Source organism: Pontibacterium granulatum, assembly GCF_029961155.1.
Taxonomy (GTDB): domain Bacteria; phylum Pseudomonadota; class Gammaproteobacteria; order Pseudomonadales; family Balneatricaceae; genus Pontibacterium; species Pontibacterium granulatum.
Genome location: NZ_JASBRH010000005.1, coordinates 1 through 57,671 on the forward strand (window position 1 = coordinate 1; position 57,671 = coordinate 57,671).

The 57,671-nt window shown below is 54.1% G+C and carries 55 protein-coding genes and 1 riboswitch; of the genes, 38 read left to right on the forward strand and 17 right to left on the reverse strand.

Features of this window, described 5'->3' with window-relative positions; all coding sequences use genetic code 11:
- Positions 1–14 precede the first annotated feature (14 nt).
- The 4 genes from QKW35_RS06095 (at position 15) to QKW35_RS06110 (ending at position 2,341) form a co-directional block, all read left to right on the forward strand.
- Entirely contained in the window at positions 15–353 is a 339-nt protein-coding gene (locus QKW35_RS06095) for a RidA family protein (protein ID WP_282351873.1), read from the forward strand.
- Between the two features lie 133 nt (positions 354–486).
- On the forward strand, positions 487–723 hold the full coding sequence (locus tag QKW35_RS06100; protein ID WP_282351479.1) for a hypothetical protein: 237 nt from the start codon (positions 487–489) through the stop codon (positions 721–723).
- Between the two features lie 663 nt (positions 724–1,386).
- Positions 1,387–1,536: a hypothetical protein gene (locus QKW35_RS06105; RefSeq protein ID WP_282351481.1), complete on the forward strand. Its 150-nt coding sequence runs from the start codon at positions 1,387–1,389 to the stop codon at positions 1,534–1,536.
- A gap of 94 nt (positions 1,537–1,630) precedes the next feature.
- Positions 1,631–2,341, forward strand: coding sequence for a hypothetical protein (locus QKW35_RS06110; protein WP_282351484.1), 711 nt, complete (start codon positions 1,631–1,633; stop codon positions 2,339–2,341).
- Between the two features lie 133 nt (positions 2,342–2,474).
- On the opposite strand, the gene murI is transcribed toward QKW35_RS06110, so the two are convergent.
- Positions 2,475–3,272, reverse strand: coding sequence for a glutamate racemase (murI, locus tag QKW35_RS06115; protein ID WP_282351487.1), 798 nt, complete (start codon positions 3,270–3,272; stop codon positions 2,475–2,477).
- Between the two features lie 98 nt (positions 3,273–3,370).
- Positions 3,371–4,255: a LysR family transcriptional regulator gene (locus tag QKW35_RS06120; protein ID WP_282351488.1), complete on the reverse strand. Its 885-nt coding sequence runs from the start codon at positions 4,253–4,255 to the stop codon at positions 3,371–3,373.
- Between the two features lie 100 nt (positions 4,256–4,355).
- Between QKW35_RS06120 and QKW35_RS06125 the strand changes: the two genes are divergently transcribed.
- The gene (locus QKW35_RS06125) at positions 4,356–4,979 is read left to right on the forward strand and encodes a class I SAM-dependent methyltransferase (protein ID WP_282351489.1); all 624 of its coding nucleotides are present in this window, start codon (positions 4,356–4,358) and stop codon (positions 4,977–4,979) included.
- Positions 4,980–5,460: 481 nt separating this feature from the next.
- Positions 5,461–6,015: a cysteine dioxygenase family protein gene (locus QKW35_RS06130; protein WP_282351490.1), complete on the forward strand. Its 555-nt coding sequence runs from the start codon at positions 5,461–5,463 to the stop codon at positions 6,013–6,015.
- A gap of 22 nt (positions 6,016–6,037) precedes the next feature.
- Here the strand turns inward: QKW35_RS06130 and yegD are convergent, their stop codons facing one another.
- The 8 genes from yegD to QKW35_RS06170 form a co-directional block, all read right to left on the reverse strand.
- Entirely contained in the window at positions 6,038–7,417 is a 1,380-nt protein-coding gene (gene yegD, locus QKW35_RS06135; protein WP_282351492.1) for a molecular chaperone, read from the reverse strand.
- Positions 7,418–7,514: 97 nt separating this feature from the next.
- Positions 7,515–8,147 carry a LysE family translocator gene (locus tag QKW35_RS06140; RefSeq protein WP_282351494.1) on the reverse strand — a complete coding sequence of 211 codons (633 nt, stop codon included), beginning with the start codon at positions 8,145–8,147 and terminating at the stop codon, positions 7,515–7,517.
- Positions 8,148–8,271: 124 nt separating this feature from the next.
- A complete protein-coding gene (locus QKW35_RS06145; RefSeq protein WP_282351496.1) occupies positions 8,272–8,982 on the reverse strand; it encodes a helix-turn-helix domain-containing protein in 711 nt (236 codons plus the stop codon).
- A 178-nt stretch (positions 8,983–9,160) separates the two neighbouring features.
- On the reverse strand, positions 9,161–9,973 hold the full coding sequence (locus tag QKW35_RS06150) for an enoyl-CoA hydratase-related protein (protein ID WP_282351498.1): 813 nt from the start codon (positions 9,971–9,973) through the stop codon (positions 9,161–9,163).
- A gap of 9 nt (positions 9,974–9,982) precedes the next feature.
- Positions 9,983–10,831, reverse strand: coding sequence for a 3-hydroxybutyryl-CoA dehydrogenase (locus QKW35_RS06155; RefSeq protein ID WP_282351501.1), 849 nt, complete (start codon positions 10,829–10,831; stop codon positions 9,983–9,985).
- A 193-nt stretch (positions 10,832–11,024) separates the two neighbouring features.
- A complete protein-coding gene (locus QKW35_RS06160) occupies positions 11,025–12,686 on the reverse strand; it encodes a BCCT family transporter (protein ID WP_282351503.1) in 1,662 nt (553 codons plus the stop codon).
- 139 nt (positions 12,687–12,825) lie between these two features.
- Complete coding sequence (locus QKW35_RS06165; RefSeq protein ID WP_282351505.1) at positions 12,826–14,919, reverse strand: acetate--CoA ligase family protein; 2,094 nt, start codon at positions 14,917–14,919, stop codon at positions 12,826–12,828.
- 72 nt (positions 14,920–14,991) lie between these two features.
- Positions 14,992–16,158 (reverse strand): acyl-CoA dehydrogenase family protein, encoded by a 1,167-nt coding sequence (locus QKW35_RS06170; protein ID WP_282351507.1) that lies wholly within the window; start codon positions 16,156–16,158, stop codon positions 14,992–14,994.
- A 289-nt stretch (positions 16,159–16,447) separates the two neighbouring features.
- Here QKW35_RS06170 and QKW35_RS06175 point away from each other — a divergent pair, with 289 nt between their 5' ends.
- The 3 genes from QKW35_RS06175 to caiE are packed head-to-tail and all read left to right on the forward strand — an operon-like array spanning position 16,448 to position 18,633.
- Positions 16,448–17,233, forward strand: coding sequence for an enoyl-CoA hydratase-related protein (locus QKW35_RS06175; protein WP_282351510.1), 786 nt, complete (start codon positions 16,448–16,450; stop codon positions 17,231–17,233).
- A 9-nt stretch (positions 17,234–17,242) separates the two neighbouring features.
- Complete coding sequence (locus QKW35_RS06180) at positions 17,243–18,028, forward strand: SDR family oxidoreductase (protein WP_282351512.1); 786 nt, start codon at positions 17,243–17,245, stop codon at positions 18,026–18,028.
- A 14-nt stretch (positions 18,029–18,042) separates the two neighbouring features.
- Entirely contained in the window at positions 18,043–18,633 is a 591-nt protein-coding gene (caiE, locus tag QKW35_RS06185; protein WP_282351514.1) for a carnitine operon protein CaiE, read from the forward strand.
- Positions 18,634–19,374: 741 nt separating this feature from the next.
- On the opposite strand, the gene QKW35_RS06190 is transcribed toward caiE, so the two are convergent.
- Positions 19,375–20,349: a GlxA family transcriptional regulator gene (locus QKW35_RS06190; protein ID WP_282351516.1), complete on the reverse strand. Its 975-nt coding sequence runs from the start codon at positions 20,347–20,349 to the stop codon at positions 19,375–19,377.
- 379 nt (positions 20,350–20,728) lie between these two features.
- Between QKW35_RS06190 and QKW35_RS06195 the strand changes: the two genes are divergently transcribed.
- Entirely contained in the window at positions 20,729–21,058 is a 330-nt protein-coding gene (locus QKW35_RS06195) for a hypothetical protein (protein ID WP_282351517.1), read from the forward strand.
- 59 nt (positions 21,059–21,117) lie between these two features.
- On the opposite strand, the gene QKW35_RS06200 is transcribed toward QKW35_RS06195, so the two are convergent.
- Positions 21,118–22,317 (reverse strand): MFS transporter, encoded by a 1,200-nt coding sequence (locus QKW35_RS06200; protein WP_282351519.1) that lies wholly within the window; start codon positions 22,315–22,317, stop codon positions 21,118–21,120.
- A gap of 381 nt (positions 22,318–22,698) precedes the next feature.
- On the opposite strand from QKW35_RS06200, the gene QKW35_RS06205 reads away from it, so the two are divergent.
- Positions 22,699–23,775 (forward strand): hypothetical protein, encoded by a 1,077-nt coding sequence (locus QKW35_RS06205; protein ID WP_282351521.1) that lies wholly within the window; start codon positions 22,699–22,701, stop codon positions 23,773–23,775.
- A 28-nt stretch (positions 23,776–23,803) separates the two neighbouring features.
- Here the strand turns inward: QKW35_RS06205 and QKW35_RS06210 are convergent, their stop codons facing one another.
- On the reverse strand, positions 23,804–24,376 hold the full coding sequence (locus QKW35_RS06210) for an NnrU family protein (RefSeq protein WP_282351523.1): 573 nt from the start codon (positions 24,374–24,376) through the stop codon (positions 23,804–23,806).
- A gap of 153 nt (positions 24,377–24,529) precedes the next feature.
- Between QKW35_RS06210 and QKW35_RS06215 the strand changes: the two genes are divergently transcribed.
- On the forward strand, positions 24,530–24,838 hold the full coding sequence (locus tag QKW35_RS06215; protein WP_282351526.1) for an ArsR/SmtB family transcription factor: 309 nt from the start codon (positions 24,530–24,532) through the stop codon (positions 24,836–24,838).
- Positions 24,839–24,991: 153 nt separating this feature from the next.
- On the opposite strand, the gene QKW35_RS06220 is transcribed toward QKW35_RS06215, so the two are convergent.
- On the reverse strand, positions 24,992–25,597 hold the full coding sequence (locus QKW35_RS06220) for a Yip1 family protein (protein WP_282351528.1): 606 nt from the start codon (positions 25,595–25,597) through the stop codon (positions 24,992–24,994).
- Positions 25,598–25,785: 188 nt separating this feature from the next.
- Positions 25,786–26,004, forward strand: a riboswitch (cobalamin riboswitch).
- 103 nt (positions 26,005–26,107) lie between these two features.
- On the opposite strand from QKW35_RS06220, the gene QKW35_RS06225 reads away from it, so the two are divergent.
- The 23 genes from QKW35_RS06225 (at position 26,108) to QKW35_RS06335 (ending at position 50,660) form a co-directional block, all read left to right on the forward strand.
- The gene (locus tag QKW35_RS06225; protein ID WP_282351530.1) at positions 26,108–26,908 is read left to right on the forward strand and encodes a DUF4198 domain-containing protein; all 801 of its coding nucleotides are present in this window, start codon (positions 26,108–26,110) and stop codon (positions 26,906–26,908) included.
- Positions 26,909–26,921: 13 nt separating this feature from the next.
- Complete coding sequence (gene cbiM / locus QKW35_RS06230; protein ID WP_282351532.1) at positions 26,922–27,542, forward strand: cobalt transporter CbiM; 621 nt, start codon at positions 26,922–26,924, stop codon at positions 27,540–27,542.
- A complete protein-coding gene (locus QKW35_RS06235) occupies positions 27,535–28,128 on the forward strand; it encodes a hypothetical protein (protein WP_282351534.1) in 594 nt (197 codons plus the stop codon). The genes cbiM and QKW35_RS06235 overlap by 8 nt, the downstream gene beginning before the upstream one ends.
- Complete coding sequence (gene cbiQ, locus QKW35_RS06240; RefSeq protein WP_282351538.1) at positions 28,112–28,894, forward strand: cobalt ECF transporter T component CbiQ; 783 nt, start codon at positions 28,112–28,114, stop codon at positions 28,892–28,894. The genes QKW35_RS06235 and cbiQ overlap by 17 nt, the downstream gene beginning before the upstream one ends.
- Positions 28,891–29,589, forward strand: a complete 699-nt coding sequence (locus tag QKW35_RS06245; RefSeq protein WP_282351541.1) for an energy-coupling factor ABC transporter ATP-binding protein — start codon at positions 28,891–28,893, stop codon at positions 29,587–29,589. Before cbiQ ends, QKW35_RS06245 begins: the two co-directional genes overlap by 4 nt.
- Positions 29,589–31,313: an ATP-binding protein gene (locus QKW35_RS06250; RefSeq protein ID WP_282351544.1), complete on the forward strand. Its 1,725-nt coding sequence runs from the start codon at positions 29,589–29,591 to the stop codon at positions 31,311–31,313. Before QKW35_RS06245 ends, QKW35_RS06250 begins: the two co-directional genes overlap by 1 nt.
- 16 nt (positions 31,314–31,329) lie before the next feature.
- The gene (cobO, locus tag QKW35_RS06255; protein ID WP_425607991.1) at positions 31,330–31,920 is read left to right on the forward strand and encodes a cob(I)yrinic acid a,c-diamide adenosyltransferase; all 591 of its coding nucleotides are present in this window, start codon (positions 31,330–31,332) and stop codon (positions 31,918–31,920) included.
- On the forward strand, positions 31,920–33,257 hold the full coding sequence (locus QKW35_RS06260) for a cobyrinic acid a,c-diamide synthase CobB (RefSeq protein WP_282351546.1): 1,338 nt from the start codon (positions 31,920–31,922) through the stop codon (positions 33,255–33,257). Before cobO ends, QKW35_RS06260 begins: the two co-directional genes overlap by 1 nt.
- 3 nt (positions 33,258–33,260) lie before the next feature.
- Positions 33,261–34,376 (forward strand): cobalt-precorrin-5B (C(1))-methyltransferase, encoded by a 1,116-nt coding sequence (locus QKW35_RS06265; protein ID WP_282351548.1) that lies wholly within the window; start codon positions 33,261–33,263, stop codon positions 34,374–34,376.
- A complete protein-coding gene (locus tag QKW35_RS06270) occupies positions 34,373–35,146 on the forward strand; it encodes a precorrin-6A/cobalt-precorrin-6A reductase (protein WP_282351549.1) in 774 nt (257 codons plus the stop codon). Before QKW35_RS06265 ends, QKW35_RS06270 begins: the two co-directional genes overlap by 4 nt.
- Positions 35,147–35,250: 104 nt before the next feature.
- Entirely contained in the window at positions 35,251–35,892 is a 642-nt protein-coding gene (locus QKW35_RS06275; RefSeq protein WP_282351550.1) for a precorrin-8X methylmutase, read from the forward strand.
- Positions 35,892–37,169 carry a precorrin-6y C5,15-methyltransferase (decarboxylating) subunit CbiE gene (cbiE, locus tag QKW35_RS06280; protein WP_282351551.1) on the forward strand — a complete coding sequence of 426 codons (1,278 nt, stop codon included), beginning with the start codon at positions 35,892–35,894 and terminating at the stop codon, positions 37,167–37,169. The genes QKW35_RS06275 and cbiE overlap by 1 nt, the downstream gene beginning before the upstream one ends.
- On the forward strand, positions 37,162–37,881 hold the full coding sequence (cobI, locus tag QKW35_RS06285; RefSeq protein ID WP_282351552.1) for a precorrin-2 C(20)-methyltransferase: 720 nt from the start codon (positions 37,162–37,164) through the stop codon (positions 37,879–37,881). Before cbiE ends, cobI begins: the two co-directional genes overlap by 8 nt.
- Positions 37,878–38,645, forward strand: coding sequence for a cobalt-precorrin 5A hydrolase (locus tag QKW35_RS06290; protein ID WP_282351554.1), 768 nt, complete (start codon positions 37,878–37,880; stop codon positions 38,643–38,645). Before cobI ends, QKW35_RS06290 begins: the two co-directional genes overlap by 4 nt.
- An 87-nt stretch (positions 38,646–38,732) precedes the next feature.
- Positions 38,733–39,533, forward strand: coding sequence for a precorrin-3B C(17)-methyltransferase (cobJ, locus tag QKW35_RS06295; RefSeq protein WP_282351556.1), 801 nt, complete (start codon positions 38,733–38,735; stop codon positions 39,531–39,533).
- The gene (gene cobM / locus QKW35_RS06300) at positions 39,530–40,381 is read left to right on the forward strand and encodes a precorrin-4 C(11)-methyltransferase (protein ID WP_282351558.1); all 852 of its coding nucleotides are present in this window, start codon (positions 39,530–39,532) and stop codon (positions 40,379–40,381) included. Before cobJ ends, cobM begins: the two co-directional genes overlap by 4 nt.
- Positions 40,368–41,438: a cobalamin biosynthesis protein CobW gene (gene cobW, locus QKW35_RS06305; RefSeq protein ID WP_282351560.1), complete on the forward strand. Its 1,071-nt coding sequence runs from the start codon at positions 40,368–40,370 to the stop codon at positions 41,436–41,438. Before cobM ends, cobW begins: the two co-directional genes overlap by 14 nt.
- Positions 41,439–45,302, forward strand: a complete 3,864-nt coding sequence (gene cobN / locus QKW35_RS06310) for a cobaltochelatase subunit CobN (RefSeq protein WP_282351562.1) — start codon at positions 41,439–41,441, stop codon at positions 45,300–45,302.
- The gene (locus QKW35_RS06315) at positions 45,302–46,804 is read left to right on the forward strand and encodes a cobyric acid synthase (protein WP_282351564.1); all 1,503 of its coding nucleotides are present in this window, start codon (positions 45,302–45,304) and stop codon (positions 46,802–46,804) included. Before cobN ends, QKW35_RS06315 begins: the two co-directional genes overlap by 1 nt.
- The gene (gene cbiB / locus QKW35_RS06320) at positions 46,801–47,736 is read left to right on the forward strand and encodes an adenosylcobinamide-phosphate synthase CbiB (protein WP_282351569.1); all 936 of its coding nucleotides are present in this window, start codon (positions 46,801–46,803) and stop codon (positions 47,734–47,736) included. Before QKW35_RS06315 ends, cbiB begins: the two co-directional genes overlap by 4 nt.
- Positions 47,733–48,812: an aminotransferase class I/II-fold pyridoxal phosphate-dependent enzyme gene (locus QKW35_RS06325; protein WP_282351570.1), complete on the forward strand. Its 1,080-nt coding sequence runs from the start codon at positions 47,733–47,735 to the stop codon at positions 48,810–48,812. Before cbiB ends, QKW35_RS06325 begins: the two co-directional genes overlap by 4 nt.
- Complete coding sequence (gene bluB, locus QKW35_RS06330; RefSeq protein WP_282351571.1) at positions 48,805–49,482, forward strand: 5,6-dimethylbenzimidazole synthase; 678 nt, start codon at positions 48,805–48,807, stop codon at positions 49,480–49,482. Before QKW35_RS06325 ends, bluB begins: the two co-directional genes overlap by 8 nt.
- Before the next feature lie 56 nt (positions 49,483–49,538).
- Positions 49,539–50,660, forward strand: coding sequence for a sirohydrochlorin chelatase (locus QKW35_RS06335; RefSeq protein ID WP_282351877.1), 1,122 nt, complete (start codon positions 49,539–49,541; stop codon positions 50,658–50,660).
- A gap of 165 nt (positions 50,661–50,825) precedes the next feature.
- Here QKW35_RS06335 and QKW35_RS06340 read toward each other — a convergent pair whose 3' ends face one another.
- From QKW35_RS06340 to QKW35_RS06350, 3 genes are all read right to left on the reverse strand, one after another.
- Positions 50,826–51,626, reverse strand: coding sequence for a thiazole synthase (locus QKW35_RS06340; RefSeq protein ID WP_282351573.1), 801 nt, complete (start codon positions 51,624–51,626; stop codon positions 50,826–50,828).
- A 61-nt stretch (positions 51,627–51,687) separates the two neighbouring features.
- Positions 51,688–51,891: a sulfur carrier protein ThiS gene (thiS, locus tag QKW35_RS06345; protein ID WP_345774483.1), complete on the reverse strand. Its 204-nt coding sequence runs from the start codon at positions 51,889–51,891 to the stop codon at positions 51,688–51,690.
- A gap of 122 nt (positions 51,892–52,013) precedes the next feature.
- Positions 52,014–52,163, reverse strand: coding sequence for a hypothetical protein (locus QKW35_RS06350; protein ID WP_282351574.1), 150 nt, complete (start codon positions 52,161–52,163; stop codon positions 52,014–52,016).
- A gap of 792 nt (positions 52,164–52,955) precedes the next feature.
- Here QKW35_RS06350 and QKW35_RS06355 point away from each other — a divergent pair.
- From QKW35_RS06355 to ald, 3 genes are all read left to right on the forward strand, one after another.
- Positions 52,956–54,347 carry an aminotransferase family protein gene (locus QKW35_RS06355; RefSeq protein WP_282351576.1) on the forward strand — a complete coding sequence of 464 codons (1,392 nt, stop codon included), beginning with the start codon at positions 52,956–52,958 and terminating at the stop codon, positions 54,345–54,347.
- A gap of 433 nt (positions 54,348–54,780) precedes the next feature.
- Positions 54,781–56,256, forward strand: coding sequence for a MocR-like pyridoxine biosynthesis transcription factor PdxR (pdxR, locus tag QKW35_RS06360; protein WP_282351577.1), 1,476 nt, complete (start codon positions 54,781–54,783; stop codon positions 56,254–56,256).
- Between the two features lie 283 nt (positions 56,257–56,539).
- Positions 56,540–57,646, forward strand: a complete 1,107-nt coding sequence (gene ald / locus QKW35_RS06365; protein WP_282351578.1) for an alanine dehydrogenase — start codon at positions 56,540–56,542, stop codon at positions 57,644–57,646.
- The last annotated feature ends 25 nt before the right edge of the window (positions 57,647–57,671 follow it).

Sequence of the window (57,671 nt, forward strand, 5' to 3'; positions counted from 1 at the left end):
AGCGTGATTTCTTCATTGTTAGCTCTCCGTATTGGCGTAGTGTACGCCGGAGAACTCTAAATGTGGATGCCGCTATTTTAGGGGAGGTTTACAATATCAAAGGTCAGGTCCAGCAGATCTTTGAGCAGGCGGAAGCGTCTCTGGCAACGGTTGACAGCGATAACTCCCGTATCCTGTCTGTGACCATCTACCTGACCGACTTTGCCAACATGGAAGGGTTGAATGAGGTGTGGGATGCGTACTTCCCCGAAGACTGTGCGCCAAGCCGCGCTTGCGTAAAAGCAGAGCTGGCAAACCCAGGCTATCTGGTCGAGATGGCGTTTACCGCTGCAGCGGGCGAGAAGTTTCTGTAACTGATCGCTGATGAACGCCTCTTTGACAGGAGGCGTTCTGCGTTGTCGTTTCGTTGTGTTCTTTCCTCACTTTTCACGAAGCGTGTGTTGTCAGCTACACTGCACCTCTCTTAGGTTTCGAACTCCTGTAAGCATGATGATTCAGCTCGATAAAAAAATGCGCTTTGTGTGCCGAGTCTTTGCCATCGGATTTGGTGCAGCGTTGATCTCGATGTTGGATGGTGCATACAGCTACAACAACATCGGCCATACCCATGTGGTGAGCGCATCGGGTAGCCCTCTTAAGTTTTGGTTTGCGGTGGTGTGGGAAAGTCTGATCTTTGTGGTGACCTTCTATCTGGGCTTTATCGCTAAGCCTAAGCCTGAATAAACACAAGGCTCGTACTGCTAGCCATTTCGCTGTTTTCAAGATGGAATAGTGCAGGGCCTGACATAGACTGCTGCTATGTCAGCGACAGAGATGGCATGAAATAACTAAGGGCACTGTATTTACAGTGCCCTCAGCTGACCGATTAGAAGACTGCATACTATCTCAGCCATCGAATTGCCTCAGTTCTCAATGACCTCGACCGCGCATGCGGTGCAACTTGCGTACCCGATCTAGGTTTTCAGAAGCCTCAACCCGTGCATTATCTGCACAGTGGACGCTGGATCGGAATCCGGGGTGATCACAGTTTGAAGAGGCGTTGTAGTAGGGAGCGTAGCCGCGCGCAAATGTGGAAGGAGATATGGCTGTTGCCAGCGCGACGACCAGCGCAATGGTTATGACGGAAAGGGAACCCGAAGCTTTCATAATGCCCCCTCCTTGTTAGAAGGTGAAAGTGAGTAGTGCAATCTGCACCCTATAACAGCACGTGCAAGGGCATCAGTTGTGTACTGTCTTAAATTAGACCCGCAGCCTATTCGGCGGTTCACAATACTGCTTGCCTATAGAGAGCCGGGCTCTTTGCCATACTCTTATTGTTTAGCGTGTTGCCGAGGGGCGAATCCTGCGACGGCAACTACTAACAGGCAATGATGTGGCGTGGTTTTCGTGGCGCGCTATCGTTGGCATCGGTTCTCCACCACGATGGAAGTGGAAGGATGGTACACGGTGCAGTCAATCATGTATGCGGTGGTGTTCTTTACGCCGGTTGTACCGGCGCCGTTTATGGAAAAACGGGTGGTCAAAACCCGCGGATAAGTTAACCAACTGTTTTGAGATGTTGAAGCAAACGCTACGCTGGCCCGATATTTGCTCTGGTAACTCTTAGTCAAATGTTAATAAGGAGATAGGGATGTCGATTCAGCAGACACAGGCCTACAGCGCTGTAAATCCGGTACATGGCACCATGCACGCGCGTACGACCGGGGTAGGGAGCGGCAGTGGCGAGGTGGCAATTGGCGGCAATCAGGCGGCACAGGCTGACCGCTCAGTTGCGGTTTCAGATCAGGCACGAGCTTATGCCGCATCAGAAGCTGTGTATCAGATGGATACGGGAGGCGGCGCAACAAATATAGACCTGGAAACCTACTTTACGCCCAAGCAAAACAATGCCGCAGTGCTGTCGTTTGATGGTCTGTTGATGCCGACGGCCAGGAATGTAGCGACACTTCAGGCGCATATCTCGAAGGTTTTTCCTGACTTTCTTGCGGCGAATGGCATTCCCGAAGCGCCCGATAAAATTACCTACGATGGTTCCGGTAACGTCGTATTGCCGGACGATTATCCCTACAGCGATAAACTAAAAGCAGCACTCGCCAGTGATCCGGCAATGGCGCGGGAGCTGAGTACCGCTAATGCGTTGGCGTCTCACGTGGCCGGTATGCAGGCGACACAGCCATTCCATGACGAATACGAGCAGGCCAAGAGCCAAGCTGAAATTGATGCGATCATAGACAAGTACAGCTATCTGTTTGGCGATAACCGCCGTTACCCAGATATTGCACTTTTGTTTTCTGATCAAGGCGCATTAACGATTACCGCAGACAGTAAAGCGCTTGTTTAGTGGGACAGGACGCAGATCTAACTGGTTATCGGTGAGATGTGATACGGGGGAGGTGTGAACGTGTTTCAAATCTCCCGTATCGGGTGAAAGTGCGGCGATTGTGAGCCAATCTATATGCGGTTCGCCAGGGGTGTCAGGGCGAAATGTTGTGAAGGATAACCGGGGTTTCCCAAATCGCTTCAATCATCGGTTGGCAGTGGGGTGTGCTGCTCCAGAACAGGTCTTTTCCTATACGTTCCGCTGGTTCCTGAAACGCTTCGTTTTCAAGGCGTGTAATCAACTGGCGGGTCACTGCAACGCTGGTGTCGATCAGGACAAGATCGGGCCATTTCTCTTCAATCAGCGGCTTCAGAAAGGGATAGTGGGTGCACCCTAGAACCAGGGTATCTGCGCCATGGGCAACCATGGGATCGATATAGCGGTGGAGCAGCTCGAGGGTTTCTGGTGTGTGAAGTTGGTTTTGTTCGATCTGCTCAACCAGGCCAGGGCAGGCCTGCAGTATTACTTGACTATTGCCTTGTACCCGTCGGATCAGGGCGCGCAAATTTGGGCTTTGCACGGTGCGCTCGGTGGCGATTACACCCACGATACCGGATTCGCTCAGCTCAATGGCGGGTTTTATACCCGGCTCTACCCCTATCACGGGAACGTCGATCTCTTCACGCAAGGTGGCGATTGCTGAAACAGTGGCGCTGTTGCAGGCGACAACGATCGCTTTGGCACCATGCTCAATCGCTAACGCAGAAATTTTCAGCAAACGGCCGGTGATAAAATCGACACTTTTGCTGCCGTAGGGCGCATTGGCTGAATCGGCGATATAGAGGAGGTCTTCTGCTGGGAGATGGGCACGTATCTGGCGGGCAACCGAGAGGCCGCCAACGCCTGAGTCAATTACTGCGATGGGTTGAGAAATCCGTGTCCGACAGTCCATTGAGCGTATCCGTAAGTGCAAGAAGATATAGAGCTATCTACTTTAGTCTAATAATTGGGTGCGTGCTAGATCTGGATGAAAGAGGTTGGTGAAGCCGATCAATCGGGGGCTCGCAAAGCGTCTGCCAAGTGATCGAACACGACACGAATCCTTCGGCTGCTGCGCAGTTCACGGTGGGCTACCAACCAGCGCTCGGCGATAAAGGGCTCTATCTCCTGCAGGACTTTTACAACGTTGGGCTCGTTATCTCCTACCTCTATCGGCATAACACCGATACCAAAGCCGTTTTTCACCATCTCCCACTGGACCAGATGATGTTCACACACCACCGGGAAGTTGGCGCGAGTGACAGCCAGGCCCCTGGCATTGAGCATATTGATCATCTCGTCTGACTGATCGAAGCCAAGAAAGGTGGCTGTGCCGAAGTGGATGGGGTGTGTCAGTGATTGGAGATAATCCGGTGTGGCGTAAAAGCCCACCTCCACATCGCTAATCCGTTTGGAAATCAGATCCGGTTGCAGCGGACGAAAACCACGAATGGCGATGTCTGCTTCACGGCGTTTCAGATCGCTGGTCTGGTTGGTGGCGATCACTTCCAGAGTGATGCCAGGGTGAGTTGTACGCAGGGACTTCAGTATGGCGGGCAAGCCAAACGCCGCCATCGATTCAGCTGCGGAGATCACCACGTTACCTTCAATCGATTCGGATTGGCCCGATGCCGCAAGGGAGAGCTGGTTAGCGGCCTCGCTCATGGCTTTAACGTATTCAACCAATTTGAGGCCGGTGGGTGTGAGGCTGAGTCCTCGACCGTGGCGCTCAAACAGCACTACACCAAGTTCCGCTTCCAGGGCGGCGACTTGTCGGCCAAGTGTGGGCTGGGTGGTGTTCAGCGCACGAGCAGCCGCTGAGAGCGAGCCCTCTTCAGCGGTGACAAGGAAAGCTCGAGCCCGATTCCAGTCGAAATTTATTGCGCGCCAATCCATACTAATACGTTTATCTGAAATGCTTTTATTGGGAATATTCAGTAAATATACGCATGTATAGTATAGCGATGGGATAGATGTTCAATGCTCTGGAGGCCAGATGGCTAGCCAATCCAAATTCTGGGACCGAATCGCCCAGCGTTACTCAAAACAGCCGGTCGCGGACGAGTGGTCGTATCAGAAGAAACTGGCGGTAACCCGTGAATTCCTGACACCGGAAAGCAGTGTGTTGGAGTTTGGCTGCGGCACCGGAACGACCGCAATCACCCATGCCCCGGCAGTTAAGGAGGTGATGGCTATCGATATCTCGGCAAAGATGTTGGAGATAGCACAGGGTAAGGCGAGAGCCGCTGGCGTTGAAAACATCCGCTTCAAGCAGTGCGGCCTTTCTGAGTTGCACAGTGGTGATGAACGTTGGGATGTGGTGTTAGGTATGAGCATCCTGCATTTGCTGGATGATAAGGACGAAGAGATCCGCCGTGTGTTTAGATTGCTGAAGCCGGGTGGTGTATTTGTCACCAGCACCGCTTGTATCGGCGATTTTTCCAGCTGGTTTAAATACATCGCTCCATTGTTCCGCTGGTTACCTTTTCTACCCAACGTTGCAGTATTCTCGGAGCCGGACCTGAAGGAGAGCCTGACCGCCGCGGGCTTTACGATTGAATACGACTGGCGGCCGGGAAAAAACAAAGCTGTGTTCATTGTGGCGCGTAAGCCTCGGTGACCGGCGTTGGGTTGGAGCATCAGCCTGAATCGACCAAGCGGGTTAATAACAAATACAGCGGCCAGTCGTTAGCTACGTTTTGTGGCGAGTGAAGGATATTTCGGCCACAGAACGTAGATTCGTTTCCGTAGGTCAGTCATCGCGAAGCGACGCCTGACATGCTGGGCACCACTTGGCGGATTCGTTTATATTGCGGAAGGAAATGAAGAGGCTGTGTCGTTTTAAGAACGTTTCGGATTTAAACCGCGCTTTCAGGTGACGCAGATTCGTCGGTAGTTTCAACTATAGCGGGCCATACACTGTAGCACCCCGCTCCGAGCACGACGTTGTAGGGCAGCGTTCACGCTGCCGGTAGCCTGAAGGCAACCCTACAATATGTGGGCGGATCATACTTATAGCGAGTGTTATTCTTGGTCCGTCTCCCCCATAGTGGGTGCCAAATAATAACAACGCTAAACGCATCAACGAAGGGAGTTTTGAGATGGAGAGCACCTCCAGGTTTGATCACTTTATCGAGTCCTTTACCCAACTGATCGAGCAGGGGGCCAGCGAAGAGCAGGTCTTCTCCGACGGCAAAGCGTTGATGGTGGATCTGGTCAGTAACGACGACTGGCTACCGGAGGAGTTTGCGCAGCCATCCGAAAGCACCTATCAGCAGTTTCTGCTGCACTGTGATCCGCAGGATCGGTTCTCTGTAGCGAGCTTTGTGTGGGGACCGGGCCAGACGACCCCGGTACATGATCACACCGTTTGGGGTATGGTGGGTATTCTGCGCGGGGCTGAAACCTGTGATGAATACGCCGTAAGTGATGACGGTATTCGCCACCTAGGCCAGCATCTGCTAAATCCGGGTGAGGTGGATCTGGTATCGCCGACTGTGGGTGACGTACACAAGGTATCTAACGCCCACGAAGATAAAGTATCGATCAGTATTCATGTATATGGCGCCGATATCGGCAAAGTACAGCGCCATACCTTTAATCCGGAAACCGGAACACCTGCCGACTTCATCTCCGGTTACACCAACCGCGCCTAACGCCCTATCTACTGACGAAAGGCTAGCGGTACAGCTTTTCGGCCCATTGGGTCAGACCGGCGGTCACGCTGCCAAAGTGATCGCCGTCCACCACCGGAATATCGCCTAGCTTCTCGGCAATTGCTTTGCGTACCACCGGTGATTTTGCGGTTCCGCCGGTCACGTAGATCAGGTCCGGCGTGCACTGTGCCTGGTTCAGTGCTTCGGTCATCAGGTCCACAATCTTCGCAACAGGGCGATCAACGGCCAGTTCATAGGTCTCCTTGCCGATCGCCTGAGTGAGCGCCTGGTCGATGTAGTTCAGATCGACAGTGTGCTCCGACTGATCAGACAGTTTAATCTTCGCCTGCTCGGCACTGCGCACCAGCTGATAGTTCTGCTTCATCTCCTGCAGTTGCAGCAGGCGCGCGAGTTTGTGCGGTTCCTCTGCGTCACGCTTAAGTTGTTCCATCAGTTCGATGTTCTGCATGGAGTTAAACTCGGTCTGAGCGGGAATATCGTTCACAGACACCGCGTTCCAGTACGGCTGACTTGGCAGGGGGCGGCCGCTTCTCAACGTACCCCCCATCCCAAATACCGGCATCAGGCCTCGGTAGGCCAGATTGATATCCAGATCGTTACCGCCTACACGTGAACCGCTGTGGCCGAGGAAGTCGTCGCTGCGATCGGCCTTGGCGCGGTGCTCCGGCCCCATGCGCACCACGGAGCAGTCGGTGGTACCACCACCCACGTCCACCACGAGGACGGTTTTGTTTTCGGTCAGATCAGATTCGAAGTTGATACCTGCCGCCAGCGGTTCGTACAGCAACTCGACAGACTCGAAGCCAGCACGTTCAGCGGCACGGTTTAAAATCGCACAGGCCTGTTTATTAGCGTCTTCACCACCAAGGCCCTGGAAGTTGACCGGGCGTCCGATCACAGTATGGCGCAGCTTGCCGCCCAGATTGCGCTCAGCGGCTTTCTTAATCTCAAACATCATTGCGCTGACGATATCTTCGAAGAAGGCGATATGTTCTGCGCGCAAGCCGCTCACACCCAGGAAGGATTTAGGCGACTTAATGAAGTAACCCTCTTCGGGCAGATCGATGTAGTTCTCAATCGCTTCTTCACCGACAAAGACCGTCGGCTCGCCCGGCGCAATATCATGCTCGCGGCGGGCATTAGCTGCCATGCGCAGCTGGTTGTCGCGTTCCTTCATGTACTGTTCGCGCAGCACCGGATTTTCGATCTGTTTCGCCACTGCTTCACAGATTAGCTCGCGCGAAAGGGCGTAAAGGGTAGAGGGCAGGAAACGCTGATCGCCATACATCGGTAGCAACTCAATGCCACCGGTTGTACCGGATTTGGAGTGAGGAACGCCGATGGCGCAGTTAGAGCTTCCGTAGTCGAATCCGGCAATCATGGGGTGTTTCCGCAGTGCATAAAAAAAGGGCGCGTACGTTAACACATACGCGCCCTAATAGGAGTACTTTCAGGAGTACTTTGACACACAAATGGTGTTACTGACCGGGTGTTGCTGCCGTTGCCAGACGCACAGCCAGCAGCGCAAGAGCACCACCGCAGACACGGTTCAACCAACGTTGTGCATTTTTGTTGGCTTTAAACCAGCCAGACAACCGGCCCGCCACGTAACCTACCGGTGTTTTAACCAGGAAGGAGAGCATCGCAAAGGTAGAACCCAGTGCCAGCAGTGCCATGGTTGGGTTTGCGTTGTCTGCCGATACAAACTGCGGCAGATAAGCAAAGAAGAATATCGCGATTTTTGGGTTGGTCACGTTGGAAAGTGCTCCGGCAATAAAGCAGCTTTTCAACGTACCTTGTGCACCCGCACCTTCGTCAATTTCAATCGGTGGCGCCTTCAGTGTTTTGTAGCCGATGTACAGAAGGTAGGCCGCACCTACATATTTCATGATGCTGAAGGCCAGCTCGGAGGTTTGCAGCAGGGCACCTAAGCCCATCGCCACCAATAGGGTGTGACCCAGTAGACCGGTGGCTACACCGGCTGCGGTAACAATGCCAGCACGGGTATTGATCCCGATAGAACGGGAGATCACCAGCACCATATCCTGACCTGGTGATGCAATCAGCACCAGGGAGGTAACAATAAAAACGATCAGTGTTGAATCTAACATCGCAAACTCATTATTCACGTTGAACTTGCGATGCAGTGTATATGAAGACTTTTATAAATAATTTGGCAAAAAGCCGATTGTGTTCAGCAAAAAGCTGAAGTTGAGCTTTTGAAAGCCGAATGGCCTAGTGCTTACGCAAGCTGCTCGGTGGCATACCGAAGTAACTGGAGAAACGGTGGCTGAACGAGGAAATATCCTGATAACCCACATTGGATGCGATCACGCTGATCGGGTAGTCAGTGTGTACCAGCAGAGCACGGGCTTTTTCCATGCGTAGGCGCAACAGATGCTGACCCGGTGTGGTCCCTGTTTCCTTTTTAAACAGCGCTTTAAACTGGCTCAGACTGAGGCAGGCAACATCCGCCAGTTCACTCAGGGGGGGCGACAAACTCAGGTCCCGTTCAAGGTATTCGATCACCTTGGAAATGCGCGGATCAATCTTTGTGACAAACTCTTGCTCATTTAACAGTTGCACAAACCACTCGCCCATACTTGCTTCAAGTGTAGGGCTGATCTGGTTTTCGAGCTGTTTCTGTACGAAATAGCAGAATGAGAGCACCGGCTGGGAGACAAAGATGAAGGATTCCGTGAGGTTCTTCATACTGTCGGGCAGTTCATCCATATCCGCCACCAGAAACTGAGATCCTTTGGATGGGGCAAACTCATGCTCATCACCCTTGAGCACAATCACACACTGACCCGGTGCCGCACGTTCGTGGTGGCGACCGGTATCGATGTTGGTCGTGCCCAGCAGCGGGAAGGTTAACTGGTAGTGATCGTGGGAGTGTCTATCGCTATCAAAACTGTAGGAACGAATAGAGAGCTTAGCTGCCATTTTCTGTCCAAAGAATTAGGTTGATCTCAGGGTGAATGGTAGCTCAATTTTGGGATTATGTATTTTGGTGAAAAGCCGGTCGGCTTGTTTGGGAAGCTGATGGGAATGGGTGAAAAGCCGGTTGCAGAGCAAAATTGCCGGGTTCTTCCCTAAAACCCGGCGGCGAGAGACAGGGTTGTTAGACGAAGGAGGGTTTGCGGTTATCGATAAATGCCTGCATACCTTCGGCACGATCCGGTGTGGCAAAGCTCAAACCAAACAGATCACTTTCCATTACACAGCCGTTTTCCAGATCCAGATCCTGACCACGCTGCACCAGCTGCTTGGTCATCTGGATGGCAGTGGGGCTGTTCTGGCTGATACGGCTGGCAAGGGCAACCCCTTCACTTAACAGGTCCGATTGCGGATACACATGATTCGCAAGACCACGTTGCAGCGCCTCTTCTGCGTTCATGGCACGGCCACTTACTAGCAGCTCCATCGCCATGGCGCGGCCCAGCAGTCGAGTCAGGCGCTGACTGCCACCAAAACCCGGTGTTATACCGAGGCTAACTTCCGGTTGCCCAAAGCGGGCGTTGTCGGAGGCGAGGACAAAGTCACAGCTCATCGCCAGCTCGCAGCCGCCACCCAAGGCATAACCGTTGACCAGTGCGATCACGGGGATCTTCATCTGTTCCAGACGACGGAACGCCGCCATGCCACGCTCGGCAAAGGCTTTACCTTCCAGCGGGGTAAGAGTATTCATCTCGGTGATATCAGCACCGGCCACAAAGGACTTATCGCCTGCACCGGTGATAAGGAGAACTCGGGCGTTGCTGTCGTTATCAACCTGCTCAACCGCTTGGGCTAATTCCGAAAGCACTGTCGTATTTAGAGCGTTAAGTACCTTGGGACGGTTGATGGTCAGCAGGTAGATGCCACACTGGATTTCGTTAAGTAACAAGGTTTCGAAGCTGGCTTCGATTGCTGGGATCTGTTCAGGCATATTCATGATCTCACCTTAGCTGTAATCGAAGAAGCCACGACCGGATTTACGGCCCAGCAGTCCGCTGTCGACCATCTCTTTGAGGAGTGGACACGGGCGGTATTTACTATCGTTGTAGCCTTCGTACAGCACCTGCATGATGCTGAGGCAGGTATCAAGACCGATCAGGTCGGCCAGCGCCAGTGGCCCCATCGGGTGGGCGGCACCCAGTTGCATGGCGCTATCGATTTCGGATGCGCTGGCAACGCCTTCGTCCAGGGTGAAGACCGCTTCATTGATCATTGGGATCAGGATGCGGTTAACGACAAAGCCCGGACGATCCTTGGCGCTCACGGGCACTTTCTCCAGCGCGTTCACCATCTCGATCACGCTGTTATAGGTTTCGGTGCTGGTGTGCAGACAGGTGATCACCTCAACCAGCTTCATCATTGGCACAGGGTTCATAAAGTGCATGCCGATAACCCGGTCTGGCCGTTTAGTTACGGTTGCCAGACGGGTGATAGAGATAGAGGAGGTGTTGCTCGCCAGAATCGTATTCGGAGGGCAGATCCAGTCCAGTTCACTCAGAATCTGTTGTTTTAATACTTCGTCTTCGATTACGGCTTCGACCACCAGTTGTGCATCGGCCATGGCGGTCAGTTCAGTGGCAGTGGTGATGCGGCTGATGATCGCATCGGACGACTCCTGCAGCTTACCTTTGCTGTTCAGTCGCTCCAGGCTATTCAGGATGGTATCCAATCCACGTTCAAGTGCAGCTTCGTTGATGTCGTTGAGGATCACTTTCAGGCCAGCTGTTGCGAAAGACTGTGCGATGCCCAGCCCCATCTGACCGGCACCGATTACGCCGATGGTTGAGATTGTCATGGTACTACTACCTGCGTTGAATTTAGTGTGTTGACTTAGCCGGTCGCCGAAAAGACGTGCCAGCGCTGTTCGAAAAAGGGGGCTTGCGTATCAAGAAGCCCCAAAAGGACAGGGTGTGTGACAGTGTCACGTCACACACCCAAAGGCATAGGGAATGCTTTTAAACGTATGGGATACGTTACTTACTGTATGGCTAGGATGTCGCCTGTGGCTGCGCCTGCACAGCATCCAATGTTGGCTCAGATGCGGTGTGTACAGTCTCTTCATCAATGTGTGCTACCACGACATTGCGGCCACTCTTTGGACAACGGGCGATAGCACGTGCTGCCAGATCGTTACCAAAGTCCTCGCGAGCCCAGCGCAGCATGGAAGCAGCCATAATGGCCAGGACGGGGATCATCGGCAGGGCTACCAGAATGGTTGATGTCTGTACCGCTTTCAGACCGCCAACAGACAGCAAGCCCACACCCACAAGCGCCAGCAGCAGGGTCCACAGGATACGGTTCCAGCGCGCTGGTTCCTGATAACCGGTGATCTCTTTGGTACAGATGGACGCCAGCATGTAGGCAGAACTGTCTACAGTGGTTGCCAGGAACACGAAACAAAGCAGGGTGAACGTTGGCAGCACCAGATCGGCCATTGGCAGTGTTTGCAGTACAGCAACCACCGTTGCCGGGATACCACCTTCGCTCAGTACAGCCTGCAGGTTGACGGTACCACTGACGTCCAGGTCGATGGCATAACCACCCCAGATTGCAAAGAACGCCCAGCAACCTACGGAACCCCAGGTTACCCCGTTGATGATCAGCTCCTTGATGGTACGGCCGCGGGAGATACGCGCAACGAACAGGCCCATCATAGGTGCATACGCGATCCACCAAGCCCAGTAGAAGACAGTCCAACCTTCTGGGAAACCGCCCTTATCAATCGGGTCGGTCCAGAAGTTGATGCGGAAGAAGTTATCCAAGAACAGACCGAAGCTGTTGGACCACAGGTTCAGCAGGAACACGGTAGAACCGGCGAACAGCACAAACACCAGCAGTACAAACGCCAGAACCGCGTTGATGTTGGACAGGGTCTGGATACCCTTGTTCAGACCGTTGTATACACTCCATGCGATCATGGCGGTCCATGCGGCCAGGATCACCAACTGCAGAAAGAAGGAGTCTTCAAGGCCAAACATAACCTGGAACAGTTCGGAGACCAGCGGTACGGACAGGCCCAGGGAGGTGCCGACACCACCGACGATGGAGAAGATCACCACAATGTCGATCACTTTACCGACAGGGCCATCAACCAGATCACCCAGGATGCCACGGCAGGCTTCACTCAGACGCAGCACGTGCACTTTACGTACGTACAGGGCGTAACCAATTGGCAGCGCAGGCATCAGGTACAGGGCCCAAGGTACTACACCCCAGTGGAACATCGGGTACATTGCTGCCCATTCAGCAGCCGCTGATGTATTTGGTTCCACACCCAGCGGTGGACCGGAGAGGAAGTAGAGCGGTTCGACAAACGCCCAGTTACAGATCGAGATGCCGATACCTGCGCAGAACAGCATGGCGATCCATGGGATTTTTTTGAATTCCGGGGTGTCTTCAGGTGCACCCAGTTTGATACGGCCAACCGGGCCAAACGCCAGCCAGACCATAAAGAAAAAGCTTCCGATACCGGACAGCAGATAGAGCCATCCGAAGTTGCCGGTAAACCAGCTCAGCAAGCCGCTTACTGCGGCTTTACCTGCGTCAGGGTTGATCGCCAGTGGCAGGCTTGTTGCCAGGATAACGGCTACTGCAGGCCAGAGAATGGCCGGGTCGATCGCCATCTTGTTGTTATTGTTTTCTACACTCATAGCGTGGTACCTAGGTTTTATTGTTGTTTTAGAGCGCCCGCGGGTCGTTTCGGGATCGACCCGCAGGCACTTCCTGTTCGGACAATGAGTTGGGGATCAGGCCTGAAAAGACTGTCGGCCTGCACCCCGGGGTTGGGTATTAGCTGCGCATATGCACCAGTGCGTCTACGGCGACTGCTCCTTTACCCTGTGGTCGCACCATCAGCGGGTTGATATCCAACTCGGTGACGTGCTCCCAGTGTTCTGTTGCGAATTCGGCAACCGCCATCACCGCATCCACGACCGCATCGAGATCTCCCATTTCTTTGCCGCGGTAGCCCTGCAGCAGCTTGGTGCCTTGTAGGGAACCCACGGCTTCAGAAACGGCCTCGCGCGACGTTGGTAACAGGAGGGTGGCGCTGTCATTCAAAAGGTTGACCAGAATGCCACCGGTGCCCACGATCAGGGCGAGGCCAAACTGTTCGTCCCGCTTCAGGCCGATGATCATCTCGCCGACGAAGTCGGAGATCATCGGTTCGATCAGGAAACGAACGTTATCTAGGCCTTGTGTTTTTAGGCTTTCGGACATGGCATGCGCCGCCGTAGAAACGGCATCCGCATCCTTAAGGTTGAGCACCACCGCGCCCGCTTCAGTTTTGTGGGCCAGTTGGTCGCTCACACCTTTCATCACCACCGGGTAACCGATCTGATCAGCAACTGCAGCGACATCGGCCAGCTCTACGACCTGACCGCCAGGCAGCGGAAGACCGTAGCTGCCTACCAGCTGCTTGGAATCCCACTCGTCCAGCATGCGGCTTTCGCCTTCGGCTTCAGTACCTTGGCGCAGCAGCAACTGGCTGGAATTATCCAGCGCAAGAATCTGCTGGCGACGCAGGCCGTACTTCACGAATCGCGCGAGAGCCGTAACGCCGTCCTTGAGGCCCTGTAAAGGAGCAATTCCTGCCTTCACCAGGCGGTGACGGGCGTTTTCCGGCATCAGTTCGCTAAGGTTGCAGATCACGGCGGCGGTTTTATGATGCTGGGCGTGTGCCGCAATCATCGCATTTACTGCTACCTGCCATTCGTGGTCATCGCCCAGACCTTCTTTAGGGAAGTCGAGTGCCAGAATGGTTGCATCACAGTCACCTTCCATCAGGGTGCCGAAAACCTCGGTGCATGCTTCTTCGTTACCCCAGATGGAGGTGTTGTAGTCCAATGGATTGGAAAGGCTGGCGAAGTCCGGCAGCAGCGCGCCAAGTTTCTCTTTCTGATGTTCGGTGAGCTGTGGCAGCTGTAGGTTGTAGTGGTCCAGGCTGTCGGCCAGCATCGCACTGTCACCGCCGGAACAGGTTAGTACGCCTATACGATCGCCGGCAGGCAGTTCACACAGCGCTGCAATTTTCAGGGTTTCCAGCAATTCACCCAAGGAGTGTACGCGCAAAATGCCAAGGCGGTCGAACATCGCCTGGTACATGTCATCGGAACCCGCTAAGGAGCTGGTGTGACTCATGGTGAGCTGGGTGCCGATGTCGGAAGTGCCTGCTTTTAGTACAACCAGCGGTACGCCTTTTTCGACGGCTTTCAGCGCTGCGCGACTGAAGGATTCAATATCCTTGAGGCCCTCGATGTAGAAACCGATCGCACTGACATTGTCCTGTTCCAGCAGCGGTTCGATGTAGTCACCTACACCCATTACGGCTTGGTTACCCACGCTGATCACATGAGTGATCGGAAGAGAGCGGTCGTGCATGGTGAGGTTGAGCGCCACGTTGCCGCTCTGGCTGATGATCGCAACACCACGTTCGGTCTTCTCACCTGACAGGCGATCCGGCCACAGGGCCACACCGTTGGTGAAGTTGAGTACGCCATAGCAGTTCGGACCCACCAGGGCCATATCGCCAGCGACTTCAACCAAGGCATCCTGGAGTTCGCTGCCGCGGCCACCCACTTCAGCAAAGCCCGCTGCGTAGCACACGGCGCCGCCACAGCCTTTTTCGCGCAGTTGAGCTACCGCGTCTACGGTGAGTTCAGCGTTGACGGAAACGAAGGCAGCATCTGGCGCATCCGGCAGGTCCGCGATCGTTGGGTAACATTTAATACCCGCGATCTCGTCGTATTTTGGGTTTACCACCCAGATTTCACCGTCGAAGCCGATCTTTTTCGTGTTCTGAATTGGCAACTCAAGGTTGGAGCCACCGATCAGCACGATGTGACGCGGTGACATCAAACGGCGCAGGTTATCTTGTTTGGACATATGTAATACCTGATCAAACTCGGGACTGGGTGTGGTGAGTGCCACACCCGTCGTTAGGAATCATCAGCCGACTTACCAGCCGGTGTAGATTTCCATACCACGTTTCTTGATCTGGCCGCCGATGATCACACGCTGGATCTCGGAGGTGCCTTCCCAGATGCGGTCTACACGGGTATCACGCCACAAGCGCTCAACCGGTTGCTCACGCATGTAACCACGGCCACCCATCACCTGAACGGCTTTGTCACATACTCGGCAAACCATTTCGGAGCAGTGCAGTTTCAGTGCTGCAGCACGGGCGTGGTTCATCTTACGATCGTTGTTTTGATCGATATCCCAGCTCAGGCGGTACAGCATGGATTTGGCGGCCATGATCTCAACCGCCATATCCGCCAGCATGAACTCAACCGCCTGAAAGTCGCGAATGGACTGGCCGAACTGAACACGATTCGCTGCGTATTCGTTTGCTTCGTTCGCTGCACGGATTGCAGCGCCTACACAGCGAGCGGCGATACCCAGGCGGGCTTCTACGAACCAGTCTTTGGTCATGTCGTAACCCTGGCCAACTTCGCCCAGGACTTTGTCATCGCCCACGAACACATCGTTGAAGATGTACTCAGGGTGTTTGAATGCAAAGTGGTGGGTGTACAGCGGGGTACGCTTCAGTTCAACTCCTGGCAGGTCTTTGTCGACAAAGAATACGGTTGGTTTGTTTACATCACCGTCAACATGCGCGTGTACCAGGATATAGTCGGCGATGTCACCGATGGTCACGAACCATTTCTCGCCGTTAATGCGCCAACCACCGTCGACTTTATCCGCGCGGGTCGTGCACTGGGAGGGGTCGGAGCCCGCATCCGCTTCAGTGATCGCATAGGCGTCACGGCGTTTACCCTGACACGTAGGGATCAGGTACTCCTCTTTCTGCTGAGGCGATGCAAAACGCATTGGGTAGGATGGGTACCACAGTGCATCCCAGATCGCACCGGTCGCGCCGCCCAGCTGTTCGTTCAGAATGGTCTGCTCGAAAATTGAGAAACCCTGACCGCCATCTTCTTTGCTGTGGTTGGGGGCGTTGAACTCCCAGTCCAGTACCTGTTGGATGATCTGGTTATGGGTCTCTTTGCTGATGCCGTCGTTTTCTTCACACTCCATTTCGTGTGGGTACAGCACCTGCTCGGTAAATTCTTTAGCTTTTGCCTGCAGCGCCTGATGTTCTTTAGAAAGGCTGAAATCCATCACTCATTCTCCATATTTCTTTTTGTGTTGATGATGGTGTGGCAATCGATGCGATGGCCGTTGATGGTCTTTTCTACGTTAAGTGAGCGATGGGACTTTCAGTTTCATTGAGGCGACATTTACCTCCAGGATTCGGCCATCATGATGGCTTTTATCCCTGGCGGTTCGCGGGTTGAAAACAGGATGGCTGGAATCTGAAGGTTTATGTCGTCTCTGTATAAGGGGAAAAAATAAGCCGCGGTTTACCTTTGTGGGCATACCAATAACGACAATAAAAGAGGTAGCCAACATGAGTGCTCTGCTACATATCGAGCGGCATGAATCCGTGCTTCTTATTACGCTGGATCGCCCCAAAGCGAATGCAATCGACAGCACCACCAGCCTTGCCCTGTACCAGGCCTTTGCCGACTTCGAAGCTGATCCGAGTTTGCAGGTCGCGATTCTGACCGGTGGTGGCGAACGCTTCTTCTCCGCAGGCTGGGATCTGAATGCCGCACAGGAAGGGGAAGCGGTAGATGCTGACCACGGTCCCGGTGGTTTTGCCGGACTGACCGAATTCTTCTCTCTGACTAAACCGGTTATCGCTGCTGTGAACGGTATGGCGGTCGGGGGTGGGTTCGAGCTGGCCCTGTCCTGCGACATGATCGTTGCCGCCGATCATGCCCAATTCTTCCTGCCTGAAGCCCAGATCGGTATTGCGCCGGATTCCGGTGGTGTGTTCCGCCTACCTGCGCGTCTGCCTCGGGCAATCGCTATGGAGATGATGTTGACCGGCAAGCGTCTGGATGCCAAGAGTGCCGCGCACTACGGGTTGGTAAATCGCGTGGTTCCACCGGATCAGTTGCTACCAACCGCACTTGAGTTGGCTGCGTCCATTACCCGCAGTGCTCCGCTGGCCCAACGTGCCATTAAAGAGCTGGTGAAGGTAGGAGAGAGTCATCCTATCGATCAGGCGTTCCAAGTGCAGCGCAGTGGCACGTTGCCCAACTATGGCCAGATGCTGACGTCTGAAGATGCGCGGGAAGGTGGCAATGCCTTCGCTGAAGGGCGTGAGCCCCTATGGACCGGAAAGTGAGGTGACAACATGAACCAAGTTTTTAAGTCTGATCTGTTTCGAGGCAAAACCGCACTGGTTACCGGCGGTGGCAGCGGTATCGGATTAGCAATCGCACGTTGCTTGGGCCAATTGGGCGCACGTGTCGTAATCGCAGCGCGTGACGAGAGCCGTTTGGATGCCGCCGCCAGTTTGTTGTACAGCGAATCGATTGAGGTGTTCACCCGCGCGGTAAACATTCGCGATGCCGATTCAGTGGATACCTTGTTTGCCCAGCTGTTGGCCGATGGCATGCATGTAGATGTACTGGTGAACAATGCGGGTGGCCAGTTTACGTCTCCTGCGCTGGATATTTCACCCAATGGATTCCGCGCAGTGGTAGACCTCAACCTGCAAGGCACCTTCCAGATGAGTCAGGCCTTCGCACGCCATTGTCAGGCGTCTGAGGTAAAGGATGCATCGATCGTGAATATCGTGTTGTGCCTGGAGCAGGGGATTCCGGGTATGGCGCATGCGGCAGCATCACGCGCCGGGGTGGTAAACCTGACCAAAACCCTGGCGTGGGAGTGGGCAGATCTGGGCATCCGCGTGAATGCCATTGCACCCGGTACCATCGCGACAGAGGGGCTGGAGAATTACGACGCTGACAATCTGCAGCAGGGTGTTGAGCAGTTGCTGATCAAGCGGATGGGGGAAGCGGAGGAGGTTGCTCAGAGTGTTGCGTTCCTGGCATCGCCTGCCGCGAGTTTTATCACCGGTATCTGCCTGCAGCAGGATGGCGGCGAACACCTGACCGGTGCGTCCCCTCAACGCTAATTGGGAGATTAAATATGCCTTGTTATGAATTTGAAGGTTTGGTGCCGGTGGTTGATCCAACTGCCTACGTGCATCCAACGGCGGTATTGATCGGTGATGTGGTTGTCGGTCCGGGTGTATACGTGGGGCCGCTTGCTTCCATGCGGGGTGACTATGGGCGTCTGATTCTGGAGGAGGGATCAAACCTGCAGGATGGTTGCATCATGCACGGTTACTGTGACATGGATACGGTGGTCGAGCGCGACGGTCATATCGGTCACGGCGCTATTCTGCACGGATGCGTAATCAAGCGAAACGCGCTGGTGGGTATGAACGCCGTGGTCATGGACGGTGCGGTGATCGGTGAAGAGAGCATCGTTGCGGCGATGAGTTTTGTTAAAGCCGGTTTTCAGGGCGAACCGCGTCAATTGTTGGCGGGGTCACCTGCGAAGATGAGACGCGAGGTTACGGACGAAGATCTGTACTGGAAAGGGCTGAACACCCAAGAGTATCAGGCGTTGGCGCAAAGATCCGCGGCAAGTATGAATGAGGTACAGCCGTTGATGCAGGTAGAGGCGAATCGCCCGCGATTGAGAGGTGTTACGGACGTACAGCCGAAGATGTAATTATCTGGATTGGTTGAAATAAAGACATTGATTACCCATCCCTGTTTGCCCGCCGCTTTTGAATAACTGGCGGGCTTTTTTGTTCCAGAGATGAAACATTATCTATTTATGTCGCCCATATATGGGTGAGGTAAGGGGGGCAGCCGCGCACCCCTTACCAATCCCCCGCGGCCCCACTACTTGCCGGGAAAGGCCCGGTTCCCTGCGCGTTTCACAAATAAAACGAAGCAAATAAACTCGGCCTTTGGCCTCAGGCAGAATTTGCTTTTAATCGTTTTATTTGTGGAATGCTACGGCTTCGTAGAGGGGGGAGAAGTCAGTGCTAACCGGTAACATCGAAACCAGAATATCCGATGTAGGGTAGGCTCGTCGTCATCGAAGGTGATCAGCCTACCGGCAGCGTGAACGCTGCCCTACAGTAGCGCGGAGAGTACAGAAAGTTCGCATGCTCTAATCTTTGAGATGGCACGGACCTATCTCCCTTCAGTGCAGCCGAGCATTGCAGCTTTTCCGGGATTTAAGGCGAGGACTGTTTGAGGCCAAAGGCCGAGTTTATTAAAACCCTTCGGGCCAGCTAAAGCTGTTCAAGCTTCGCTTGTCGCAGCCTCCCGGGAAAGCGAAACGCACAGGGAAGTTGGCGAAGCCAACCAAACTGTAGGGCTGACGGGCGGGCCGCGCAGGCATTGATAAGGGGAGTTCAGTGACTCCCCTTATCTCGCCCAATTTGGGCGAGAAGGTAGCTCAATGATGCTTAGACCTCACCCGATCCTCACTTGGACTCATATGAAAATGGTTCCGATAACTGCTGGTAAAGTGCGGCGCCGAACTAAACCCACAGGCAATCCCGATCTCCGACACACTCAGATGGGACTCCTTAAGCAACTGCTTAGCCCGGTTCAATCGCATCTCCAGATAATAACAAGAAGGCGATTTTCCCATATGAGATTGGAACAGACGCTGTAACTGGCGCACCGAAATATGCGATTTTTCCGCCAGCTGTGATGTCGACAGCGGGTCATCCATATTTTGTTCCATCATCGCCAACACCTTTAGCAGGCGGGGGTGATGGATATTCAGGCGTGCCGCCAGGTCGATCCTCTGTTTGTCCGATTTCTGACGGATACCTGTCTTAATGAACTGCTCACACACGTCCAACGCCAGTTTGTCGCCTAACTCGGTCTGGATGATATGCAACATCATATCGATGGCCGAGGTACCACCGGCACAGGTGATCAGGTGACGGTCGATCTCATACAGTTCGTTGGTGACTTCCACATCGGGATGGTCTTCATGGAAAGCGGGCAACGCTTCCCAATGCAGGGTGATACGGCAGTTCTTCAGAATGCCTGCTGCAGCCAGAAGATAGCAGCCCGTATCCATGGCGCCGATATGGGTTCCACCGCGATAGAGCTTTTTCAACCAACTGATGGTCTCTTGACGCAGGTGGTTTTCAGGATTAAAGCTGGAACACACAAAGAGGTTGGTCGGGGCTTCAACGTCACGAATGTTGGTCGTCTGGACAAGGGCAAGGTCGTTGCTGGCTTGAACGGTTTGACCGTCCTCGGAGAGCAACTGCCAACGGAATACCTTACGTCCGGCCATACGGTTAGCAACACGCATGGGTTCGATTGCAGAAAGGAGCGCGACCATTGCGTATTCAGGAATCAACAAAAACGAAACGGTGAATACACCGTCACTGTCGGGTTTCAGGATCATAGCTGCTTTTTCTTATTGTTTTAGGCTAATCGTAGTTGTGGTGGACTGAGCGTTCAATAACTCATTGATAAGGAGTTTTACGCTGAGTCCTGACGCTTACTGCGAAGGCAAAAAGGGCTCAATGAGTTCTCGCTTTGAGAGTGTCATTAAGCCCTTCATCGCTATTCTATGACGTGGGTAATACGATGATTACAGTGGTGCGACATAAACTTATAGTGAGACGCCGTTCTACCGGCACTGGCCAATAAGGCGCATAGCTGATTGTGGGATGTCAATTTACTGCTCCTGTCGTCGGTTTCACTTCGCCTGATGCACTGCTATACCTGAATAGAGAAGTAGTCATATCTCTTGAACCCGTCAGGAGCGATCAGGAGGCATTATGAAAACCCAGATTACCGAGCTGGTGGAAAGACTGCGTGCCAGCGGCGAGGATGCCGGACCGCACTGTGATCTCTCAAGCTCGTCTGTGAAAAGTGTAAAAGCACCTATTCCAACGGAATTGTACGATCAGTTAAAAACGATGGCGTTGGTTTATAATCAGGATCTCAATTGCATTGCCGGTGAATTGCTGGAAGTCGCGATGAAAGAAGCGATGGATTGCTTGACGGATGATGAGTTGGACCAGCTCGAAACCGTGCGCAAAGCGGTGGCGCAGGAAGAGGCGCAGCGGCATATGGAGGAGCAGCGCTACGACGCTGGATGTACCTAAGTTCACATAAACTGCTTACAACAGGCGCAGTGCGAGGAAAGCAACTGCGCCGTTGCGCGTTAATCTGTAAGTTCTTTCATCAGGGCCGGGCGGAAGTACAGCATGCCAATCACAGGTCCGGGTAGCAGCAGAAGAAACAGCCACTGATCCGCAAGGCTTGTCGCAAACCACTCCACCACCTGCAGACTGATAATCGAAATACTGAATCCGATGCAGTTCACCATTGTGAGGGCTGATCCAGCCAGATGGCTAGGTGCGTTCACCGCGTTCAATGCTGAAAACTGTGGTGAATCGCCTGCAACCGTAATACCCCAAACCAGCAGGGCGAACAGAAATGCTTCCAGTGGCAGCAGAAAGATCAGAGGCGACAGCAGACAGCAAAGACCAGAGACAGTGAGCTGGATCCCCGCAACAGGTGCAGGCCCGATACGTGGCGTTAGCAGCCCACCACCCGCACAGCCAAGTGCGCCGGCCCCGATGATCAGGAAGCTCCAGAAGGAGATTGCGAGGGAATCCACCTGATGCCACTGTTGATACGCGACCAACCACACCGGTACGAAAGCCCAAAATGTATATAGCTCCCACATGTGGCCAAAATAACCGCAGGCTGAGGCGCGAAAGTCAGGTGAACGAAACGCATCCATAAGTGCCTTCGGGTGAAGTTCCCCCGAAACGGGGCGATTGGGGCCGTCGCCCAGTAACAGCCAGATAATAAGGCCACCTAAAACAGAGGCGACGGACGTTGTCTGGATGACGACTTGCCAAGGCCAATCCTGTCCCAGGGCCCTTACAAAGTGAGGAAATGCGGTGCCCAGCACCAATGCGCCTACCAGAAAACCCAGCGCTAATCCCAATCCCTTTGGATACCAGCTAACCGCGATCTTCATACCCACCGGATAGATGCCAGCCAGGAAGAAACCGACCAGAAAGCGCGCGATTAAAATGGCTTCGTAGCTCTCGGTAAGCCAGATCACACTGTAGTTGGCACCGGCTGACAGTAGTGCACTGATCATAAATACGCGGCTGGGGAGGAAGCGATCAGCGATGGCGAATGCAGCAAAGACAAAGGTTCCAACAATAAAGCCCAGTTGTACCGCGATTGTGATACCTGCAGGTGTCTGTTCCTGACCCAGCATCTGGGCGAGAGACGGGAGAACCGCATTCACTGCAAACCAGACGGACGTTGCTAAGAGGCTGGTCAGTGCCAACAGTGGCAGGACATGAGTTGGGGGGCGGTAATTACTGAGAGAACGGTCCATGCAAGCGAAGTCCTGTGCAAAATGTCAGGTAATGTACAAGGTTAGCCTAAACAATCAGCGTGATATCGTCGCTGGTAAATTGATGTTGTAAAGGAAACTGTACACATGAGGGGCCTTCAATTGGAAGCGTGTGATCGGTTTAAAAATTCACACTGTGTAAGTCATTGTTTATCAGTTAAATTGTCGGAGTTTTGCAGGAACTCGGCAAGAAAATCCAACGGTTTAGCAAAATACTTCCAACTGTGTCACCAGGTTAACACTAGCTTTCAGGTATGCATGAATCATCATGTATAAACAGCCAGGGGCTCGTATTCAAATATCAGTAGGAATTCATGAGCTTCTGGTCAATCACCTGAAGGGGCGCTTATGGGGCTGATCGCTATGATGCTCATACAGTACCTGTCCCTAATACTGGCAACTGTATTTCGTAAAAAAGGGTCTCACGGATCGGGAAAACCGCCAGTAGGCAAAAACAATCAGCGCATTGCGTTGGGCAAAGTGATGCCGGGCGCAGCGTTTGAGCGGATGCTGTATTTTGAAAACCCCACCGACCACCAGCTTAATGTTGAGAGTGTTCAGCTCACCCCTCCACTTGTTGCTCGCTGCCTGACCCGCACTGTTGATCCCGGTGGTTTGGGCCACTTCATTCTTACCGTCGACAATGAGCAGGTTGTCGGTGACTACAAAGGCCAGGTACGGATCTCATTCTACGAGGCATTGGACCCCGCCGACTACTTCATCGACGCCTACTTTGTTCCGGCTGTGGAATTTAAACCCCATCCCGCCTTCTTTGTAGGTACTGATCTGGGGCAGACGGAGCGAGCCACAATAGAGGTGATCAACCATCGTCCGAAACCGCTTCTGATCTCCGGGATTCAGCACGACAGTGAGCGTTTTGACATGAGTGTCGAAACACTGGTTCCGGGTCAGCATTACGAAGTCACCCTCACGCTATCGGGCGAGTTACCAGGAGAGAAGTTGAGTGAGTCCGTTTATCTGCTAACAGGGAAAAAGGGCAAAAAAGGTATGAAGTTGCTCGCCAATACCTGGATTCGTGAGCGGGTGTACGCGATGCCCGAGGCGCTGGATATGGGGCGCTTGCCTATATTTGTCACGTTGGACGCGCGTAAAGTCGCTGCGTTTTCCCAGACGTTGATGGTGTATAAAAAGGGATGTAGCGATTTCAAAATTACCGTCAGCACCGATGTAAATTATATCGACATACTTTCAGAGCGAGGGGCAGACGGAGATCGGTACAGGCTGACTGTCGCATTGATTCCGGGTAAAGCGCCGATCGGCAATTACAGTGGCAACGTGTTTATTTGCACCAATGACGAAAAGATTAAATCGCTGACGATACCCATCAGGGGAAGCATATTCGAAAGCGATCGCCGTAGTGATGGTGAGCGTCGCGGAGACAACGACCGTCGTACAGACAACGATCGGCGTAGGCGATAGGGGCAGCGTTGGCCACCCCTTCGTTGGATCAGCCGAACGGGCGTACGCCAATCAGAATTACGTGCAGGTGTAACGCAAATACCGCATACAGCACCAACCCTACCACGACGGCGATGACGTCGTTAAGCTTGCTGTCCGGCAGTTGTGGCAGCGGGCGCTTAGGTCTGTTTTTCAGTGAGAAGCGTACCAATCCCGCCCACAGCAGGAAGCTGCCAAACAGTATAATGTCCGCAACCCGTCCGTTCACCAGCAGGTGAGAGAGTGCCCACAGTTTAGTAGCAACCAGCATCGGGTTTTTAGCAATATGCTGAATGCGGCACGGCAGGTAGGTTGCGATCAGCAGAATAAATACCGGCAGCATCAGCAGTGCCGCCACATGGCTCATCCAAATAGGCGGATTGTATAGAAATTCAGAGGTCAGGCGCGCTTCGCCATAACCTTTGATAATCAGCCAGAAACCCACCAGAGAAACCAGTGAATACGCAGCTTTCCAGCCCAGTTCACCAATACGCCGTACGTTTCTGTCACGCCACTCATGGTTTACCACTGAAACCATATGAGGGCCGAAAAAGAGCAGTAGTCCTACAATCAGCAAAGCCATGATCGTTATCCTTGTCCTAAATTACTCATGAGATAGCTACAGATGCATTGTAACAGCGATAGTTCACAGTTCGGTTGCAGATTGCTGTACGGGTTTTGTGTCGTTGGATCGATTCCAGTAACATCGAAATAATTCTAACTTGGAGCGTAAACGATGCAGATTGAAACGGCAGCCAAGCGGCTGGCAGAGCTGGGCCATGTGACGCGTCTGGCGATATTCCGCCATCTGGTAAAAGGCGGAAAGCAGGGCGTGCCGGTTGGTGAAATCCAGGCTGCGTTGGATGTGCCAGGCTCGACTCTGTCGCACCACATCACGCGTCTGATTAATGTGGGTCTGGTGGTCCAGCGTCGTGAAGGCCGTACCCTCTATTGCATACCGCAATATACCGAGCTGGATGAGTTGATCGACTATCTGAAAGAGGAGTGTTGTGTAAATGGATGCTCCGAACCTGAAAAGACGTAGCCGGTTCGTTGAATGAGATGCTCAGGGCAGGGAGGCTGACCGGTCCGTAGGGGTAGCGTGAATATGACGGACAGACCAGCCTCCTGCAACTCGGTTAATCTATTTTCTAAATCCCGGGTCTTCTTACCTCAGATCCGTTTATCCCAGACCCTGTTATCCCAAATAAATCAGCGGAATCAATGAGTTCCACAGGAACACGGTGAGTGCGCGCAGTGTAACCAGGGTCACCAGCCCCACCGTCAGTATTGACATACAGAACAGGAAGCCTCGCTCTTCCGGTATCCGCATAATCACCGGTACACCGGTAAAGAGCAGGTAGGTGCTGTAGATCAGCCCGACCATACCCGCAACTACACAGAACCACAACGTTGGATACAGACCAGCAAGGCCGGCAACCAGTAAGGGTGTTGCAGTGTAGAGGGTAAGGTTCATACAGCGTTCCAGTGACGCTTCACCGCCGTAGGTATGTTCCATCCAGTGAATGGCAACGCCAACCACCAGCAGTGAGATGCAGAGCGCAATGTAAAACGCTGTTGCAGATAGCAGTGCGCTGGCGAAGCTCAGGCGTACTGCGTCTCCAGACAGGCTCAGGCTCCAGCCAATCTGGGTTGTACCAATCAGTAGGGATACTGGGGGGATCAGGGCTAGCAGTGCTAGCGTGATCAACGCTTCGTTTGAATCTTTGAGTTTTTCATCCCGGATATGCTTCATGGCAATGCTGGGATGGTAAAAGATCTCCGACATTGTTTTTATCGTCATGATGGCACCTCTCGTAACGATATTTTGTTGATCATAAGCTCAACAATAGTCCGCATTCATACGTGCGACCAGCCCAGCTGGATTAGATCTGCCCAATTTAACGATGTTTCATGTTGGGTCGCATCTATATCTATTTGATTCATAAAGATAAGAAGATCCCTCAATTGACAGCGTCCAATACGGTCAGTATCGTTCGCTCCAGATCTGGTCACTTTGTGATTCTAAGCAGAGTGTTAAATGGGAAGTCGGTGCGGCTCATGATAAAGAGCTAATCCCGACACTGCCCCCGCAACGGTAGATCGGTTAAGTCGTTTTCAGATGCCACTGTGCGTAAGCATGGGAAGGTGAAGCGATGGAGCACAAGCTCACCGATGAGTCCGGATACCAGCCCGATCGGGAAATGTTCAAGGTGTTGCGGAGGGCTTCACCGAGCGTCAGTGCAGTGATGCACAATTGTTGCTTATCCTCCCCAACTCCGCCTGTTTTTGCTTTATCAGACGGAGAATATTCGTGTTTAAACAGCTTAGCGTATCGCTAATTGCTGCCGGTTGCCTGTATGCAGGTGCTGCGCATGCGCATTTTCAGATGGTGTATACCCCGGATCTATTGTTGGATCGTGGGGGTGAAATTACCCTGAAAACCCCGTTCACTCATCCTGCTGCCAGCGGACATGTGATGTCTGTTGATCAACCCGAAGCTTTTTACCAGATCCGCAAAGGCAAAAAGACCGATCTGCTGCCAGCCCTGAAAGCGATTGACTGGTCCAGCGCGCAAAGTACGGGGCCCGCCTATGAAGCGGAGGCGCGTTTGCGTGGTTTGGGCGACAACATCTTTGTTTACAAAGCGGCCCCATATCTTGAAAAGGCAGAAGATAAATACATCCAGCAGATCACCAAAACCATCGTTAACGTAGGCGGCCTGCCGACTCAGTGGAACGAAGAGTTTGGCCTGGAAGCCGAGATTGTACCCCTCACTAAGCCCTATGCGATCTACGAAGGTGGCACGTTCACCGGTGTGGTGAAAAGCGACGGTAAACCGGTACCGTTTGCAGAGATCGAAGTGGAGTACATCAACTACGAGCCTGATCTGGCGCGTAACAAATTCAACTCAACACCGACCGTCACCCCCCCTGCTGACGCGTTTGTCACTATGACGATGTACGCCGATGCCAACGGTACATTCACCTTTGGTCTTCCGAAGGCGGGCCAGTGGGGCTTCTGTGCTCTGGGGGTGGGGCCGGTGAAAAAGCATAAAGGCAAAGAACTGTCTCAGGATGCTGTGATCTGGGTTCAGGCCCATCCCATCAAATAAGAGGGTGTAAGCCATGCATATTGTTGATGGAGCGTTGTCCGGACTTGTTCTGGCTTCCGGTGCTGCTTTAGCCGCCGGTGGCGTCGCGTACGGCCTGAAAAAACTGGATTACGACCACCTGCCACAGGTAGGTGTGCTTTCGGCGGCATTTTTCGTTGCGTCCTACATTCACCTGCCGGTGGGATTTTCCAGTGTACACCTGATTCTTAACGGGTTAATCGGCCTGGCCCTTGGCTGGGCCGCTTTTCCCGCACTGCTGGTTGCCTTGGTGTTACAAGCAGTGTTTTTTGGGTTTGGTGGCTTTCTGGTGTTGGGTGTAAATACTTTCAATATCGCGCTGCCCGCTGTACTCATGTTTTACCTCTGTCGCCACGGTATCACCGCTGCATCACCTAAGATCGCCGGGATCTGGGGCGCAGTGGGTGGAGCCGGGGCCGTTGCGCTCACCACATTTATGGTTGCGGGAAGCCTCGCCTTGTCCGGCGAAGCATTCTGGCTGGCAGCGAAAGCCACACTGATTGCCCATATCCCTGTGATGTTGGTTGAGGGTTTTGTGACGGCCGCCGCGGTATTGTTGATCCGCAAGGTGAAACCGGAATTCCTGAATATTTCTGAGGATTGGCAGGATGCGTAACTCCGTTCTGTTGGCGTTGGTCCTTAACGCTGCCCTGAGCGTTCCGGCGTTTGGCCACAACGTGGTGGGCGGAGTCTATGCAATTGGCAACACCATTGAAGGTGAGGTGGGCTTTTCCAACGGCGATATGGCCAAAGCGGGCATCGTGGTCCAAGTGCGTAACGCGACCGGTAACCTGATCGGTGAAAGTGTGATCGAAGATGAAGGGCTGTTTGCCTTCGATGCGACAAAACGCATCGACCACTACTTTTATGCAGACCTGAGTGCTGGGCATGTTTTGGAGTTAGTGCTGCCAGCCGATGAGTTGCCAGCGACATTGCCAGGTGGCTCTGCACCGATCACCAAGTCGAGCGTCGCAGCCAGTAGCGCATCGATGAAAGGCGTTGATCAGGTGGCATTGGAGCAAATGATCGAGAAGGCCGTGGCTAAACAAGTGAAACCCTTGCGTAAAGAGTTGGCCGCTTACAAAGAGAAAGCCAGCTTACAGGACGTGTTAGGCGGTATCGGTTACATCTTTGGTCTGGTTGGACTCGGAATCTGGCTGCGTCAGCGTAAGCAGGAAAAGAATCGTGCCTCAGTTTCTTGAGCACAGCGGTACCAGCTGGAAGGGGCAGCGACTGAAACACGCTCAGTCGCCGATCGATCGTATTGATCCGCGGGTACGTGTGATTGTGGCCTTTCTGTTTGCGTTGGTGGTTGTGAGCTCGTCTCGGTTCAGTGTGTTGTTGGCTGGGTTGGGTACAGCGCTGTTGTTGGCGGGTTTGGCTCATCTGAATTTCAAACGCACGTTGCGCCGGGTGGTCGCGATGGACATGTTCATGATCTTTCTGGTCATCATGCTGCCCTTTACCACGCCGGGTGAAGCACTGTTTACCCTGGCCGGGATTCCGGCAAGCACAGAAGGGATGATGCATGCATTCCAGATTGCATTGAAAGCCAATGCGGTTGTGCTGTGTCTGCTGTCGCTGGTTGGAACCATGAGTGCCACAACCTTAGGGCATGCGCTTGCGCGACTGCATGTGCCGGACAAACTGGTGCACCTGCTGCTATTTACCGTGCGTTATCTGGACGTGATCGGTCAGGAATATAAACGGATGCGTCGGGCGATGCAGGCGCGGGCGTTTGTACTGCGCTCCGACCGCCACACCTGGTGCTCAATTGGTTATTTGGTGGGGATGCTACTGGTGCGCTCACTTGAACGTTCAGAGCGGATCGCGGATGCGATGAAATGCCGTGGTTATAACGGACGCTTCTACCTGTTGGATGAGATGGTGCTGACGCGGCCCGACTTTGTATTTATTCCACTTTGCACGCTGGTTCTGGGTGCGTTAACCGGACTTAGTTTTATATGACGGCGTTAATCGAAACCCGCAAGCTGTTTTACCGGTACTCGCGTCGTGGTGTGGTGTTGGACAAGGTGGATTTCACACTTTACCCGGGTGAGCGAGTCGCGCTAACCGGTGCCAATGGCGCGGGTAAAACCACGTTTTTGCATCTGCTGGTAGGTCTGAAGAAGGCTAAGGGCGGTGAGGTCCATGCTTTTGGTCAGTTGCGAAACGAAGAGAAAGCGTTCGTTGAAGTGCGCGCGCGGGCAGGCTTTCTGTTTCAGGATCCCGACGACCAACTGTTCTGTCCAACTGTGTTGGAGGATGTAGCCTTTGGTCCGCTCAATCTGGGTAAGTCCCGCGATGAGGCGTTGCAGCTCGCGAGGGAGACTTTGGCATCTCTGGGAATGGAAGGTTTCGAAGAGCGTGTGACCCATCAACTCTCGGGCGGTGAAAAGCGGATGATCACCTTGGCTTGTGTGCTGGCGATGAAACCGGATGTACTGTTGCTGGATGAACCCAGCAATGCGTTGGACACCGAGGCACGCAGACGTTTGTTGGACACACTTAAATCCTTGCCCCACGCGATGATCATTATTTCCCATGATGATGAGTTCCTGAGAGAGCTGGAAACCCGGCGGGTTCGTCTGTCGGATGCCACGCTGGTTGAAGAGTCTATCCAGCAAGGTGTAGCGGTGATAACTGATGCAGAGGTCGCGTAATGACTGAGCTTCATTTTCCGTTTTCTGCGGTGAGCGGACAGGATGAGTTTAAACTGGCCTTGATCCTTGCCGCTGTAAACCCGGCCATCGGCGGGGTGGTGATCAGCGGCCCTCGCGGGTCAGCGAAATCCACGCTGGCACGGGGACTCGCAGATCTATTGCCCGTAACGGAATCCGAACAGGCGCCCGAATTCGTTACCCTGCCGCTGGGCACCAGCGAAGAGATGTTGCTGGGCACGCTGGATTTGCAGCGTGTGTTGGACGATCAAAATGTCGCGTTTCGTCCCGGCTTGTTGAGCAAAGCGCACGGGGGCGTGCTCTATGTGGACGAAGTCAATCTGCTGCCAGATCATCTGGTCGACCAGCTTTTAGATGTTGTTGCGAGTGGTGTGAACCGCGTGGAGCGCGACGGTATCAGCCACCGCCACCCGGCTCGCTTCTTGCTGATCGGAACCATGAATCCGGAAGAAGGGGAGTTACGTCCCCAGCTGCACGACCGATTCGGGCTCTGTGTGGAGTTGGACAATCAATACAGCCCGCAGGAACGGGTTGAGATTGTGAAGTCCCGTGAAGACTTTGATCGTAATCCAGCAGGGTTTTGTGGTCAGTATGCTGATGAGCAGGGAGAACTCCTCGACAGGATAGGTAATGCGCGTCTTTGTCTGAAAGACGTTGTCTGCAACGATGATTTACGGCTGGAGATTGCCGAACGCTGCAGCATTGCTCAGGTTGATGGGCTGCGCGCAGATATTGTTTGGTGCCGAGCAGCACTTGCTCATGCAGCGTGGTTGGGGCGCAACCAGGTAACAACCCACGATATCGATGCGGTCGAATCCCTGGTGTTGGCTCATCGGCGTAAATCGCCTGTGGAGAATAATCCAAGGCCGCCAGCGCCGCCGTCACCTCCACAAGGTGGTTTTAAGCGGCCAGAAGCTAGCCATCGTCCGCAATCCAAGCAGCAAAACAACTCAAAAAGTGAGCGGGAAGGTGACTGGGGCAGTATGGCGCCGCAACAACAGCGAAGTGGAGCGCTTGATTCTTTTGACGCAACCGCGACTAACTCCCCTAACCTGGCGGCTGCGAATCAGGTAGTTTCCGATCTGGCAGGGCGCACGCCGGGGCAGGCAGCGAAGGGCAATCATCGCAGTGCTAGAGATAGCCACAAACCTCACTGGTTCACCACTCTGGTCGCCAACACCGGTATCTGGCCACCAAAAGCGCTGAAATTCCAGAAAGTCCGTGCAGGTCAGTCTTTCCTTCATCTGGTGCTATTGGATACCTCGGCTTCTACGCTGACACAGGGGCCTGAATCAATGGGAAAAGCTGCTGTACTGAAAATTGCTGAGCAGGCATATCTGCAACGTGAGCAGTTGTCGATTTTTGGTTTTGGTAACGGCCAGGTCGAGAACCTGCTGCCAAAAGTACGGGCGCCAAAAGAGCTGAAGAACTGGCTAGACAGCCTGCCAGCGGGAGGTGGAACACCGATGCGTGCTGCGCTGGAACAGGTGCAAAGCTACTTGAGCAAAGCGACCAGACAAAACCCGGCACTAAAGATTCGTACCTACATCATCACCGATGGTCGAACCAGCGCCCATCTTGATGATGTTGCGCTACCCGGAGAAACCGTGCTGATCGACATCGAACAAAGTGCAGTTAAACGTGGGCGTGGTGCGCAACTGGCTGTAGAACTCAATGCGCAATACCTGCCGCTACCGGCCGTATGATCCAGGAGCAACGAATATGACGATGACCCATCAAGAACGGATGGCGCGTAAGAAGGAAGTGATCGACGCACGAATCGCCAAGGCGACCGAGGAGCGTGGCGTGCTGATCCTGCTGAAAGGCAACGGCAAAGGTAAAAGCAGTTCCGCGTTTGGCACCATGGCACGTGCAGTTGGGCATGGACAGCGCGCTGCGGTCGTTCAGTTCAGCAAAGGACGCCTGGAAACAGGTGAATACAAGCTGTTTAAGGATCATCCGCAGATCGATTGGTACGTGATGGGGCACGGTTTTACCTGGGAAACCCAGGACCGTGACCGGGACACTGAAGCAGCGGAGAAGGCCTGGGCGAAGGCGCAAGAGATCCTGCAGGATGATCAGTATGGCATCGTGGTGTTTGACGAAATGAGCTACATGTTTAAGTACAAGTACCTGGCGCTGGAACCGGTACTGCAAGCGCTGCAGGCACGCCCAACGATGCAGCATGTAATCATCACCGGTCGTGTTATGCCGGATGGCTTGGTGGAGATCGCCGATACCATCAGCAGCATCCGTGACGAAGGACACGCGTTCCGTAAAGGTGTGAAAGCACAGGCGGGGATCGAATACTGATGGCAGACCAACCGCAATCCGCCCGCTGCCCGGCGTTGTTTCTGGCCGCACCCAGTTCCGGTGCCGGTAAAACCACCATTACCGCTGCACTGGCGCGTAACTTTCGCCAGCAGGGTAAGGTGGTACGTGTCTTTAAGACCGGTCCCGACTATCTCGATCCGCAGATTCTGGCGCAAGCTTCCGGGGAACCGGTCGAGCAACTGGATATGTGGATGGCCGGTGAGGCCTACTGCCAGCAGAAACTGTACGAAGCCGCCTTGGAAGCCGACCTGATCCTGGTTGAAGGTGTGATGGGGATGTTCGACGGTGAACCGTCCAGCGCCGATCTGGCCGCGCGCTTTAGCATCCCGATGGCGATTGTGATGGATGTAAAAGGGATGGCGCAGACTGCCGCAGCGGTTGCGTTGGGTCTGGCCAACTTCCGTGATGACATTACCGTGGCCGGTCTGATTGCTAACAGCTGCGGTACCGAACGTCATGCTCAGCTGATACGCGATGCGTTGCCGCCAGAATTACCGTTGCTGGCGACCTTACCACGTGATCCTGATGTGGCACTGCCCGAGCGTCACCTGGGCCTGGTCCAAGCGGACGAGGTGCGCGAAGAGCTGGAACTGCGCTTCAACCGAGGAGCTGAGTGGATTGACGGAAATGCGATCACTGAGTTGCCATCCGAGGTGGAGTTTGCCAGCGCAGAGGTTAAACCAGCTGAGCCGCTACTAAGTGGCAAACGGATCGGCGTAGCTAAAGATGCCGCGTTCAGCTTTATCTATGACGCCAACCTGCGCCTGCTAACCGAAATGGGTGCTGAGTATCACTTTTTTTCGCCCCTCACCGATTCTGAATTGCCGGATGTGGACGCGCTCTGGTTACCGGGCGGATATCCGGAACTGCATGCGGCGCATCTGAGCAGCAATAAGCCGATGCTGGAGGCGATCCAGGCGTTCCATCGACAGGGGAAACCGGTATTGGCGGAGTGCGGCGGATTTCTGTACTGCCTGCAGACGCTGACCGACCTGGAAGAGCAGCAATACCCGATGGTCGGTTTGTTGACCGGTCATGGTGCGATGCGCGGCAAACGTGGCTGTCAGGGTATGCAGACAGCGCAACTGCCGGAAGGTGACGTCCGTGCCCATGCCCACCACCGTTCCCGTTGCTTTGCTATGGACGAACCGATTGCTCATGGCAAACGTCAACGCCACCCCGCCCCCGGGGAACCGATCTTCCGTGACGGCAGTGTAACCGCCAGTTACCTGCACCTGTTTTTCCCATCCAATCCAGCAGCGATTGCAGCGATTTTCAGTGGGCAGTTTGAGAAATGTGGAGCGCACACCGAATAGATTATGTGGCCTGAAAGTTCTGAATCACCTAAACCTCTGCGTTCTGGTTTAACGACCGGGGCATGCGCGACCGCCTGTTGTGTGGCTGCCGTGCGGGCATTGTTGGCCGGAAAACAGCCTGCAGCGGTTGAGGTAAACCTGCCAGCCAAAGGCAACAAACCGAGCAAGCAGGTGGAGATGGTGATTGAAGAATATCAGGCGCTGGACAATGGCATCCGCACTTCAACGATCAAGGATGCGGGCGATGATCCCGATGTAACCCATGGTTCAACGGTATTTGTAGAGCTACGCCTGACCGAGGCACCAGGAGTGGTGTTCAAGGCTGCATCTGGTGTAGGGACGGTAACCCGCGAGGGATTGATGCTGGCGGTCGGCGAGCCTGCGATAAATCCGGTTCCACGCAAAATGATGACTGAGCATCTGACGAATGCCGCCTATACCTACGGCTATGAGGGTGGCTTTGAGGTCTCAGTGGGTGTGGAAGGTGGTGATCAGATCGCCTTAAAAACCATGAACCCGAAGCTTGGGATCGTGGGAGGACTGTCCATTCTGGGTACAACCGGCATTGTTCGGCCGTATTCCTGTTCTGCCTATATTGCGTCGATCCATCAGGGCATCGATGTGGCATACACAAACGGGATGAACCACATCGCCGCAACCACCGGTTCAACCAGTGAAGCGGCGATCAAAACAGAGTACGACCTGCCAGAGATGGCGCTGATCGAGATGGGCGATTTTGTCGGTGCGGTGATGAAACACCTGAAAAAGGCACCAGTCGCAAAACTCACCATCTGCGGCGGTTTTGGCAAGATCAGCAAACTGGCGAAGGGGCATATGGATCTGAACAGCCGAGCCTCCAGCATCGACCTGGAACATCTGGCTCTCTTGGCCGCAGGTGCGGGAGCCGATGAGGCATTGCAGGATAAGGTCAGACAGAGCAACACCAGTATTCAGGCGTTGAAAGCATGCCAGGTGGCCGCGGTGGATTTGGCGGCGGAGGTATGTCGAGCAGCCTGGTTGCAGGCGCGCAAGGTGATGCCCGCTCAGGTTGAGTTGGAGGTTTGGGCGGTGGATCGAAAGGGCAACGTTGTTGGTTGCTACAAAGGTGAAGCGAAATGAAAAAACTGTTGCTGCTGGGGGGGACCGCTGATGCCCGCCATATAACAAAGGCATTACTCGAAATGAGCTGTGTGCCAACGCGATCGCTGCAGATCGTGTACAGCGTTGCTGGCCTGGTACGCACGCCGAAGCTTCCCTGCGAAGTGCTTATAGGTGGGTTCAGCCAGTTTGGTGGTTTGGCAACGTACATTCGTGATCAGAAAATTGATGCGATTTTGGATGTAACCCATCCCTTTGCCGCGACGATGAGCAGCACCACTGTTTCGGTAGCAAAAGACCTGGGGATTCCATGCTGGCGTTTCCATCGGCCCGAATGGCAGAAACAACCGGCTGATAAATGGCGGTTGTTTGATGATTGGCAGACGCTGATTCCGACACTGGCAGCAAAACAGAGTGTATTGCTGACCGCAGGGCAGCTGACCCAGGACGCAATGGATCAATTGGTTACACAAGCCAATGAAGGCCAGCGACTGATCCTGCGTACCGCGGCCCCGCCTCGGGTGGAATTGCCCGATTCGGTGGAGTGGATTAAAGGGATTGGCCCGTTCCGGCTGGAAAGTGAGCGGGCGCTGTTTCAACACTACGGCGTTGATGCCCTGGTCACGAAGAACAGTGGCGGGGTATCTACAGAAGCCAAGTTGCACGCCGCACGGGAATTGGGTGTTGAGGTGTTCATGTTGCAGCGCCCGGAGCTACCCGATGCTGACCAGCAGTTCAGTGATATCGCCGAAGGAGTGGCGGTAATCAGGGATTGGATGAAAAACGCTTAAACCGCAAGACATGTCGCCCTCAGAGCGGGCTGCTACGAAGCATTGAATCTGTAGCAGCGGGCTCTGACCGCGACAAACAAACTAATTTTATCGGAACTTCAAACGTGCCATTTGAATACGAAACAGACCCGGTTGCGATCGAGCAGGAAAGCTTCCGCCAGATCCGAGCTCTCACCGACCTTGAAGGCCTAAGCCGCGAGGAACAACAGGTGGTGATGCGGATCGTTCACAGTGTGGGGATGCCGGAGGTTGCTGCGCAGGTGCGCTTCAGCCCGAATGCCTGTGCTCAGGGTTTGCAGGCATTGTCTGATAATAAACCGATCCTGTGTGACGCAGAGATGGTGAAGCAGGGGATCACCAAGCGGATGATCAATACGCCACCACTCTGCTTCCTGAACGACCCGCGTGCATCGGAACTGGCAAAAGCGGCAAGCGAGACGCGCTCCATGGCTGCGGTTGAGCTGTGGCGTGAACATCTGGCGGGGGCGGTCGTAGTGATCGGTAATGCGCCTACCGCACTGTTTCGTTTGCTGGAGATGATAGAGAAGGGCGCAGATAAACCGGCCCTGATCATCGGTATGCCCGTGGGGTTCGTTGGTGCGGCAGAATCCAAACAGGCGCTGTGGGATCTGCATCAGCGTCTGGGGGTTGAGTGCATCACATTGTTGGGACGCCAGGGCGGTAGTGCGGTATCGGCGGCGACCTGTAATGCATTACTACGGTGTAATCGGGGAGAGTGGTACTGATGCAGTTGCATATTGTCGGACTAGGCGTCGCCGAGCAGGCGCACCTGTCTCTGGATGCGCAGCAGGTGTTGGCAGAGGCTGATAGGGTGATCGGTTCAGAACGCCAGCTGCAGGTTGTCGAACATCTAACGGGAGAGAATCCAACGTTCCGGTTGCCAAAGCTTGCAGAGCTAAAAGCATTAATTTGCACCTATGAAAAGGAGGGCCTGCAGTCTGTTGTCATCCTCGCCTCGGGTGATCCTCTCTACTATGGTATTGGCCGTTGGTTCAGCCATACGTTTCCGGAGCAACAGCTTAGCTTTTACCCGGCCGTCTCCAGCATTCAGGCGGCTTGTCATCGCCTGGGGCTTGCCTTGCAGGATGTCGAGGTATTGAGCCTGCACGGACGTCCCCTTGAAAAGATCCGCACACAGCTTAAACGCAATCGAACGCTGGTGGTTCTGACCGATAAACACAGCACGCCACAGGTACTGGCGCAGGAGTGTATTGCGGCGGGTTTCCAAAAATCACAGCTTGTCGTCTGTGAAAGGTTGGGATACGGCGATGAACAGATGCGCAGGTACCGTGCGACTGAGCTTATTGCAAACGACACCGAGTTTGATCCGCTGCACGTCACTGTGATCCGGGTACGTGGCTCAGGTGGAGTATTGCCTGAATTCCCCGGTATTGCTGACGGCAATTTCGTCACGGATCGTCCGAACGGTTCGGGCATGATTACCAAGCGCGAAGTGCGGCTTGCGATTCTATCCCTGATGCAGGTGTGTCGTGATGATCAGGTTTGGGATATAGGCGCTGGCTGCGGCGGTGTTGCCGTCGAACTGGCCTACTGGAATCCGGACAGCGAGATCCACGCCATAGAACATCACCCAGCGCGCCTGCGCTGTCTGAAAGCCAACCAGGACAAGTTTGGAGTGGTGGGTAATCTAAATATCGTAGAGGGGCGAGCCCCAGCAGCACTGGCGCATCTGCCTGCACCCGACAAGGTATTTATCGGTGGGAGCGATGGTGAGCTTGAAACCTTGCTTGAGCAAGTTTGGAGTCAACTGCCAGTTAATGGAGTGCTGGTCGCCAGCGCTGTCACTGAGAGCACCAAGCAACACCTGCTGGGATTCTACGAAGCACGCTTGAAGCAGGGCGACAGCTACAGCCAAACCACCCAAATTTCAGTCAATCGCGGCGATCAGCTCGCGGGTCAACTGGTGTACCGACCTGCCTTGCCGGTCACCCTCTTTTGTTTCCGTAAAGCGACCGTAAATGAGGAAGCATTTGATGTGTGAGGCGACGTTTTACGGCGTAGGTGTCGGGCCGGGAGATCCGGAGCTGATCACACTGAAAGCCTTGCGTTTGATCAAGGGGGCGCCGGTTGTGGCGTATCTGGCCAGCGATGAAGGTTCCAGTCAGGCACGTGCCATTGCAAGGGAAGCGTTTGTCGACCAGAGCACTGCGCAGATTGAGATACCGATCTGCATGCCAATGTCCACTGATCGTAGCTTAGCCAACAAGGCCTACGATGAAGGTGCAGCGCTGATTCGCCAGCAGCTGAAAGCCGGTCATGATGTGGTATTCCTGTGTGAAGGTGACCCCCTCTTCTTTGGCTCTTTTACCTATTTACTGGAGCGGTTGCAGGCTGAGTTTAGCTGCCAGGTCGTGCCGGGTATCTCGTCGGTAAATGCCGCGGCGGCGGAGCTGAAGCATCCACTGACCATGTTGAAAGAATCCTTCGTAGTGGTCAGTGGTCGCCATACGGATGAGCAGATCCGTACTGCCCTCAATGATCATGACTCGGTGGTGATTATGAAAGCCGGACGTGCCCGTCCTCGAATTCTGAATCTGCTGGGTGAAACAGGCCGTGCAGAAGAGGCGAGTTATCTGGAATACATCGGGCGTGAAAATCAGCGCATTGAAACCAATCTCAATCGATTGACACCGGAGGCTGGTCCGTATTTCTCGCTATTTGTGGTCACCCGTAAAGAGCGTAATAGCCGATGAGCAAGATTATCGCCCTGACCGAGGCCGGTCTGCGCTTGGCTCAGCAATTGCGTGGGCAGATGGACGATGCCGAGATCTGCTTTAAGCCCAAGCCCTTTGCCGACACCGTGCAGCAAGCATTTCGTGCCGGCGAACCACTGATCTTTATCTGCGCCACCGGTATTGTGGTGCGCACCTTGGCTCCGGTAATCCGTGATAAATACCAGGACCCGCCGGTACTGGTGCTCGATGAGCAGGGGCAATATGTCATCCCGCTTTTGTCCGGTCACGAAGGCGGCGCCAATCAATGGGCTGCAGAAGTCGCTCAGTTGTTGTCGGCGCAACCAGTGATCACAACCGCGAAGCCTTACCTGCAACCCGTGTATGCGGTGGGCATGGGTTGTGAACGTAACTGCCCGGTCGACGAACTGGAAAGACTGCTGATGGATTGCCTTGATCAGGCGGCTCTTACTCTGGACGTGGTGTCCAGCATCAACAGCATCGATATCAAAGCCGACGAAGTAGGACTGATTGAGCTGGCTGAGAAGCTGGGCAAACCGTTCCAGACCTGGGATGTGGATCAGCTCGGTACTATGGAATCGCTTCTGAGTACCCGCTCCGAGTACGTGTTTAACACGGTGGGTGTGTATGGCGTGGCGGAATCGGCGGCGCTCTGTGCTGTACAAGACGTCACAAAAGCAGCCCCCGAGCTTGTACTGAATAAACAGAAAACCCGAAAGGCGACCTGCGCAATTGCACGCAGTTACCCATCGGGGAGCTCATAAGAGCATATGTAGGGCAGGATTTATCCTGCCATTAGGCATAACGGTGGCGCCATAAATGACGCCCTACAGAGAAAAACGAAGACGTAAATGACCAAACTATTTGTTGTAGGTACAGGTCCTGGTGATCGTGAACTGGTGGCACCACGTGCTTTGGCCGCGATTAATGCCAGTACCGATCTGGTGGCCTATGGCCTGTATCTGGACCTGTTGGGTGACGTGTGTGATGGCAAAAAACACCACGATCTGCCGCTGGGTGAAGAGATCAACCGCGCCCGACTTGCGCTGGATCTGGCCGCCAGTGGGAAAACCACGGCGCTGATCTCCAGTGGTGATATCGGTATCTACGCCATGGCCACGCTGGTATTCGAACTGCTCGACCAACAACTGCAGGGCAATGAGAACCACCCGGAGTGGCTGGATGTGGAGATCGAAGTGGTACCGGGTATCTCTGCAATGCAGGCGGGTGCCAGCCGTGTAGGTGCAATGCTGGGGCATGACTTCTGTACGATTTCCCTGTCTGACTTGCTCACCCCGTGGGAAACCATCGAGAAGCGTATTCATAGCGCTGGTGCCGGGGACTTTGTGGTGTCGTTCTACAATCCGGTATCCCGTAAACGTGACTGGCAGCTCAATCATGCCCGCGATCTCTTGTTGCAATACCGCCCGGCGTCTACGCCCGTATTAATCGGTCGTCAGCTGACCCGAGAAGACGAAAACATCCGCATCATCCGACTTGATCAGCTTGATGCTAAAGACGTGGACATGTTCACCCTGGTGAGTGTTGGTAACAGTGAATCCCGTCACATCGTCAACGGCAGCCGTGAATGGGTGTACACACCGCGTGGTTACAAGAAGAAGCTGGGTGTGAGCGAGGAAAGCGCAGTATGAAGGTTTACTTTATCGGCGCGGGTCCCGGAGATCCGGAACTGATGACGCTTAAGGGCCTGCGCATTCTGAAGCAGTGTCCGGTGGTGCTTTATGCCGGTTCATTGATCCCGCGTGAAGTGTTGGCGGAAGTGGAGAGCAGTGCTGAAAAGATCATCGATACCGCCTCAATCGATCTGGAAGCGATCACTGCGCATATCACTCAGGCTCACTCTGAAGGCAAAGACGTGGCCCGTCTGCAGTGTGGTGATCCGGCTCTCTACGGCGCGATAGGCGAGCAGATCCGTCGCCTGGAACAGCAGGGTATTGAATACGAAGTGATTCCGGGTGTGAGCGCTGTGGCCGCGTCCGCCGCCTATCTGGGCAAGGAGCTGACCCTGTCCGGTGTCTCCCAGACGATCATTATGACTCGCTATGAGGGTAAAACGCCGTTCCCTGAGCGCGAACGACTGCCGGAACTGGCACGCAGCGGCGCAACCCTGGCAATTCACCTGGGCATTACCCGGATCCACAAAATTGTGGAGGAGCTGGTCCCTCATTACGGCGAAGACTGCCCGGTAGCAGTGTGTTATCGCACCAGTTGGCCGGATCAGGACAAGGTCACGGGAACGTTGCGCGATATCGTCGCCAAGGTGCGTGCAAAGGGCTTTACGCGCACCGCGCTGATTCTGGTTGGCCATGTGCTCGACAGTGACGATTTTGCCGATTCCTACCTTTACCAGAAGGATCAGGCCCATATCTATCGCCCACGGGTAAAACCCCTTACCCCACGAACAGTGCCGCGGACCGTTAAACGCGACACCTACCTAAAAGACACCGATAAGAAAGAGACAAACGATGCAGCTGAATAAGATCCCAACCACCGTTGTAACCGGCTTTCTGGGTAGCGGTAAAACCACGCTTCTTTCCAACGTCCTGAAACAGGCCGCCGGCAAACGGATCGCCGTAATCGTCAATGAGTTTGGTGAGCTGGACATCGATGCTGACCTGCTACGCAGTTGCCCGCTCGACTGTGAAGAGGAGCAGACGGTTGCTGACGGTGATAACGGCATCTACGAGCTGGCCAACGGTTGTATCTGCTGCACCGTAGAAGAGGAGTTCCTTCCGGTGATGCAGCAGCTGGTGGAACGTCGTGACGATATCGATCACATCCTGATCGAGACCAGCGGTCTGGCCCTGCCGAAGCCGCTGGTGCAGGCGTTCAACTGGCCGGGCATCAAAGAGTACTGCACGGTGGATGCGGTCATCACAGTGATTGACGGCCCTGCGGTTGCAGCGGGCCGTTTCGCACACGATGTGGATCAGGTGCAAGCCCAGCGCCTCGCGGATGACAGTCTGGATCACGATCCAACCCTGCAGGAGCTGCTGGACGACCAGCTGAGTGCTGCGGATCTTGTGGTGGTCAGCAAAAACGATTTGTTGGATACCGACGCACGCTCACTGGTGGAAACGGTTGTTTCGGCCAAGGTCCCAAATGCGGTCAAAACTGCCTACATCAGCAATGGCGAAGCACAGCTGGATATGTTGATGGGCCTGGACGCTGCGGCCGAGGAGCGTATCGAACAGGTACATAACCACCACGATCACCACCACGCACACGGCGAGCACCACGATCACGCCCACGACCACTTCGATTCATTTGTCATCACGCTGGGTGAGGTGGACAGTGACAAGCTGCAGGCAGCGCTGAAATCCCTACTGAGCGACTTCAATATCTACCGCGCCAAAGGCTTCGCGGCGCTGCCGGGTAAACCGATGCGTCAGGTATTTCAGGCGGTGGGTAAGCGTCTGGACGTGTACTTTGATCGTCCCTGGGCGATGGGTGAAAAGCGTAAAACCCAGCTTGTTTTCATCGGCAAAGGCATCGATGAAGCCACTGTGAAGTCCGTACTGGAGACGGCGCTTTAAATGCATCTGTTGGCGGCCCAGCCGGGTGGATTCGTCGATGATGAAGGCATTATCGATCTGGATCAGACACCGGCAGAGATCATCATCCTTTCTGCGGCAGACAGCTCCCTGGCGGCGCTGTCTGCGGGCGTGAGCGCGTTTGCAGTGCATAGCAGTGTGCCGGACGTGCGTCTGGCTAACTGGATGCAGCTGCTGAAACCGGCTGCGTACGACCTGTATGAGCACAAGGTGATTGATCACGCACAGGTGGTGGTGCTTTCACTGCTGGGTGGCCAGAATTATTGGCCGTATGGCTTTGAGCGTCTTCAAGAATGGGCGCAGGGCATAACGGATGGTAACCCGCGTACGCTGATCATTGTGCCGGGTGACGATGCCCCTGATCCCGAATTGTTTGCCGCGTCTACCGTGTCGGAAGAGGCATGTCACCGTGTATGGCGATATCTGCGTGAGGGTGGGATCGGAAATAGCGAACAGCTGCTACGGTTTGTCGCCTCGGAGTACCTAAGCCGTGATCTGGCCTGGCGTGAGCCACGGGGATTGCCTCGCTGCATGCTGTACAAACCTGCACTATCGGAAGGAAAGCAGGGTGGTCAGGCAAGTTTTAGCGAGTGGCAACAGCACTGGCAGCAAAATGGTCACGAACAGAATCCGGTGGTTGCGCTGCTGTTTTATCGCAGCCATCTGCAATCGGCCAATACGGCAATGTTTGACGGGTTGATTGCCGAACTGGAACGACAAAACTTGAGACCGCTACCGATCGCCATTGCTTCCCTGAAGGATGCGGAGTCGATCACGCTGGTGAATGCACTGCTGGAACAGAGTGACGCGTCGCTGATCATCAACACCACCGGCTTTGCCAGCAACACGGTCGCCAGCCCCAATCTGGCCTCCCAACCGACCGATTTTGATTCGCCGTTCTCCAGGCCGGTACCGGTGCTCCAACTCGTGCTGTCGAGTAGTACAAAGGAGGACTGGCAGCAGTATTCCCAAGGGCTGCGCAGCCGGGATATTGCCATGCAGGTGGTATTGCCTGAGATGGATGGGCGTATCGTTACGCGTGCGATCAGCTTTAAGGCAGAGAGTCACTTCGATAAACGGGCTCAGGTCTCGGTGGTACGTTATGCATTACACCGGGAACGTGCCGCATTTGTGGCTGAGTTGGCTGCGCGTCATTGTGCCCTGGCCACCAAAACCAATGGTGACAAACGGATCGCGCTGATCTTGGCCAACTACCCAACCAAAGACGGCCGTATTGGTAACGGTGTAGGACTGGATACACCGGCGTCGACGGTGAATATTTTGAAGGCGTTGTCTACGGCAGGTTATCCGCTTGGTGATGCCAATGATCTACCACAAACCGGTACTGCGCTGATCGAAGCTCTGCTCGAATCCGTCACAAATAACCCGAATACGATACACCAGTTACCCTGCTGGCAAAGTATGGGGTTGGATGAGTATCTGTTTTATTTCAGTAGGTTACCGCAGGGATGTCAGAAAGCAGTTTACGACCAGTGGGGTTCACCTGAGCAGGATATTAAGTATCGAAACGGGCGTTTGATGCTCTCCGGAATTCGCCTGGGCGAGACCTTCGTCGGTATCCAGCCCGCACGCGGATTCAATATCGATCTGGCCGCCAATTACCACGATCCGGACCTGATTCCGCCGCACAACTACCTGGCATTCTATTTCTGGTTGCGGCACTGCTACCAAGTGGATGCAGTGATACACGTGGGTAAACACGGCAACCTGGAGTGGTTGCCCGGCAAGGGCACGGCGTTGTCCGAACGCTGTTGGCCGGATATTGCGTTGGGGCCGATGCCACATTTCTATCCGTTTATCGTCAACGATCCCGGTGAAGGCGCGCAGGCGAAGCGTCGTACCCAGGCGGTGATTATCGATCACCTGATGCCGCCGATGACCCGCGCGGAAAGTTACGGTGAACTGGCCGAGTTGGAAGGGCTGGTAGACGAGTACTACCAGGCGTTGGGCATGGACAGCCGACGCGAGCAGTGGTTGCGTGACGAAATCCTCAAGCAGGTACGCAAGACCCATCTGCTGGATGAGCTGGCCGGTAATACGTCGGATGACGATCAAGTGCTGGCGGAGCTTGATGCCTACCTTTGTGATATCAAAGAAGCACAGATCCGCCACGGCCTGCATATTCTGGGTGAGCTGCCGGGCGATGCAAAACTGGCTGATACTTTGGTGGCGCTGCTGCGCCTGCCGCGTGGTGATGATCCCGCCAGTCAGGGGATCCTGCATAACCTGATCGCTGATCTGGATCTGCGTGGTGGTGCCGAGCTGTTTGATCCGTTGGCTGCTGGTAGAGAGCAGTGGGTTGGTGCAAAACCTGAATTGTTGAAAACTGTCAGCGATGAACTCTGGCGCAGTGAAGCGGATACCCGTGAACGCTTGGAGTTGTTGGCGCTGAAGTGGGTTGAACGCTTTGTGCTGGGTGACGGCGATCTTGATGATTTGACGGATTACCCGCAAACCCGCGCGCAGTTTGAGTACGCGCGAAACCGCATCCATAAGGCGCTGGAGCAGAGTGTCGACCTGGAAATTCGATCGTTGCTTGAGGGTCTTAATGGGCGCTTTGTCGAACCCGGTCCAAGTGGTGCGCCGACACGTGGTCGTTTGGATACGTTACCGACCGGGCGCAATTTCTTCTCTGTAGATAACCGTTCCATCCCCAGTCCCGCGGCCTGGGCGATTGGTGAGCGTTCGGCACAGGCGCTGATTGAACGTCACCTGCAGGAGCACGGTGACTTCCCGCGTCAGCTGGGGCTGTCGGTCTGGGGTACGGCCACGATGCGCACAGGCGGTGACGATATCGCCCAGGCCTTTGCGCTGATGGGCGTGCGCCCGATCTGGGCGCCGGGTTCCAACCGTGTGGTGGACTTCGAAGTGATCAGCACGATGCAACTGGGGCGTCCCCGGTTGGATGTCACGTTGCGTGTATCCGGTTTCTTCCGTGATGCCTTTCCTAATGTGATGAAGCTTTACGATGCGGCTGTTCAGGCAATTGCAACGCTGGATGAGCCGGGAGACGGTAACACCATCCGCCAGAATATCGAAGCGCGTCAGCAGCAATTGATGGCTGAGGGCATGAGTGAAGAGACTGCACAACGGGAAGCAAGCTACCGGGTATTTGGTAGCAAACCCGGTGCATACGGTGCTGGATTACAGGGTTTGATCGATGAACGTTGTTGGGAACAGCGTAGTGATCTGGCCGAGGCCTACCTCAACTGGGGAGGTTACGCGTATGGCAACCAGCAGGGTGATGGCGTGGAAGCACGTGATGCTTTTCAGCACCAGCTTTCCCAGATGGATGCGGTGGTGCAGAACCAGGATAACCGTGAACACGATCTGCTCGATTCCGACGACTACTACCAGTTTCAGGGCGGCATGACCAACGCCGTGACCGTGCTCAGCGGCGAAACACCGGCGGTCTACCACAGCGACCACTCCAATCCGCAGGTGCCGAAGATCCGCACCCTGAAGGAGGAGCTGAACCGGGTCATTCGTTCCCGCGTACTGAATCCGAAATGGATCAATGCGATGCGCGAGCACGGCTACAAAGGTGCGTTTGAAATGAGCGCCAGCGTGGATTACATGTTCGCCTACGATGCTACCACCAATCTGATCGCCGATTACCAATACGAAAAAGTGACCGATACCTTGTTATTCGATCAGGACAACCGGGCCTTTCTGGAACAACACAACCCCCATGCGTTGGAAGAGATGGCAGAGCGGCTGATGGAAGCCACCCAGCGTGGGCTGTGGCAGGAGCCGGGGGAATACGCGGGAAAATTGCAGGATTTGCTGCTGGAGATTGATCAGCGGCAGGAGAGTATTAACTGATGAGCGAGTTTAAGCATCCGCATACCCTGATGGTGCAGGGCACCACCTCCGACGCGGGCAAGAGCATTATGGTGACTGCGCTCGGGCGTATCCTGGCGCGCAAGCAGGTATCGGTGGTGCCGTTTAAGCCACAGAACATGGCGTTAAACAGTGCCGTTACCGCAGAAGGTGGTGAGATCGGCCGTGCCCAGGCCGTGCAAGCCGAGGCCTGCTTTTTACCGCCGAGCGTGGATATGAATCCGGTACTGCTCAAACCCAACAGCGATATCGGTGCCCAGGTGATCGTGCACGGTAAGGCAATTGGCAATATGAAGGCTACCGAGTACCACAACTACAAGCCTGAACTACTGAAAGAGGTGCTGCTCAGTCACGACCGACTCGCCCATCAGTATCAGGCGGTATTGGTGGAAGGGGCGGGAAGTCCTGCCGAGATCAACCTGCGGGAGCACGATATCGCCAACATGGGTTTCGCCGAAGCAGCCGATTGCCCGGTAGTTATCGTGGCGGATATTGACCGCGGTGGCGTCTTTGCACACTTGCTCGGGACCTATGAGCTGTTAAGTGACACCGAGAAAGCCCGGGTGAAGGGTTTCATCATCAACCGTTTTCGCGGTGATGTGACGTTGTTGGAGCCCGGTCTCGACTGGCTGGAAGAGCGTACCGGGGTTCCGGTCCTGGCGGTGATTCCCTACGTAATGAATCTGCATATCGAAGCAGAAGACGCGATCAACCAGCAGCAGAAACACAATGACACCTACCAGCAACTGAAGGTGGTCGTGCCAATCTACCCACGTGCCAGCAACCATACCGACTTTGATGTGTTGCGCATGCATCCGCAGGTGGACTGCGAATTTATGCGTGACCTGAATGACTTCAAAGGTGCAGACCTGATCGTCCTGCCCGGCAGCAAAAACGTACGCGGTGATCTGGCCTGGTTGAATGAGAGCGGATGGGCGGATGCAATCCGTCGTCATCTGCGTCTGGGCGGCAAAGTGATTGGTGTCTGTGGCGGTTACCAGATGCTGGGTGAGTGGATTCACGATCCTGAAGCTGTTGAGTCGGCGGCGGGTTCCAGTGAAGGACTTGGCCTGTTGGCGATGGAAACCACACTGACCGGTAACAAAACCCTGCGTAACGTCTGTGGCGAAACAAAACAAGGCGGGTTGGCCGTTAAAGGCTACGAAATCCATGCGGGGGTTAGCAAAGGCCCGGCTTTGGAGTCGCCTTTGTTTAACATCACACCGGTTGAAGGCGATCAGAACCTGATGCCGGAAGGTTCCCGCAATGACGAGGACACGGTGATCGGCAGCTATATCCATGGCCTGTTTGATGAAGCGGCGCTGTTGGATCACCTGTTGCGGTGGGCAGGGCTCGATCAGGTTGAGCAGTTTGATTACGCCGTATTTCGTGAGCAGCAGATCGAGCGTCTGGCTGACGAAGTAGAGGCGGTTCTGCCGTTTGAACGGATCTGCGAATTGCTGTCGCTGGAGGTCTCCGCTTGAGTATCCTCGCAGCCGTACTGCTAGCGTTGGCACTGGATCGCTTATTAGGCGAACCCAAGCGTTTCCACCCGCTGGTGGGGTTTGGTGGAATTGCGGCAAATATCGAGAAGCGCTTTAACCGCAGGCAAAATAGCCGGCTTGCAGGAGTGCTGGCCTGGCTCTGGGCCGTCTTGCCGTGGGTGGCTGTAGCAACGGTTATCCAGCAATTGGCGGGTACCGGCCCCGTTGTTGGGGTACTGCTTGGTGGTTTCATGCTGTATCTGGCTATCGGTTGGCAAAGCCTGCTGCAGCATGCATTGGCAATTGCTGAGCCGTTGGAAAGCAGTGATATAAATTCGGCACGGAATGCAGTTGGAATGATTGTCAGCCGCGATACCTCCGAACTGGATGAAACCTCCGTAGCCAGCGCTGCTACCGAATCGGTGCTGGAGAACGGCGCCGATGCAATCTTCTCCGCGATCTTCTGGTTCTGCCTGCTGGGCATTCCCGGTGTGGTTTTGTATCGCCTGAGTAATACCTTGGATGCTATGTGGGGCTACAAGAACGACCGGTTTCTCTGTTTCGGTTGGGCCGCGGCGCGTATTGATGACGTGCTCAACTACATCCCGGCACGGTTAACAGCGCTGAGCTACGCGCTAGTGGGTAAAACACGCATCGCGCTGCGCTGCTGGCAGGTACAGGCAACGAGCTGGAAAAGCCCCAATGCCGGGCCGGTGATGGCAGCAGGTGCCGGGGCGATCAATGTGTCGTTGGGGGGGGCAGCGATCTACCACGGACAACTCCAGCAGCGCCCGCCGCTGGGGCCACCCCCTGGGCAAGGTGATCAACCCAGTGCAAAAGGCATTCGTGCCGCCTGCGGATTGGTTAACCGTGCGTTACTGCTCTGGGCGTTTGTTATCACGTTGATTTTGATCGGGGAAGCGTTGCTGTGAATGGACAGATTCTGCATGGCGGTGATCTGATCAGCGCCAGCGCCCGTTATAACATCCCGCAGGATCAGTGGTTGGACCTATCGACTGGGATCAATCCTGACAGTTACCCCGTTGGAGAACTGGCAACTGAAGTATTCCAGCGGTTGCCGTATCAACAACAGGTCTTTGCGGATGCGGTGACCGGCTATTACGGCACTGATGAGTGGCTAGCGGTGAACGGGTCGCAACCGGTGATCCAGGCATTGCCGTTGTGCCTGGAAAAACTCCCGGTGCTTTTGCCTGATGTAGGTTACGACGAGCACCGTCATCACTGGGCAGCAAACGGCAACCCATTGGCGTTCTATCCCGCCTTTGATCTTAACGCAGCGTCTGATCAGATTGAGAGGCGGTTAAGCAAAGGCGAGCCTTTCCATCTGGTGGTGATCAATCCCAATAATCCAACCGGATTAGAGTTCTCCAAAGTGCAACTATGCAACTGGGCAGAGCGTTTAGCGGGCAAAGGGTGTCTGATTGTCGATGAGGCGTTTATCGATACGCAGCCTGCGATCAGCGTTCTGAACGAGCCGTTAAGCGACAAGCTTATCGTGTTGCGTTCCTTTGGTAAGTTCTTTGGTTTGGCTGGATTACGTTTGGGTTTTGTTTTTGCTTCCGATCAATTGCGTTCACAGCTACAACAGCGTCTAGGGATTTGGCAGGTAAACGGGGTGGCACAGGGTGTCGCGACCAATGCCCTGTCCGATCTGGATTGGCAACGGGGGGCACGTCAGGATATCACCCTTAACGCGGAACGTACTGCTCTGCTATTGGCACCGTTGATGGACGCGCTGCAGCCAGATCGCGTCGCTCAGACGCCGTTGTTTAGCAGTTGGCAACTGGACGCGGATATTGCAGCGCAGGTTCAGGACCTCCTTGCCCAACAAGGCGTTCTAGTGCGTCTGATTCCGTTAAGCGAACGCAAGGCGCTGCTCCGGACAGGGATTATCAGCCGCTATAACTGGGATGCTATCGACCGGCTAGACGGTGCAGTGAACGCGTGTATCGAATTACTCAATCATCAAGGTGAGGCCCATGTCTGAGCGACGTATTACAGGCAACCAACCCTACTGCCAGGAAGATCGCGATGCGATCTATCGGGTGATCGCTGAGCGGCGCGATATGCGTCACTTCTCGCAAGAACCGCTGGATCCGCAAGTCTTAAAGCGCCTGTTTCGGGTGGCTCATCAAGCCCCGAGCGTGGGGCTGATGCAACCGTGGCGCTTCCTGCGTATCACCGACCGGGATTTACGTGGACAGATATGTGAACTGGTGGAGCTGGAACGACAGCAAACGGCAGATGCCCTGGGCGAACGCCGTGATCAGTTTGTGAAGCTGAAGGTTGAAGGGATCAGGGACTGTGCAGAAGTGGTGGTTGCTGCTTTGCCGGAAGGGCGGGATGCCCACGTATTTGGGCGCCGTACCTTGCCTGAGATGGATTTGGCATCACTCGCCTGTGCCATTCAGAACATGTGGCTGGCGGCGCGGGCTGAAGGTATCGGTTTGGGCTGGGTATCGCTGTTTGATCCGCAGGCATTGGCGGATCTTTTAAAGATGCCGGTCGGCAGTAAACCGGTGGCAATCCTCTGCATTGGACACGTTGACGGCTTCTATGAACAGCCGATGCTGGTGCAGGAAAAGTGGGCGCAAGAGGCGCCACTGGAAGCGTTTATTTTTGAGAATTACTGGTCTGAACCTGCCCCTGAGGTGTGAGGTTCGAACTGTACAGAATTAGTCTGGAGAGAAATGAAGTGAACAAAAAAGGCATTATGGTGTGTGGTCACGGTAGCCGTGACAAGGATGCAGAGCGTGAGTTCGGGCGCGTTGCCGAGGGCTTGAAAAAGCGCTTCCCGGATATTCCGGTTGAATACGGTTTTCTGGAGTTTTCCGCACCAAACATCCATATGGGGCTGAACAGTCTGGTCGAGCAGGGCGTAGAGCAGATCTATGCAGTGCCGGGCATGCTGTTTGCCGCGACTCATGCGAAGAACGATATCCCATCGGTACTGACCACCTTTCAGGAGAAGAACGCCGGTGTTCAGGTTGAGTACGGTAGCGAGCTGGGCCTACATCAGGCGATGATCGATGCCTTTCAGGCGCGTATCTACGAGTCCTTGGGACTGGACCCGGAGAATCCGCCGGAGAGCCTGTACGACACCATGCTGGTGGTGGTTGGCCGTGGTACTTCCGATACCCACGCCAATGCGGAAGCGGCGAAACTGACCCGTATCGTAAATGAGAATATGGGCTTTGGCTGGGCAGATACCGTGTATTCCGGCGTAACCTACCCATCTGTGGGTGTGGGGCTGGAGAAACTGCTGAAGCTGGGCTTCAAGCGTGTGGTGATTGCGCCTTACTTCCTGTTTACTGGTCGTCTGATCAAACGTATCTATGGTTACGTAGATAAGGTGGCTGAGGAAAACCCGAGTGTAGAGTTTATCAAAGCGCCGTACCTGAATGACCACGACAAAGTGATCGACGCATTTGAGATTCGGGTGCGTGAGATTATGGAGGGGCAGCAAGGGCCTGAAACCCTGATGAGTTCCTTCCAGCGGCGTCTGGCCGCGGGTGAGGTGGACGTACATCACCATCACGCAGAGTATTCTGAAGACGGTCATCGCCATCATCACGCCCACTCACATGATCACAGTCATAGCCACGATCTTGGTCATTCACACAGTCATGATCATTCTCTCAGCCACGGACATGATCACTCGCACGGTCACTCTCACGGTGTTTACCGCCATATCGCGCACCCGTTGGGTCCACGTACCATGATCGGTGAGAACATCTGCTGCTGCTTTATGAGTCAGTTCCCACAGTCGGTGCTGGATGAGGAGGCAGATAAGATCAAAGACAAGTGCGCCGAGACCGCGTTGGCGCATAAGTAAGGTATTAGGTGGTGTTGGGCATCGCGTTGCGATGGCCAACCTACGGGCTATCTAGTGTAGTTTAGCCATTGCGAAGCAATGCCTAACAAATGAAAAAAGCGCCAAGGGCGAACCCTAGGCGCTTTTATAGCTTGGACGAGCTACAGGATCTATTACGCGGGAAAATTAAGATCCGATCAATCCATCAATAGGCGAAGACGCTGTTGCGTAGGACTTGCGCGGCATACGGCCCGCCAGGTAGCCTTCACGACCGCATTCAACTGCTTTACGCATCGCCTGGGCCATCAGTACCGGGTTCTGAGCGTGGGCAATTGCACTGTTCATCAATACGCCCTCACAGCCCATCTCCATCGCCAGTGTCGCATCAGACGGAGTACCCACACCGGCATCAACGATGATCGGAACGTTGGCGTTTTCCAGAATGATCTTGATGTTGTTAGGGTTGCAGATACCAAGGCCTGACCCGATTGGTGCACCCAGTGGCATTACCGCCACACAACCCATCTCTTCCAGGCGTTTCGCAACGAGGGGATCGTCGCTGGTGTAAACCATTACCTTGAAGCCATCTTTGATCAGCGTTTCTGCTGCAGCCAGGGTTTCGGTTACATTCGGATAGAGCGTCTTATCGTCGCCCAGTACTTCCAGCTTCACCAGATCGTGGCCATCCAACAGTTCACGTGCCAGACGGCAGGTGCGTACTGCTTCTTCAGCGGTATAGCAGAACGCGGTGTTCGGCAGGATGGTGTACTTTTCAGGTGGCACTACGTCCAACAGGTTTGGTTCATCCGGATTTTGACCTATGTTGGTACGACGCAGCGCCACAGTTACGATCTCCGCGCCGCTGGCTTCGATAGCCGCTTTGGTTTCGGCCATGTCCTTGTATTTACCGGTACCCACCATTAGACGGGAGTTAAAACTGCGGCCTGCAACGATCAACTGATCGTTTGTGGAGATCTCTGTAGTCATACCTGATTCCTGTACTTCGAGAGGAGAATTGGACGTAAGTGGCGCGGGGACGCTGAATTAATCAGCCGCCACCGATCGCACGCACGATTTCGATACGGTCGCCTTCACGCACACGGGTTTTGGCATGCAGGCTACGAGGGATAATTTCACTGTTTAGCTCTACTGCGATGCGCTGGTTGCCCAGGTGCAGCTTGTCGAGGAGTTCTTGAACGTTATTAGCGCTGAAGAGCTGCATGCTCTCGCCATTTACAGTCAGTCGGATCATGTTGGTGGCCTCGTTGCCGGTCTATGTGGAGACCGATCGGTTTTTATTTTTGGTTGGTGTGTATGTTGAGAGAGAAGAGGGCAAAGGGTTAAGGTCCAGCTTTGTGGACGATATGAGTCCAGCTAGTTGGTGCCATTGGGCAACTTAGCCAGCGAGAACATTAATCCCGCAGGCTGGGTCGAGCCATAGGCGACACCCAACATACCCATCTTTCGGCAACCTGTGTGTTCGGTGTCGCTTCGCTCGACCCAACCTACGGGCTTTTTGTACATCCTTGTACTTTCCGGTGAGATCACCGGCAGAAGGTATGAACTGATTTTGTGATAGGAGAAAGTTTCGTTAAATCTAAAATAACTTTCGCCCAGTTAAGTGAATTAATAACTTAATGTGGTGGTACGTTAAGTGGTTGAGGGGAAAAGGAAGAGCAGAGGCTTTGCAGGGGGGGCTGGGATAGCCTTCAGGTTACCCTACATAGGATCTCATCGCGTCTATGTTATCAGTTAGCACGAAACTCACTCCCCTCTACGCCGCCGAGCATTTCGCAAATAAAACGACTAAAAGCAAATTCTGTTTGAGGCCTATGGCCGAGTTTATTTGCTTCGTTTTATTTGTGAAACGCGCAGGGTACCGGGCTTGCCCGGCAAGTATCGGGGCCGCGGGGGATTGGTAAGGGGTGCGCGGCTGCACCCCTTACCTCGCCCTAAAGGGGCGACACCAAAGAAATCCATCAAGATGATCAACTAACTTTTTTCCCTGATTAACAGCGAAAATTTTAAACCTGGCACCAAGCTGAAGCCCATATAATTCGGGGCTTCAACCAAATCGAAGCCCCCACAAATCCTACTGGCATCATGTTTCCCAATCATCTGGTTCTAACCCGTTTTCGGCCTGAATCTGTAGCTTAAAGATCAGTGAAGGACATCAGGGCACGCCTGCTTTGTCGTTCTCCAAACCGAACAATTTCGACCTTACGGAAGAGTTCGGAGAGCTAAGAGTAAGACGGAAGATGGGAGTTCGACTCCCGCCTCTGCATAAAAATAACAGCACCCTCAGAGGAGGTGAGTATGACTTTTAACGCGAACGAATTCGACGCAAAAGAAGTAATTGGCAACGACCGTAAACACGTATGGCACCACATCACCCAGCACAAGCCATTCGAAGAAAACGATCCAATGGTGATTGTGAAAGGCGAAGGCATGCGTGTATGGGATGCGAAAGGTAACGAATACCTGGATGCGGTATCCGGCGCAGTATGGACTGTAAACGTTGGCTACGGCCGTACCGAGATCGCAGATGCTGTTCGTGATCAGCTGGTTACCATGAACTACTTCGCACAGACTGCCGGTAACGTTCCAGCGGCGCAGTTTGCAGAGCGTCTGATCGAAAAAATGCCTGGTATGAGCCGAGTTTATTACTCCAACTCCGGTTCAGAGGCGAACGAGAAAGCGTTTAAGATCGTACGTCAGATCGCCGAGAAGAAATACGGCGGCAAGAAGCACAAAATTCTGTTCCGTGAGCGTGACTACCACGGTACTACCATCACTGCACTGAGTGCGACTGGCCAGTACGAGCGTAAGAACCAGTACGGTCCATTCACTCCAGGTTTCGTTGAAGTACCACACTGCTGTGAATACCGTGCGCAGGACGGATCTGACGCAGAAAACTACGGTGTATGGGCTGCAGACCAGATCGAAAAAGTGATCCTGGCTGAAGGTCCTGAGACTGTAGGCGCACTGTGTCTGGAGCCGATCACTGCAGGTGGTGGTGTGATTGAGCCGCCTCAGGGTTACTGGGACCGCGTTCAGGAAATCTGCAAAAAGTACGACATCCTGCTGCACATCGACGAAGTCGTTTGTGGTCTGGGTCGTACCGGTAAGTGGTTCGGTTACCAGCACTACGGCATCAAGCCAGACATGGTAACCATGGCGAAGGGTGTTGCGTCCGGTTACGCGGCGATCTCCTGCACCGTGACCACTGAAGAAGTATTCGCAGCGTTCAAAGAAGATGACGATGCGCGCATGGGTTACTTCCGTGATATCTCCACCTTCGGTGGCTGTACTGCGGGTCCTGCGGCAGCACTGGTTAACATGGACATCATCGAGCGCGAAGGTCTGCTGGACAACGTTGTAGAACAGGGTGAATACCTGCGCGGCCGTCTGAACCAGCTGATGGAGAAGTACGACGTTATCGGAGACGTACGTGGTAAAGGTCTGTTCGCTGGTTTCGAACTAGTGAAAGACCGTGAAACCAAAGAGCCTGTTGATGAGAGTCTGCCAATCGCAATCGGTGCACACTGCATGCAGAATGGCGTAATCATCGGTCGTACTAACCGCTCCTTCAAAGAGTTCAATAACACTATCTGTCTGAGCCCAGCGCTGATCGCTACCCGTGCAGACATCGATAAGATCGTTGACGCTCTGGACAACGCTCTGGCTGAACTGGCGCCTAACGCATAATTCGACATGCTGAATTAAGGTGCTCCGGAGTTATGGTTTTACGGTAGCCATAACTCCGGTTTTTTCTGAGGCCTGCGCTGTTGGGCCTTTTTGTTGCCCGCCGCACCGTCTCATCACTATCTTGCTTGGCCGTGACCTCATCACGGTAATGTTAAAAATACGATCAATAACTGGTATTTACTCAGTGGATCGTATAAAACTGATCGATCTCTAATAAAAACAATAAGATAAGAGAGAGTAACCACAAGCGATTAGTGGTTATGAACTATACTGACTCCGTAATACCTGTTCTCTGCTACGGCAGATTTTCTGCTATTTTGATGGAACAAAATTTGCAGGACTACGTTCACTAAAGGAGTAGATGGTCAGTTGAGGCCTCAGCGATTGAGGCAATTAAAAGAGTGCAAATAAGAACGATAAAAAGGCGAAGTAAATGTTTCAGCTATTCCACTTAACGCCAGGCAAAGGTGGCAGCCTGCAGCAACAGCTGAGAGAGCAGATCGCAACGGCGATTCTGAACGGCAACATTCCGGTTGATGCTCCACTTCCATCCAGCCGCAAGCTTGCGCAACAGCTTGACGTGGCGCGTAATACCGTGGTGTTGGCTTACGAACACCTTCTCGACGACGGTTACTTGATCGCCCGTGAACGTAGTGGCTATTACGTAAACCCGGATATTCTGTCAGGCCAGGTAAAACTCGCAGAACAACCGGAACCAGAAGCCGGCAGCGAACCGACTCACCCGCCAGATTGGGGTAAGCGTTTCAAGCTGCGTCCAACCGAACAAACTAACATCAGCAAACCGCGTGACTGGCAGAAGTACGAATATCCGTTTATTTACGGTCAGTTTGACGCATCCTTGTTCCCAACCGTTAACTGGCGCGAATGCTGCCGTGATGCGGTAAGCGGTCCTTCTATCAGTGACTGGGCGGCAGACCGTTTTGATAACGATGATCCGTTGCTGATCGAGCAGATCCGTACACGTTTGCTGCCACGCCGCGGCGTATGGGCTTCATCCGATCAGATCCTGGTGACTGTAGGTGCGCAGCAGGCACTCTATATGATGGCGCAGCTGCTGTTGGATAAGCAGAGCACCATTGGCCTTGAAAACCCGGGCTACGTGGATATCCGCAACATTGCCACACTGAATCCGTCTCAGGTACGACCGATTCCGGTAGACAAGGACGGAATGTTGGTGGATGACCGTCTGAAAGGCTGTGATCTGGTGTTCACGACACCAAGTCACCAGTGCCCAACAACGGTAACTATGCCAATCGAGCGTCGTTATGAACTCCTCAAGCGTGCCGATGAAGATGATTTTCTGATCATCGAGGACGACTACGAGAGTGAAACTAACTTCAAGTCCAACCCAATCCCGGCCTTGAAGAGCCTCGATAAGAACGACCGCGTGCTCTATATTGGCAGTCTTTCCAAGACCCTTGCACCAGGATTGCGCCTGGGGTACCTCGTAGGGCCGGCCGAGTTTATCCGTGAGGCGAGGGCGTTGCGCCGTCTGATGGTGCGTCACCCTGCGGCGAACAACCAGCGTTCGGTGGCTCTGTTCCTGGAGCGCGGTTATCACGACTCGCTGATTATGAACATCATGCGTAACTACCAAACACGCTGGCGTGCGATGGATGAAGCGCTAACCAAGTACTTGCCTGAATCCCATAACCAGCCAACGTTCGGTGGTTCCTGTTACTGGGTTAAGGGGCCGGAAGGGCTGGATGCGGAAGAACTGCAGCAACGCGCGAAGGAGGAGAGCATCCTGATTGAGCCGGGCGCGATTCACTTCCTGCAGGATCCACCTCCCAAGAACTATTTCCGACTTGGGTATTCCTCTATCTCCACCGATCGGATAGAGCCAGGAATTAAAAAACTGGCGGATTTAATCCACTCGATGGTGTGATCAACGACTGTACGTACACCCCAAAAGCCACCTGGATCAGGTGGCTTTTTTGTTTTGGTTCCATTCTTTAACATATTGAAAAATAAGGTTAAAAATAGGTATTGGGCCAGTTTTTCATCCTGGCTCAAACCGTACCTCAAATCTGGTCCTACTGAGAAATAGGCCTCCCTCCTAATCTGTTTAACAAGACGTTAGCACGGGAATCGCGCTGAAACGCGAGGGCCGGTGCTAAACACGGTCTACTACTCAGAACGAAAAAAATAAAAAGTGGGAGTGGATAACAATGTTGATCGGTGTACCTAAAGAGATTAAGAACCACGAATACCGTATCGGTATGGTTCCAGCGAGTGTGCAGGAACTGACAAGCCGTGGTCACCAGGTAGTAGTTGAAACCAACGGCGGTGCCGGTATCGGTTTCAGTGACGACGATTACCGCGCAGCGGGCGCGACCATCGCAAACACCGCAGAAGAGATCTTCGCTTCTGCAGACATGATCGTAAAAGTTAAAGAGCCTCAGGCGGTAGAGCGCAAAATGTTGCGTCCTGGCCAGTTGCTGTTTACATACCTCCACCTTGCTCCGGACCCGGATCAGACTGATGACCTGCAGGCGAGCGGCGCTACTTGCATCGCATACGAGACCGTAACATCTGATAAAGGCGGTCTGCCACTGTTGGCGCCGATGTCTGAAGTTGCCGGTCGCATGTCCATTCAGGCGGGTGCGGCGTGTCTGGAGAAATCCAAACAGGGCCGCGGCATGCTGCTCGGCGGCGTACCGGGCGTAGAGCCTGCAAAAGTAACCATCATCGGTGGCGGTGTGGTTGGCTCCAACGCTGCTCGCATGGCTATCGGCATGGGCGCTAACGTTGTGATTCTGGATCGCTCCGTTGATGTGCTGCGCCGACTGGTTTCCGAGTTTGGCACGTCAGTTAGCACTGTTTACTCAAGCAAAGCATCGCTGGAAGAGCATGTATTATCCGCAGATCTGGTGATCGGTGGCGTTCTTATTCCTGGCGCAGCCGCGCCAAAACTGGTGACCAAAGAGATGGTCTCCCGTATGAAACCAGGTTCTGCTGTTGTTGATGTTGCAATTGACCAGGGCGGTTGCTTCGAAACCTCCCATGCGACTACGCATCAGGACCCAACCTACATTGTTGACGACGTTGTTCACTACTGCGTCGCCAACATGCCAGGTGCGGTAGCCCGCACCTCCACACTGGCACTGAACAATGCGACCTTGCCTTATATCGTGGCGCTGGCTGATTTGGGCTGGCAGGAAGCGATCCGTCGGGACCCACACCTGGCGAATGGCCTCAATGTTCACGATGGCAAGATTACAAACGAAGAAGTTGCCGTTGCTTTAGGGCGTGAGTACACACCTTACAGCGTTTAATCATCAACCGTTGTCGGCAGTGACT

What these genes read in the sequence shown, in the direction of transcription:
- yegD (WP_282351492.1), bottom strand. Translation starts at nt 7,417, where the DNA reads ATGATTGCCGGATTCGACTACGGAAGCTCTAACTGCGCCATCGGCGTT.
- bluB (WP_282351571.1), top strand. Translation starts at nt 48,805, where the DNA reads ATGTCTGAGCGACGTATTACAGGCAACCAACCCTACTGCCAGGAAGAT.
- QKW35_RS06160 (WP_282351503.1), bottom strand. Translation starts at nt 12,686, where the DNA reads ATGAGTGTAGAAAACAATAACAACAAGATGGCGATCGACCCGGCCATT.
- QKW35_RS06175 (WP_282351510.1), top strand. Translation starts at nt 16,448, where the DNA reads ATGAGTGCTCTGCTACATATCGAGCGGCATGAATCCGTGCTTCTTATT.
- cbiM (WP_282351532.1), top strand. Translation starts at nt 26,922, where the DNA reads ATGCATATTGTTGATGGAGCGTTGTCCGGACTTGTTCTGGCTTCCGGT.
- QKW35_RS06315 (WP_282351564.1), top strand. Translation starts at nt 45,302, where the DNA reads ATGAGCGAGTTTAAGCATCCGCATACCCTGATGGTGCAGGGCACCACC.
- QKW35_RS06190 (WP_282351516.1), bottom strand. Translation starts at nt 20,349, where the DNA reads ATGATCCTGAAACCCGACAGTGACGGTGTATTCACCGTTTCGTTTTTG.
- QKW35_RS06340 (WP_282351573.1), bottom strand. Translation starts at nt 51,626, where the DNA reads ATGACTACAGAGATCTCCACAAACGATCAGTTGATCGTTGCAGGCCGC.
- cbiE (WP_282351551.1), top strand. Translation starts at nt 35,892, where the DNA reads ATGCAGTTGCATATTGTCGGACTAGGCGTCGCCGAGCAGGCGCACCTG.
- QKW35_RS06150 (WP_282351498.1), bottom strand. Translation starts at nt 9,973, where the DNA reads ATGAATATGCCTGAACAGATCCCAGCAATCGAAGCCAGCTTCGAAACC.
- QKW35_RS06180 (WP_282351512.1), top strand. Translation starts at nt 17,243, where the DNA reads ATGAACCAAGTTTTTAAGTCTGATCTGTTTCGAGGCAAAACCGCACTG.
- thiS (WP_345774483.1), bottom strand. Translation starts at nt 51,891, where the DNA reads ATGATCCGACTGACTGTAAATGGCGAGAGCATGCAGCTCTTCAGCGCT.
- QKW35_RS06265 (WP_282351548.1), top strand. Translation starts at nt 33,261, where the DNA reads ATGTGGCCTGAAAGTTCTGAATCACCTAAACCTCTGCGTTCTGGTTTA.
- QKW35_RS06120 (WP_282351488.1), bottom strand. Translation starts at nt 4,255, where the DNA reads ATGGATTGGCGCGCAATAAATTTCGACTGGAATCGGGCTCGAGCTTTC.
- murI (WP_282351487.1), bottom strand. Translation starts at nt 3,272, where the DNA reads ATGGACTGTCGGACACGGATTTCTCAACCCATCGCAGTAATTGACTCA.
- QKW35_RS06245 (WP_282351541.1), top strand. Translation starts at nt 28,891, where the DNA reads ATGACGGCGTTAATCGAAACCCGCAAGCTGTTTTACCGGTACTCGCGT.
- QKW35_RS06200 (WP_282351519.1), bottom strand. Translation starts at nt 22,317, where the DNA reads ATGGACCGTTCTCTCAGTAATTACCGCCCCCCAACTCATGTCCTGCCA.
- QKW35_RS06170 (WP_282351507.1), bottom strand. Translation starts at nt 16,158, where the DNA reads ATGGATTTCAGCCTTTCTAAAGAACATCAGGCGCTGCAGGCAAAAGCT.
- cobO (WP_425607991.1), top strand. Translation starts at nt 31,330, where the DNA reads ATGACGATGACCCATCAAGAACGGATGGCGCGTAAGAAGGAAGTGATC.
- QKW35_RS06100 (WP_282351479.1), top strand. Translation starts at nt 487, where the DNA reads ATGATGATTCAGCTCGATAAAAAAATGCGCTTTGTGTGCCGAGTCTTT.
- QKW35_RS06140 (WP_282351494.1), bottom strand. Translation starts at nt 8,147, where the DNA reads ATGTTAGATTCAACACTGATCGTTTTTATTGTTACCTCCCTGGTGCTG.
- QKW35_RS06145 (WP_282351496.1), bottom strand. Translation starts at nt 8,982, where the DNA reads ATGGCAGCTAAGCTCTCTATTCGTTCCTACAGTTTTGATAGCGATAGA.
- QKW35_RS06155 (WP_282351501.1), bottom strand. Translation starts at nt 10,831, where the DNA reads ATGACAATCTCAACCATCGGCGTAATCGGTGCCGGTCAGATGGGGCTG.
- QKW35_RS06220 (WP_282351528.1), bottom strand. Translation starts at nt 25,597, where the DNA reads ATGACGATAAAAACAATGTCGGAGATCTTTTACCATCCCAGCATTGCC.
- QKW35_RS06355 (WP_282351576.1), top strand. Translation starts at nt 52,956, where the DNA reads ATGACTTTTAACGCGAACGAATTCGACGCAAAAGAAGTAATTGGCAAC.
- caiE (WP_282351514.1), top strand. Translation starts at nt 18,043, where the DNA reads ATGCCTTGTTATGAATTTGAAGGTTTGGTGCCGGTGGTTGATCCAACT.
- cobW (WP_282351560.1), top strand. Translation starts at nt 40,368, where the DNA reads ATGCAGCTGAATAAGATCCCAACCACCGTTGTAACCGGCTTTCTGGGT.
- QKW35_RS06110 (WP_282351484.1), top strand. Translation starts at nt 1,631, where the DNA reads ATGTCGATTCAGCAGACACAGGCCTACAGCGCTGTAAATCCGGTACAT.
- cobN (WP_282351562.1), top strand. Translation starts at nt 41,439, where the DNA reads ATGCATCTGTTGGCGGCCCAGCCGGGTGGATTCGTCGATGATGAAGGC.
- QKW35_RS06205 (WP_282351521.1), top strand. Translation starts at nt 22,699, where the DNA reads ATGATGCTCATACAGTACCTGTCCCTAATACTGGCAACTGTATTTCGT.
- cobM (WP_282351558.1), top strand. Translation starts at nt 39,530, where the DNA reads ATGAAGGTTTACTTTATCGGCGCGGGTCCCGGAGATCCGGAACTGATG.
- QKW35_RS06210 (WP_282351523.1), bottom strand. Translation starts at nt 24,376, where the DNA reads ATGGCTTTGCTGATTGTAGGACTACTGCTCTTTTTCGGCCCTCATATG.
- QKW35_RS06270 (WP_282351549.1), top strand. Translation starts at nt 34,373, where the DNA reads ATGAAAAAACTGTTGCTGCTGGGGGGGACCGCTGATGCCCGCCATATA.
- QKW35_RS06250 (WP_282351544.1), top strand. Translation starts at nt 29,589, where the DNA reads ATGACTGAGCTTCATTTTCCGTTTTCTGCGGTGAGCGGACAGGATGAG.
- pdxR (WP_282351577.1), top strand. Translation starts at nt 54,781, where the DNA reads ATGTTTCAGCTATTCCACTTAACGCCAGGCAAAGGTGGCAGCCTGCAG.
- QKW35_RS06125 (WP_282351489.1), top strand. Translation starts at nt 4,356, where the DNA reads ATGGCTAGCCAATCCAAATTCTGGGACCGAATCGCCCAGCGTTACTCA.
- QKW35_RS06235 (WP_282351534.1), top strand. Translation starts at nt 27,535, where the DNA reads ATGCGTAACTCCGTTCTGTTGGCGTTGGTCCTTAACGCTGCCCTGAGC.
- cobJ (WP_282351556.1), top strand. Translation starts at nt 38,733, where the DNA reads ATGACCAAACTATTTGTTGTAGGTACAGGTCCTGGTGATCGTGAACTG.
- QKW35_RS06260 (WP_282351546.1), top strand. Translation starts at nt 31,920, where the DNA reads ATGGCAGACCAACCGCAATCCGCCCGCTGCCCGGCGTTGTTTCTGGCC.
- QKW35_RS06195 (WP_282351517.1), top strand. Translation starts at nt 20,729, where the DNA reads ATGAAAACCCAGATTACCGAGCTGGTGGAAAGACTGCGTGCCAGCGGC.
- cobI (WP_282351552.1), top strand. Translation starts at nt 37,162, where the DNA reads ATGTGTGAGGCGACGTTTTACGGCGTAGGTGTCGGGCCGGGAGATCCG.
- QKW35_RS06335 (WP_282351877.1), top strand. Translation starts at nt 49,539, where the DNA reads ATGGTGTGTGGTCACGGTAGCCGTGACAAGGATGCAGAGCGTGAGTTC.
- QKW35_RS06350 (WP_282351574.1), bottom strand. Translation starts at nt 52,163, where the DNA reads ATGTACAAAAAGCCCGTAGGTTGGGTCGAGCGAAGCGACACCGAACAC.
- QKW35_RS06130 (WP_282351490.1), top strand. Translation starts at nt 5,461, where the DNA reads ATGGAGAGCACCTCCAGGTTTGATCACTTTATCGAGTCCTTTACCCAA.
- QKW35_RS06165 (WP_282351505.1), bottom strand. Translation starts at nt 14,919, where the DNA reads ATGTCCAAACAAGATAACCTGCGCCGTTTGATGTCACCGCGTCACATC.
- QKW35_RS06215 (WP_282351526.1), top strand. Translation starts at nt 24,530, where the DNA reads ATGCAGATTGAAACGGCAGCCAAGCGGCTGGCAGAGCTGGGCCATGTG.
- ald (WP_282351578.1), top strand. Translation starts at nt 56,540, where the DNA reads ATGTTGATCGGTGTACCTAAAGAGATTAAGAACCACGAATACCGTATC.
- QKW35_RS06290 (WP_282351554.1), top strand. Translation starts at nt 37,878, where the DNA reads ATGAGCAAGATTATCGCCCTGACCGAGGCCGGTCTGCGCTTGGCTCAG.